The organism is Streptomyces aurantiacus (assembly GCF_001418335.1).
Lineage (GTDB): Bacteria > Actinomycetota > Actinomycetes > Streptomycetales > Streptomycetaceae > Streptomyces > Streptomyces aurantiacus.
The window spans coordinates 1-57,671 of sequence record NZ_LIPP01000010.1; the positions used below are offsets into that span (position 1 = coordinate 1).

The window sequence follows — 57,671 nt, forward strand, 5'->3', positions numbered from 1 at the left end:
CGGGTGCGGGTCCAGGGACGGCGGGGCCGGCTTTCTTGGAGCCGGGCGTCGGCGGGTGCGCCGGGTCGGGGGGTGGGGTGGTGCCGGGCGTCGGGGTGGGTGACGGCTGGTGGTGCATGGCGGGCATGACCGCTCCTGTCCGCGTCAACGTGGGCGGGCGGATGAGAGTGTGGGGAGGCGGGTCCTGCGGTGTGTCACCGAGGGAGCCTTCCCACCCCTTTCGGGTACGCAATCCGGCACTTTGTTAACTACTCGCGCGTATGTCTACACACAAGCCCCGCCCTCGGCCGGTGAGAATCTGCCAACGATCCGTCAAGGATGTGGGACGGGGCCGGTCGGTGAATATGCAATTACCTACGGGTTGTTGATCGGTTGTTGACCTGGAGAATCCTGTTCGGCAGCCTCTCGTGCGGTGCGAGGCACCACAAGGCCGCGCGGCGGGGCGGAATCGGCCATATCACCCATGTGGCGCACGCGAAGGCCGCGGCGATATCGGGCCGGCCGGCGGGGGCGCCGGGCCCCGGAATCCGCCGCCGTACCGCGGGGCGCGACGGGTGGCGGGCGGCCCGGGGTCGTGGCCCCGCGCATTGGGCGAAGCGCTTCGCGCCGTAGTTGCGAGGGCGCCCTCGCCGCTACCGTCGTGGGTGACGAAGGGACGCACAGCGACGTGTGTCCCTCAGGCCCTGTCGGCAGGTTCCCGCTGTCCGCCCGGAGCGCGGCGCGGGCGGGGAGAGCCCGACGGCGGGGCCCACGCCCTGGTTCGCCGCCCCGGTGCGCCGCCCTGGTACGTCCTTGCTACGTCCTTTGTGAAGGTGGAAGCTCGTGAAGGCCATCCGCAGGTTCACCGTGCGTCCCGTACTCCCCGAAGCCCTCCACCCCCTCAGCGACCTGGCGCGCAACCTGCGCTGGTCCTGGCACGCCGAGACCCGTGACCTCTTCCAGTCCGTGGACCCCGAGCGCTGGACCGCCTCCGGATGCGATCCCGTACGCCTCCTCGGGAGCGTGCCGGCCGCACGGCTGGCGCAGCTCTCGACGGACCGGCGTTTCCTGCGGCGGCTGTCCGCGGTCGCCGACGACCTGAACGACTACGTGACGGGCGAGCGCTGGTACCAGTCCCGGGCCCGGTCCGGGGCCGAGTCCCAGTCCCAGGCGTCCGAACTCCCGGACGCCATCGCCTACTTCTCACCCGAGTTCGGCATCACGGCCGCGCTGCCCCAGTACTCCGGAGGCCTCGGCATCCTCGCCGGTGACCATCTCAAGGCGGCCAGCGACCTCGGCGTACCGCTGATCGGCGTCGGACTCCTCTACCGGCACGGCTACTTCCGCCAGTCCCTGTCCCGGGATGGCTGGCAGCAGGAGCACTATCCGGTCCTGGACCCCAACGAACTGCCCCTCTCCCTGCTGCGCGAACCCGACGGCACGCCCTCCCGGGTCTCCCTGGCCCTGCCCGGCGGTACGTCCCTGCACGCGCGTATCTGGCTGGCCCAGGTCGGCCGGGTCCCGCTGCTGATGCTCGACTCCGACGTCGAGGAGAACGACCCCGGCGAGCGCGGTGTCACCGACCGGCTGTACGGCGGCGGCAGCGAACACCGACTGCTCCAGGAGATGCTGCTCGGCATCGGCGGGGTGCGCGCCGTCCGTACGTACTGCCGGCTGACGGGCCACGCGCGGCCCGAGGTGTTCCACACGAACGAGGGCCACGCGGGATTCCTCGGCCTGGAACGCATCCACGAACTGTCCGCCGAGGGACTCGACTTCGACGCCGCCCTGGAGGCGGTCAGGGCCGGGACCGTCTTCACGACCCACACCCCCGTGCCCGCCGGCATCGACCGCTTCGACCGGGAACTGGTGGCCCGCCACTTCGGCCCCGCCGCGGAACTCCCGCGCATCGACGTCGAACGCGTCCTGCGGCTTGGCATGGAGACGTATCCGGGCGGCGAGCCGAACCTCTTCAACATGGCGGTGATGGGGCTGCGGCTCGGCCAGCGGGCGAACGGCGTCTCCCTCCTGCACGGCCAGGTGAGCCGGGAGATGTTCTCGGGGCTGTGGCCGGGCTTCGACGCGGCGGAGGTCCCGATCACCTCCGTCACCAACGGAGTCCACGCCCCGACCTGGGTGGCGCCCGAGGTGCTGCGGCTCGGCGCCCGGCAGATCGGCGCGCAGCGGACCGAGGACGCCCTCACCGTCGGCGGCTCCGACCGCTGGGACGCCGTCGCCGACATCCCCGACCAGGACATCTGGGAGCTGCGCCGCTCCCTGCGCGAGCAGCTCGTGACGGAGGTGCGTCAGCGGCTGTACGCGTCCTGGCGGCAGCGGGGCGCGGGCACGGCGGAACTGGGCTGGATCGACGGCGTACTGGACCCGGACGTACTGACGATCGGCTTCGCGCGCCGCGTCCCGTCGTACAAACGGCTGACGCTGATGCTGCGGGACAGGGACAGGCTCATGGACCTGTTGCTGCACGCGGAGCGGCCGGTGCAGATCGTGGTGGCGGGCAAGGCCCACCCGGCCGACGACGGCGGCAAGCGCCTCGTGCAGGAACTGGTGCGCTTCGCGGACGACCCGCGCGTACGCCACCGCATCGTCTTCCTCCCCGACTACGGCATGGCGATGGCGCAGAAGCTGTACCCCGGCTGCGACATCTGGCTCAACAACCCGTTGCGCCCCCTGGAGGCGTGCGGCACCTCGGGCATGAAGGCCGCGCTGAACGGCTGCCTCAACCTGTCGGTCCTGGACGGCTGGTGGGACGAATGGTTCGGCCCCGACTTCGGCTGGGCGATTCCCACGGCGGACGGCACCGCGGTCGACGACGACCGCCGTGACGAGCTGGAGGCCTCGGCCCTCTACGACCTGCTGGAGCAGCGGGTGGCCCCGCGCTTCTACGAGCTCGGCCAGGCGGGCCTGCCCGACCGCTGGATCGAGATGGTCCGCCGGACGCTGACCCATCTGGGCCCGAAGGTCCTGGCGGGCCGCATGGTCCGCGAGTACGTGGAACGCCTCTACACACCGGCGGCGCTGGCCCACCGTTCCATGGACCACACCTCGGCCAGGGAGCTGGCGGGGTGGAAGTCCCGGGTGCGGGCGGCCTGGCCGCACGTCACGGTCGACCACGTCGAGACGACGGCCGTGACCCCGACGGCCGAACTGGGCTCGACGCTCTGTCTGCGGGTCCTGGTGGGCCTGGGCGACCTGACCCCGGACGACGTGGAGGTCCAGGCGGTCTCGGGCCGCGTCGACTCGCAGGACCGCATCACGGACGGCACGACGTTCCCGCTGAAACCGGTGAGCGGCCCGGACCCGGAGGGCCGCCGCCTGTACGAGGGCCCCCTGTCCCTGGACCGCACCGGCTCCTTCGGCTACACGGTCCGCATCCTGCCGGCCCACCGCCTCCTGGCCTCCGCCGCGGAGGTGGGCCTGGTGGCGGTGCCTTCCGAGGGGATGGTGGAGGGGGCGGGGGTCTTGCTGCGGTGAGGGGGGCGCGTGGACGTACGTCACCGGGCCGTGTCGGCCGGAACCCGGAGATTATCGGGCTCTACGCGGGGATGACCTCCGCGGTCGAGGAGATCTGCGCCGACTACGACGAGGCCGAGCTCGCGTTGCTGGCCGACTTCCTGCGTCGTACGTCGACGGCCGGCCGCGGCGCGACGGACGAGCTGGCCGAGCGCTGATCTCGCCGGTCCCGGAACTGTCCCGGAACTGTCCCGGAGCTCGTCCTGGAACTGTCCTGGAACTGTCCTAGAACTCGTTGTCCTCCGCGCACATCCGCCGCAGTACCGTCCCGCACCGGCGTGCGTACGCGTGCTGCAAGCCGCGCGTGGCCGGTCCGCCCGCCCGTGCGTACCACTTCGCCGGGCGGCTGAAGGCGGTCACGGTCAGCCAGACCGTGCCGTCGCCCGTGCGGTCGACCACGAAGGCCTCCTCGCCGGATTCCGGGTGGCCGGGGAGGGTGCCGTAGGCCCAGCCGGCCCGGCGGGGTTCGTCCAGGGTCCAGACGACGCGGCAGGGGGCCTTGAGCGGGCCCAGGCCGACCGTCACGTCCACGCCGGCGGCGGCGTGGGGCGCGTCCGTGGTGATCGTGACGCCCACGGCTCTGTGGAGTTCCCAGGTCAGGACCGCCTGCGCGGCGGATTTGAAGACCTCGTGGCCCTCACCGATGCGGCTGCGGACCTGGAGGGGGTGGAAGCCGGGCGGGCACCGGCCGTCGCGAGTCGCGCCGACGTCCTCGTACGTGAAGGGCATGGGAACCAAGAGTAGGGCGGTACCCGAAAGTGTCACGTCCCGGGTACCGCCCGTGCCCAACTACCGTCCAACTACGCGTCTATCAGGCCACGTTCACGCCCGACCAGGCCGCCGCCACCGCCTTGTACTCGGTGCTCGTCGAGCCGTACAGCGCCGACGCCGCGCTCAGCGTCGCCGTGCGGGCGCCCGCGTACTTCGTCGTGGACGTCATGTACTCGGTGAGCGCCTTGTACCAGATCTTGGTCGCCTTGTCGCGGCCGATGCCGGTGACCGTCGAGCCGTTCGACGTCGAGGAGTTGTAGCTGACTCCGTTGATCGTCTTCGCGCCGCTGCCCTCCGAGAGGAGGTAGAAGAAGTGGTTCGCGGGGCCCGACGAGTAGTGGACGTCCACCGAACCGAGGCTGGAGGACCAGCTGTCCTTGGAGGCGCCGTCCTTGCTCGGCTTGTCCATGTAGCGCAGCGGGGTGCCGTTGCCGTTGATGTCGATCTTCTCGCCGATGAGGTAGTCGCCGACGTCGGACGCGTTGGCCGCGTAGAACTCCACCGCGGTGCCGAAGATGTCGGAGGTGGCCTCGTTCAGGCCGCCCGACTCACCGCTGTAGTTGAGGCCGGCGGTGTTCGCGGTCACGCCGTGGCTCATCTCGTGGCCCGCGACGTCCAGCGAGGTGAGCGGCTTGCTGTTGCCCGAGCCGTCGCCGTACGTCATGCAGAAGCAGGAGTCCTGCCAGAAGGCGTTGACGTAGCCGCTGCTGTAGTGGACGCGGGAGTAGGCCGCGACGCCGTTGTTCTTGATGCCGGTGCGGCCCAGCACGTTCTTGTAGAAGTCCCAGGTGACCTGGGCGCCGTAGTGCGCGTCCACGGCGGCCGTCTGGGTGTTGGACGCCGCACCCGTGCCCCAGGTGTCGTCCGCGTCGGTGAAGAGGGTGCCGGTGCCGGACGTGCCCCGGTTGAGGTTGTACGTCTTGTGGGCGCCGCGGGACGTGTCGTTGAGCTGGTACGTCGAGCCCGAGAGCGAGGTGCCGATGGTGACCTTGCCGGAGTACTGGCTGTTGCCGGTGCCGGTCTTGACCGCCTCCCACTCGTACAGCTTCTTGCCCGTCTCGGCGTCGGTGACGACGTGCAGCTCCTGCGGGGTGCCGTCGTGCTGGAAGCCGCCGACGACCGTTTCGTAGGCCAGGGCCGGCTTGCCGTCGGCCGCCCAGACGACCTTGCGGGGCGCCTTGTCGGCGGCCGACTCCTTGCTGCCCTCGGCCTTCGCGGCCGACACGGCCTGCTTCTCCGCGGTGGACCTGGCGATGTCCGGGGTGACGTCGGAGACCTTGATGGTGGCCTTGGTCGCCTTCGTGACGCCCTGGGTCTTGCCGGCCTTCGTCTCGTGGACGACCAGGTCGCCGCCGAGCACCGGGAGTCCCGCGTACGTGCGTTCGTAGCGGGTGTGGGTGGTGCCGTCGGCGTTCTTGATGACGTCTCTGACGACCAGCTTCTCCTCGGCGCCGAGACCTATCTCGTCGGCGGTCACCGGCGCGGCGGCGTCGGCCTTCTTGATGAGGCTCGTACGGGCTGCCGGGGACAGCTGGACCGGCGCCGCGGCGAGCGCCGTCCCGTCGGAGGTGTCCGCCGGGGTCTGGGCGGAGGCACCGGTGGTCACACCGGTGGCGAGGAGAGCGCCGGCCGCGACAGCGGTGGCGATGGCCAGAGTGGTGCGGTTGCGACGCGCGTAGAGGGGGGTCACGCAAGCTCCTTCGTGGGGGCGTCCGACCGGAATGGGGGAACGGTCGGGCGGAGGTGAAGTTGCGGTGCGGGTGCGCCTGCCGTGCGAGGTGGTGCGGGGTGACGCGAGGTCGTGCGCGGCGGTGCGAGGTGAAGAGTGCCAGTTAGGTCGCGTACATGTCAGTGGGGCGAAGGGAGGTTGGCCGGAAATCGTCCGGTGCCCGAAGATCCGCGTACGCATTGCGGACTTGATCGCCCGCGACGGCCCGGCCATGGAACCGGCTCGCGGCGGCAAGGTGAGGACCGAAGGGGGTAAGGCGGGGGCACGGCGGAGGGAATCGGCCCGCCGGTCGGGTGCGCGTCGGGAAGTTGGCCGGAAAGGGGCTGTTGCCCGGGCGGTCGCGTTCGATAAGCGGACTTGTTGGCGTGAGGGGGCGCCGTGAGGGGTTGCTGTGAAGGGCCGGCGGGGGCGTGTCGGGCTCGGGTGACGGGCGTCGGGCGTCGGGCGTCGGGCGTCAGGTGAACGGGTGCGGGGATCAGGTGGCGGGTCAGGAAGAGTGTCAGGAAAGGCACCAGGAAAGGCTTCAGCAAGGTCCTGAGGGCTCGCCGTGCCACGAGTGCCACAGCGCCGCGTACGCGCCCTCGGCCGCCACGAGGCTCTCGTGCGTGCCGAGTTCGGTCAGGCGGCCGTCCTCCATCACGGCCACCCGGTCCGCGTCGTGCGCGGTGTGCAGGCGGTGCGCGATGGCGATGACGGTGCGCCCTTCGAGCACGGCGGCCAGCGCGCGCTCCGTGTGGCGTGCGGTCGTCGGGTCCAGGAGCGCCGTCGCCTCGTCGAGGATCAGGGTGTGCGGGTCGGCCAGTACGACCCTGGCCAGCGCCAGTTGCTGCGCCCGTGAGCCGTCCGCGACCGGAGCCCCGGCCTGCCGCGGCGCCTGCCCGGCGACCGGGGCCGCCTGGGCCGCCGGGCCGCCGGACCCCAGCTCCGTGTCGAGCCCCTCCGGCAGCTCCCTGACCCAGTCGTCGGCGCCGACCGCCGTGAGCGCCGCCCACAACTCGGTGTCCCCGGCGGCCGGCTCGGCGATCAGCAGGTTGTCGCGGACCGTGCCGAGGAACACGTGGTGCTCCTGCGTGACGAGCACGACCTGCCGCCGCAACTGCTCCGGGTCCAGGTCCGCGACCGGCACCCCGCCCACCGTCACCGAACCGGCGCCCGGCACGTCGATGCCCGCGAGCAGCCGGCTCAGGGTCGTCTTCCCGGCACCGGAGGGCCCGACGACGGCCAGCCGCTCCCCGGGCCGCACGGTCAGGTCGACCCCGCGCAGCACCTCGCCGCCCCGGTCGTACGCGTACCGCACCCCCCGCACGTCGATTTGGTCGTCCACCGGGGCGGGAGAGCCGGACGGCACGGTCCGCGGGGCCCGGCCGAGGCCCTCCACCCGTGCGAACGAGGCCCCGCTGCTCTGCAGTTGCTCCATCCGCATCAGGACCGTGTCGAGCGGCGACTCCAGCTGGCGCAGATACAGGGCCGCCGCGACCACGGCACCCAGACTCATCGCGCCCCGCTCGTGCAGGGCTCCGCCCACCATCAGCACGACCGCCACGGGAAGGACGTACGAGACCTCCACCGCCAGGAAGAACACGCACCGCAGGTACAGCGTGCGCATGCGGGTGCGGCGGGATGCCTCCAGGGCGTCCCGGCTCGCGGCGACGCGCCGTTGCCGCAGACCGAACGCCTCGACCGTGCGCGCCCCTGCCGCGGTGGCCGAGACGATCTCGGCGACCTCCGAGGTGGCGGCGCCCTCGGCGAGGTAACCGGTGCGGGCCCGGCGCAGATACCACCGCAGGACGAACCAGATACCGGACTGCGCGAGCACCGCGCAGCAGCCCAGGAACGGGTCGAGCACGAAGACCGCGCCGATGAGGAACAGCGCCTGCACCGAGGAGATCAGCAGCTCCGGGCCGACATCGCGCAAGGTCGTGCCCACCGCGGCGACGTCGGCCGTGCCGCGGGCCGTCAGATCGCCGGTGCCCGCCCGCTCCACGACGGAGGCGGGCAGCGCCAGCGCCCGGTCGACGTACTCCTCGCGCACCCGCGCCAGCGTCCGCTCGCCGAACCGGTGCCCCACGAACCGGGCGCCCCGCGCCAGCAGCAACTGGGCCAGCGCGCACAGCAGGATGACGAGCGCAAGCCGGTCCACGACGGCAACGCCGCCACCGGCCCTGACCTCGTTGATGATGCGGCCGAGCAGCCACGGGCCGACCAGACCGGCAGCGGCGGCCAGCGCGTTCAGGGCGAGTACGGCGGTGAAGGCGCGGCCGTCCGCGCGGATGAGGCGGGCCGCCGCCGCGCGCACCTCGGCGGGCTCGGCGACCGGCAGTTGCGTACTCGTACTCGTACTCGTACTGATCCTTGTACTCGTACTCGTACTCGTACTCGTACTCGTACTCATCGCACTGCCTCCTCCACGCCGAACTCCCTCGTTTCCCCGCTGCCCCGGCTGCCCCCGGCGCCGCCACCGTCCCCGTCGTCCGGGTCCGTGTCGCGGGCCACCAGCGCGCGGTATCCCGGTACCTCCTCCAGGAGTTCGCGATGGCCACCGCTGGCCGCGACCTTGCCGTCGACCAGGTAGTACACGAGGTCCGCCTGGTCGAGGACGAGCGGCGAGGTGCTGGTGACGAGGGTCGTGCGGCCGGCGCGCGCGGCGCGCAGCCGGGCGGCGACCGCGGCCTCGGTGTGCGCGTCGAGCGCCGAGGTGGGCTCGACCGCGAGCAGCACCTCCGGCTCGGCGAACAGCGCCCGTGCCAGGCGTACGCGCTGCCGCTGGCCGCCGGAGAGGCTGCGGCCCTGCGCGTCGACGGCCGAGTCGAGCCCGTCGGGCAGCCCGAGCACGATGTCGTCCGCGACAGCCGCGTGCACGGCCCGGCCGAGGGCCGCGTCGTCCGTACCGGCCGGGTCCCGGCGGCCGGCGAGCAGGTCGCGCAGGGTGCCCGCGAACAGGTCGGCCTCGTTGTCCGCGACCAGGACGCGCTCCCGGATCCGCGGCAGGGCGATCGCGTCGAGGCGTACGCCGCCCCAGGTCGCCGCCGACTCGGTGTACCGGCCAAGGCGGTCGACCACGGCGGCGGACTCCGCCGGACGGGCGCCGGCCAGCGCGGTCAGCGCGCCCGGCGCCACCCCGACACCGGACTGCGGGTCGTGCAGCGGCGCGGGCTCCGCCGGGGCGTCCGGAGGGGAGCCCGCGGCCGAGTGCGGGGCGTCCGGCAGCAGGGGCTCCAGGGCCAGGAAGCGTACGACGCGACGGGCGGCCACCACGCCCCGGCTGAGCTGGTAGCCGCACTCGACGAAGAACGCCACCGGCGCCACGAGGACCGCCACATAGCCGTACACGGACACCAGCTCGCCGATGGTGAGCTCGCCCTGCGCGGCGAGCCGGGCCGCCAGCCAGGTCACGACGGCCAGGAAGACGGTCGGCAGCCCGACACCGAGCGCCTGGATCCAGCTGGCCACGGACCCGACCCGGTACCCCTGCTCCCGCAGCAGCTGGGAGTCCCGGCGGAAGGCGTCGGCGAACAGGCCCTTGCCGCCGAGGCCGTTGAGGACGCGCAGACCGCCCGCCAGGTCCCCGATCCGCGCCGTCAGCACGCCCTGCCGCTCGCGGTACTCCGTCTCCGCGCCCCGCAGCCGCCCCATCGGCGGACCGACGAGTACGACGATCACCGGCACCCCGAGCAGCACCACCGCGGCCAGCGTCGGCGAGACCGAAAGCAGCAGCCCGGCCACGACGGCATAGGCGGCGACCGCGCCGACGCCGGGCCCGACGACGGTCAGCGACTGGCTGATCGTCAGCACGTCACCGACGCCGATCGTGACGATCTCGCCGGTCCCGGTCTGCCGGGCCAGCCCGGCGCCCAGCCGGGTCGACTGCCCCACCACGAGCTTCACCGAACGGAAGTTGGCGTCCATCCGGACCTTGGTCATCGTGCGGTGCCGCAGGACGCTCACCCCGGCGTTGAACACCCCGAGACCCAGCAGCGCGGCGGACCAGCCGGCCAGCGCGGCCCGGTCACCCGGCTCAAGCCCGTCGTCGACGGCCCGGGACAGCAGATACGGCGCCAGCGCCATGAGCACCAGCCACGTGGTGCCCAGCAACGCGCCCGCCGCCGACCGCCCGGCCTGCCGGGTGACCAGCCACCACAGATACCGGCCGCCACCGCGGCAGTCGGGCACGCCAGGATCGCCGTGGACCAGGTCCCGCGCTCGGCCCGCGCGCTTCAGAGGCACTCGCTTCGGTGGCACGCGCTTCGGTGGCACTCGCTGCAGGGACCGCCTCTTCAGGGTCACTCCGCCTGTCCTTGTACGAGGCTGTCCCGCCATGCCTGGTGCAGGTCCGCGAAACGGCCCGTGTCCGTGATGAGCCGGTCGGGGCTGCCGTCCTCGACGACGCGGCCGTGCTCCATGACGAGGACCCGGTCGGCGATCTCGACCGTCGACAGCCGGTGGGCGACGACCACCGCCGTACGGCCGCGCAGGACCGTGTGCATGGCCCGCTGGACCGCCCGCTCGCCCGGCACGTCCAGCGAACTGGTCGCCTCGTCGAGGATGAGCACCGCCGGGTCGGCTAGCAACGCCCGTGCGAACGCCACGAGTTGGCGCTGACCGGCCGAGATGCGCCCGCCCCTCTTGCGTACGTCCGTGTCGTAGCCGTCCGGCAGTGCGCTGATGAAGTCATGGGCGCCGATGGCCTTCGCGGCCCGCTCGATGTCCTCGCGGGAGGCGTCGGGGCGGCCGATGGCGATGTTCTCGGCGACCGTGCCGGAGAACAGGAAGGCCTCCTGCGTCACCATCACGACTCCGCGCCGCAGTTCGGGGACCGAGAGCTCGCGCAGATCCACGCCGTCGAGGAGGACCCGGCCGGTCGTCGGGTCGTAGAAGCGGGCCAGGAGTTTGACGAGGGTCGACTTGCCCGCGCCCGTCGAGCCGACGACGGCGACGGTCTGGCCCGCCGGGAGCGTCAGCGAGAAGGGCGCGAGCACCTCGCCGCCCGTGCGGTACGCGAAGCGGACGTCGTCGAAGACGACCTCGCGGCCGGGGATGTCCGAGGCGAGCGCGGGCAGGGCGCGCGGCCGCTCGGGCTCCGGCACCGAGGGGACCTGGGCCAGCAGGCCCGCGATCTTCTCCAGCGAGGCGGCCGCCGACTGGTACGAGTTGAGGAACATGCCGAGCCGGTCGATCGGGTCGTACAGGCGCCGCAGGTACAGCATCGCCGCGGCCAGCACGCCCAGCGCCAGTGAGCCGGAGGCCACCCGGTGGGCGCCCCACAGCACGATCCCCGCGACCGCCGTGTTGGCGACCAGACGGGAGCCGACGACATAGCGGGCCATCTCCAGGATGGCGTCTCCGTTGACGCGCTCGTGGTGGCTGTTGAGCGCGTGGAAGGCGGTGTCGTTGTCGGCCTCGCGGCGGAAGGCGCGGACCGGTCTGATGCCGTTCATCGTCTCCGCGAACTTCACGATGACGGCGGCGATGGCGGTCGAGCGCAGGCCGAAGATCCGCCCGGCGCGGTGCCGGTAGAGCCGGATGAGGAGGTACAGCGGCACGAACGACGCGACCGCCACCGCGCCCAGACCCAGGTCGAGCCAGAGCAGCATCGCCGAGATGTAGACGAACGACAGGATGACGGTGATGAGCTCCTGAAGGCCCTCGCTGAGCAGTTCGCGCAGCGACTCGACGTCCGTCGTGGAACGCGAGATGAGCCGGCCCGAGGTGTAGCGCTCGTGGAAGTCGACGCTGAGCGCCTGCGCGTGCCGGAAGATCCTGCCGCGCAGGTCCAGCAGGACGTCCTGGTTGACGCGGGCTGACGTGCGGACGAAGCCGTACTGGAGGGCGCCGGCCGACAGCGAGCACAGCGCGTAGCCGGCCGCCACCGCGATCAGCGGGCCGTGGTCGTGCGCGCGAAAGGCCGGTACGGCGCGGTCGATGGCGTACGCCACGAGCAGCGGGCCCGCCTGCACCGCCGCCTGCTGGAGCAGGAGGAGGACCGCCGTGAGGACGACGCGGGCCTTCATGGGTGTGAGCAGGGAGCGCAGGAGGACGGCCGTCGCGCGCGGGGGAGCGGGGAGGGCGTCGCGGTCGAACGGGTCGCCGTCCGTGGGCGGCGAGGCGGCCGGCCGAGCCGCTCGGTCGTCTGTCGGCGCGGTGGTCGTGGGCGCCGTCATCGGTTCTCCCTCTCGGTCGTCTCTGTCCTTCCCGACATCAGCCAGGCGTACTCGGCGTTCGTGCGCAGCAGTTCGTGGTGCGTGCCGACGGCGGCGACCCGGCCCCCGGAGAGCAGAGCCACCCGGTCGGCGAGCAGGACCGTGGACGGGCGGTGGGCCACGACCAGGGCGGTCGTCCCGGCGAGGACGCGGCGCAGGGCCGCCTCGACCAGGGCCTCCGTGTGGACGTCCAGGGCGGAGAGCGGATCGTCCAGGACGAGGAAGCGGGGGTTGCCGACGACCGCTCTCGCCAGGGCGAGGCGCTGGCGCTGGCCGCCGGAGAGGCTCAGGCCCTGCTCGCCGACCTGGGTCTCCGTCCCGTGGGGGAGCGCGTGGACGAAGTCCGCCTGCGCGACGGCCAGCGCACGGCTCAGGTCGGCCTCGTCGGCGGTGTCCGCGGCGCCCATGAGGACGTTCTCGCCCACCGCGGCGGAGAAGAGAGTGGGCTCCTCGAAGGCGACCGCCACGAGGGAACGCAGCTTCTCTCTCGGCATCCCGGTGATGTCCGCGCCGTCCAGGGTGATCCGGCCGGCCGTGACCTCGTGCAGCCGGGGGACGAGCGCGGTGAGGGTCGTCTTCCCGGAGCCCGTACCGCCCACCAGGGCCATGGTCTCGCCGGAGCGGATGTGCAGATCGATGCCGTCGAGGACGGGCACGCTGCCGCTCTCGGCGTCGGGATACCGGAACCGCACGCCTTCGAACCGGAGGCCGTCGTGTCCGTTGCGCCTGCTGCGCCCGTCCGCCCCGGCCCCGGGCTCGGCGCGGCCCAGCGGCCCTTCGGCCGACGTCGTGTCCGACGCCGCGTCCGATGCCGTGTCCGACTCCGGGGGCGCGTCCATGACCTCGAAGTACCGTTCCGTGGCCGTCGCCGCTTCCTGGCTCATCGCCAGCAGGAAACCGATCGACTCGACGGGCCACCGCAGGGCGAGGGCCGTGGACAGGAACGCGACCAGCGTGCCGGCCGACAGCGAACCGTCGGCCACCTGCACCGTCCCGAGCACGAGAGCCGCGCCGATGGCCAGTTCGGGAAGGGTCGTGATGGCGGCGAAGATGCCCGCGAGCAGGCGCGCCTTGGCGAGTTCCGTGCCGCGCAGTGTCCCGGAGAGCTCCCGGAAGGCGAGGGCCTGGCTGCGATGGCGCCCGAACCCCTTGATGATCCGGATGCCGAGCACGCTCTCCTCGACGAGCGTCGTCAGGTCGCCGACCTGGTCCTGGGCCTGCCGCGCCACCCGCGAGTACCGCTTCTCGAAGAGCCAGCAGACGACCATCACGGGCACCGCGGGCGCGAGCAGCACCAGCCCGAGTGTCCAGTCCTGGGCCAGCATGATGAGCACACCCACGAGGATCGTCACCGAGTTGACCAGCAGGAACGTCAGCGGGAACGCGAGGAACATCCGCAGCAGCATCAGATCGGTCGTGCCCCGCGACAGCAACTGCCCCGACGGCCAGCGGTCGTGGAACGCGATGGGCAGCCGCTGCAGATGCCGGTACAGGTCCGCCCGCATCGCCGCCTCGACCCCGGCCAGCGGCCGGGCCACCAGCCACCGCCGCAGCCCGAAGAGCACCGCCTCCGCGATCCCGAGCAGCAGCAGGTACAGCGCCCCGAGCCACACACCGCTCGTGTTCCGGTCGGCGACCGGCCCGTCCACGATCCACTTCAGGACGAGCGGAATCACCAGCCCCGTACAGGAGGCGAGGATCGCGATGACCGCCGCGGTGGCCAGCCGTCCGCGCACGGGCCGTACGTACGGCCACAGGCGCAGCAGGGCGCGTACGGTGGAACGGCTCTCGGCGGGGGCAGGTGTAGTGGGCATCAGTAGCGAGCCTACGATTTGGCACTGACAGTGCGCAGAGGGTTTTTCGCCGGGTGACCTGCGGTCTGCGGTCTGCGGTGTGTCGTCTGCGTTTGTCGTCTGCGGGTTGGTGGGGGCTTGGCGCGCAGTTCCCCGCGCCCCTGACGGGGCACTCTCTCAGGAGACGACCTTCAGGAGCAGGATCGAGCGGGGCGGGATCGTGATGGGGGTGCCTGCCCGGTGCGCCACTCCCGGCGTCTCCCCCTGTTCCTCTCTCGACGTGTCGACGACGACCTCGTACGACTGCGCCCACGGCGGGCCCGGAAGGGCGAAGTCCGTGGGTCCGTCCCCTGCGTGCAGCACCGCGAGGAAGCTGTCGTCCGTCACGGGTACGCCCCGTGCGTCCCGCCCGGGTATGTCCCGGCCGGACAGGAACATCCCCAGCGTCCCGGCGGGCGCGTACCAGTCCTGCTCCGTCATCTCGGTGCCGGCGGCGGTGAACCACGCCAGGTCCCGCAGCCCGTCGGCCGAATGGGACCGCCCGGAGAAGAAGGCCCGCCGCCGGAGCACGGGATGGGCGTGGCGCAGGGCGATCAGCCGGGACGTCAGGTCGAACAGGGGCCGCCAGTCGGGGTCGTCCAGCAGGCTCCAGTCGAGCCAGCTGATCTCGTTGTCCTGGCAGTACGCGTTGTTGTTGCCCCGCTGGGTCCGCCCGAGTTCGTCGCCCGCGACCAGCATCGGCACCCCGGTGGAGAGCAGCAGGGTGGTGAGGAGGTTACGCAGCTGGCGGCGCCGCAGGCCGCGTACCCGGGCGTCGTCGGTCTCGCCCTCGGCCCCGCAGTTCCACGCCCGGTTGTCGTCGGTGCCGTCGCGGTTCCCCTCGCCGTTGGCCTCGTTGTGCTTGCGCTCGTACGACACCAGGTCCCGCAGGGTGAAGCCGTCGTGGGCCGTCACGAAGTTCACCGAGGCGTACGGCCGCCGCCCGCCCCACGCGTACAGGTCGCTCGACCCCGAGAGCCGGTACCCGAGATCCCGTACGTCCGGCAGCGCGCCCCGCCAGAAGTCCCGTACGGCATTGCGGTAGCGGTCGTTCCACTCCGTCCAGAGCGGCGGGAAGGCTCCCACCTGGTAGCCGCCGGAGCCGACGTCCCACGGCTCGGCGATCAGCTTCACGCGGCGCAGCACCGGGTCCTGCGCGATGACCGCGAGGAACGGGGACAGCATGTCGACGTCGTGCATGGACCTGGCCAGCGCGGCGGCCAGGTCGAAGCGGAAGCCGTCGACGCCCATCTCCGTCACCCAGTAGCGCAGCGAGTCCGTGATCAGCCGCAGCACGTGCGGCTGTACGACGTGCAGGGTGTTGCCGCAGCCCGTGTAGTCCGCGTACCGCCGGGCGTCGCCCTGCAGCCGGTAGTAGCCGCGGTTGTCGATGCCGCGCAGCGACAGGGTCGGGCCCAGTTCGTCCGCCTCGGCCGTGTGGTTGTAGACCACGTCGAGGATGACCTCGATGCCGGCGGCGTGCAGGGCGCGCACCATGCGCTTGAACTCGCCGACCTGCCGGCCGTTGGTCCCGGAGGCCGCGTACGCCGCGTGCGGGGCGAAGTAGCCGATCGAGTTGTAGCCCCAGTAGTTCTTCATGCCGCGGCGCAGCAGGTGGTCCTCGTGCGCGAACTGCTGCACCGGCAGCAGTTCGACGGCCGTCACCCCGAGCGCCACCAGGTGCTCGATCGCCGCCGGGTGGGCAAGACCGGCGTACGTGCCCCGCAGTTCCTCCGGGATTCCCGGGTGCAGCTTGGTGAAGCCCTTCACATGCAGCTCGTAGATGACGGAGTCCGCCCACGGCGTCTTGGGGCGGCGGTCGTCCGCCCACTCGTCGCCGGGTGTGTCGTCGTGGACGACGACGCCCTTGGGGACGTACGGCGCGGAGTCCCGGTCGTCGCGCACGGTGTCCGCGACGTGCTGCTGGGGCCAGTCGCGCACATGCCCGTACACCTGGGGCGGCAGGCTGCCGAACTCGTCCTGCCCGGCGCCGTCCACGGCACGCGCGTACGGGTCGAGGAGGAGCTTCGCGGGGTTCCAGCGGGCCCCGGTCCACGGGTCCCAGCGGCCGTGCACCCGGAAGCCGTACCGCTGTCCGGGCCGCACGCCGGGCACGAAGCCGTGCCAGATCTCATGGGTCAGCTCGGTCAGCGGGACCCGCACCTCGGCACCGGCACCGCTCCCGTCCCCGTTTCCGCCCCCGCCCCCGTTTCCGTCGTCCGCCGTGCCGAAGAGGCAGAGTTCGACCGACTCGGCGCCGCCCGCCCACAGCGCGAAGTTGGTGCCCGACACGCCGTCGGGTCCCGTCCGGAAGCGCGCCCCGAGCGGGGTCGGCGCACCCGGCCACACGGAGACGCCCGGCGCCGTACGCGCCGTGCCGTTCAGCACGGGGGCGGCCCGTGCGGGCAGCAGCCCCCCGCCGGGCGCGCGCCCCTCCTGCACTGCCTCCTGCTCGGCTGCGCTCGACACCCTGGGCCCTCCCGCGGCTCGGTCGGAGCGGCACGAGGAGGACCGCGGCGTCCCGGCCGCGGCCTCATGTCGTGTCGTCCTCCCCACTGTTCTGCCCAGACCCGGGCTCGCACTCACGTTTCCCGAGGCGGGGGCCGAACGGCACGCAGGTCCTGGTACCCGCCGAACGGACGCGCTTCCCCCGGGCCCGCTCGGTCGTTGGGTCCCACGTGATGCACGTACAGAGGCAGAGGCAGCAGAGGCAGAGGCAGAGGCGCGCGTGGCGCGCAGGGGCCGCGCTGGCCGCCGCACTGACATGGGCGGGCCTGCTGGCCTCGGCCGCGGGCTGCACCTCGCACGGGGTGGACGAGATGCTCGGCAAGCCCCGTTCGCCGCAGGACGCGATCCGCGTCTCGCCGGACGACGGCAGCAAGGGCGTACGTCCCGACGAGGGGCTGAAGGTGCGGGTGCCGGCCGGGCGTCTGGAGTCCGTGAAGGCAGTGAAGTCCCAGGACGCCCAGGAGTCCCCGGTCCCCGGCCGGATCGGCGAGGACGGCGCGACCTGGCGGCCCGACGAACCGAAACTCGCGCTCGCCGCCAAGTACACGGTGGACGTGGTCGCGCTCGACGGACACGGCCGGCGGGTGGCACGGCACGTGACGTTCACGACGTCCGTCCCCGACGAGCGGTTCGTCGGATACGTCATGCCGGAGAACCGTTCGACGGTCGGCACCGGCATGATCGTGTCGCTGGAGTTCAACCGCGAGATCGAGAACCGGGCGGCCGTCGAGCGCGCCGTCCGCGTGACGTCCGTACCGAAGGTGCCGATCGCCCCGCACTGGTTCGGCGGGGACCGCCTGGACTTCCGCCCCGCGGCCTACTGGAAGCCCGGCACGAGGGTCACCGTCGACCTGCGGCTGCGGGACGTCGAGGCGGCGCCGGGCGTGTACGGGCTGCAGCACAAGACCTTCTCCTTCACGGTCGGCCGCAGCCAGGTCAGCGTCGTCGACGCGGCGGCCCACACCATGCGGGTACGCCGCGACGGAGAGCTCCTGTCCACCGTGCCGATCACCGCGGGAGCCCCCGGGAACACGACGTACAACGGCAAGATGGTCGTCACCGAGATGCTTGAGGTGACCCGGATGAACGGGGCCGCCGTCGGCTTCAAACGGGCCGACGGCAAGGGCGAGTACGACATCCCGGACGTCCCGCACGCGATGCGCCTGACCTCCTCCGGGACCTTCCTGCACGGCAACTACTGGGCCGAGGGCGTGTTCGGCACGGCCAATGTCAGCCACGGCTGTGTGGGACTGCGCGATGTGAAGGGCGGCAGTTCCGCGACCCCGGCGGGCTGGTTCTTCGACCGCAGCCTCATCGGCGACGTCGTCGAAGTCGTCCACAGCAACGACAGGAAGGTCGCTCCGGACAACGGCCTCGGCGGGTGGAACATGGGCTGGAAGGCCTGGAAAGCGGGCTCCGCGGTGAAGTAGCCCGACATAGGGGTACGCACATGGAAGGGGCTCGCGGGCCCATGACCTCGGTGAGTTGGGACGGAACGGTGACATTCCCGGGAGACCATCCCTGGTGGCAGTGTGATTAATTAGCGCGATGCGTGCGTGGGACGCGCCGTAGTACGGGCCTGAACAGGCCGTGCGAGGGGAGAACGACTTGAACGGGCGACCGATATCGGGGGCGTCGGTTGGCGCGCGGACACGAAGTGGCAAGGGGGCCCTGGCACTTGTGCTGGGGGTGCTGCTGCTTCTCGTGACCGCGTGCGGCGGGGGCGGGGACTCGGACTCCGGGTCCGGCGGAGACAAGGGCAAGGATTCGGGCAGCGCGGACACCAAGGTTTCGCAGGCGGTCGTGACCATAGCGCCGAAGGACGGCACCGACGCCGTCAAGACCAGCGGCGCGCTGAAGGTGACGGCCGCGAAGGGCAAGCTGACCGAGGTCACGGTCGAGGACACCAAGGGCAACCCGGTCGACGGGAAGATCACCGACGGGGGCGCGAGCTGGACGCCCGCCGGTCATCTCGCCGCGGCCACCAAGTACAAGGTCCACGCGGTGGCCAAGGACTCCGAGGGCCGTCAGGCCGCCGAGGAGTCCGCCTTCACCACGCTGACCCCGAAGAACACCTTCGTCGGCATCTTCACGCCCGAGGACGGTTCCAAGGTCGGCGTCGGCATGCCCTTCTCGGTGCGCTTCACCCGGGGTATCACCCACCCCGAGGACGTCGAGAAGGCGATAGACATCAAGACGGAGCCGGCGGTCGAGGTCAAGGGCCACTGGTTCGGCAACGACCGCCTCGACTTCCGTCCGGAGGAGTACTGGAAGTCCGGTACGAAGGTCACCGTCACCCTGAACCTCGACGGTGTCGAGGGCCGGTCGGGTGTCTACGGCGAGCAGGCCAAGACCGTGAAGTTCACGATAGGCCGCAGCCAGGTCTCCACGGTCGACGTCAAGACGAAGAAGATGACAGTCAAGCGGGACGGCAAGGTCATCAAGACCATCCCGGTCACGACGGGCAAGGCCGGCTACGAGACCTGGAACGGCCAGATGGTCATCAGCGAGCGCCTCAGGGTGACCCGCATGAACGGCGAGACGGTCGGCTACGGCGGCGAGTACGACATCAAGGACGTGCCGGACGCGATGCGCCTGACCACGTCGGGCACCTTCCTGCACGGCAACTACTGGGGCGGCGACGCCTTCGGCAACTACAACGCCAGCCACGGCTGCATCGGCCTGCGCGACCAGCGCGGCGGCGGTGACCGGGGGGCACCGGCCGCGTGGTTCTTCGACCGCTCGATCGTCGGCGACGTGGTGATAGTGAAGAACTCCAACGACCGGACCGTGGACCCGGACAACGGGCTCAACGGCTGGAACATGTCGTGGGAGAAGTGGACGGCGTGACCTTCCGCGGAGCCTTCGCGGACCTTCGCGGACCAGGACGCCGCTGACCGCGGCGCCCGTTCCTCGGAGACCGATGGAGACCGATCGAAGACCGACCGTACGGCCCCGGTACCCGCTCTGTGACGGAGCGCACCGGGGCCGATCGCGTTAGCCCCCGTTAACCTGCCTTCATGACCGTCAATCTCGAAGTCGCCGAAGGTGTCGGCACGATCCGTCTCGACCGTCCGCCCATGAACGCGCTGGACGTCGCCACGCAGGACCGGCTCAAGGAGCTCGCCGAGGAGGCCACGCGCCGCGAGGACGTCCGCGCGGTGATCCTCTACGGCGGGGAGAAGGTGTTCGCGGCGGGCGCGGACATCAAGGAGATGCAGGGCATGGACCATGCGGCGATGGTCGTACGCTCCCGGGCCCTTCAGGACTCCTTCAGCGCCGTGACCCGCATCCCCAAGCCGGTCGTCGCCGCGGTCACCGGTTACGCGCTGGGCGGCGGCTGTGAGCTGGCGCTGTGTGCCGACTTCAGGATCGCCGCGGACAACGCCAAGCTGGGCCAGCCGGAGATCCTCCTCGGTCTGATCCCGGGCGCGGGCGGCACCCAGCGCCTGTCCCGTCTCATCGGCCCTTCCCGGGCGAAGGACCTCATCTTCACCGGCCGCATGGTCAAGGCCGACGAGGCCCTGTCGCTCGGCCTGGTGGACCGGGTGGTACCGGCCGCCGACGTGTACGCGGAGGCGCACGCGTGGGCCGCGAAACTCGCGAAGGGGCCCGCGCTGGCGCTGCGCGCGGCCAAGGAGTCGATCGACGCGGGCCTGGAGACGGACATCGAGACCGGGCTCGCGATCGAACGGAACTGGTTCGCCGGTCTGTTCGCGACGGAGGACCGGGAGCGGGGGATGCGGAGCTTCGTCGAGGAGGGGCCCGGCAAGGCGAAGTTCCTCTGACGGGGCTCGGCACATGGCTCGGCACGGGGCTCGGGAGAAGGTTCCGGACGGGGCTTTGGACGGGGCTCCGGACGGGGCCGGAAAAAGACCGGCGAACCGGTGAATGGTCTTTCCCGGCGGAGGGCAGGTGTGCGGCGCATTTCGTCCGCCAAGTCCCGCTGATCAACTCGCAGTTGACGTGGTGTCTTACCCGTCGTCCCCCGAAGGGGCGGTTTATGCGCGGCTTAACGCAGCCTTAAGGATTCCTGGTCGGGAACGCGGGCGGTTGCCCCTGACAGGTATGTCACCGCAGGCCAGGCGGGGTTTATGGATCGCCGTAATGCCTATGGCATATGTCGATCGAATGGCGCGGAATGCGGAGTTCCGGAGGTCGTATTCCTCCGGAACGCCTCCGAAGCGGCCCTGCGGCGGCCATGATGGAGGCATGGCGGGGCTGGAAGGTATCGAACAGCCGCGGCGGCACGGGAGTGCGACCGCGGCACGCTGGTCGCCTGCTGTCGAGGACGAACACGCGCTGAACGCGCTGGAGTTGTTCGGCAACCCCACCGAGGCGGAGGTGCCGCTGCCGTCCCGGCCGGAGTCGGCCGCCACCGCGCGCCGGCTCACCCAGGTCGTGGTGCTCCGCCAGTGGGGCCTCTCGCCGAAGATGACCGAGGACGCCGTGCTCCTGGTCTCGGAGCTCGTAGGCAACGCAGTCCGGCACACCGGGGCCCGGGTCTTCGGGCTCCGTATGCGGCGCCGGCGCGGGTGGATCCGGGTCGAGGTCCGTGATCCCTCGCGGGGGCTGCCCTGTCTGATGCCGGTGCAGGAGATGGACGTCAGCGGCCGTGGCCTCTTCCTCGTCGACAAGCTCGCCGACCGCTGGGGCGTCGACCTCCTCCCGCGGGGCAAGACGGCATGGTTCGAAATGCGCGTCGTCGACCGCTGACCCCGGGAGCAACTGGGGTGGTCGGGGCGGCCGAGGCAACCCGGTCGGCGGACACGCCGCCGTACGAGTGACGATCCACGCTCCGCCCCCGCGGAACCGAGATCGTGCTCCCCATGATCTCAACTCACCTGCGGCGACGGGCCGCTGCCGTCGTCCTGTCCCTCTCGGCCGTCTTCGCGACCTCCGCCGCGACGCTCCCCGCCGAGACCACGGCAAAGGCCCCCGCCGCCTTCGCCGCGAAGGCCGCCGCGCCCACCTGTCCCCAGTTCGACGACCCCGTCCACGCCGCCGCGGACCACGAAGTGGACGTCGACCGCATCACGCCCGAGCCCGTCTGGCGCAAGACCTGCGGCACGCTCTACCGCAGCGACGGCCGGGGCCCCTCGGTCGTCTTCGAGCAGGGCTTCCACCCCAAGGACGTCGTCAACGGCCAGTACGACATCGAGAAGTACGTCCTGGTCAACCAGCCCTCGCCGTACGTCTCCACGAGCTACGACCACGACCTCTACAAGACGTGGTGGAAGAGCGGCTACAACTACTACATCGACGCCCCGGGCGGCGTGGACGTCAACAAGACCATCGGCGACACCCACAAGTGGGCCGAGCAGGTCGAGGTGGCCTTCCCCGGCGGTATCGCACGGCAGTACATCATCGGCGTCTGCCCGGTCGACAAGAAGACCAAGACCGAGATCATGAACGACTGCGAGAGCAACCCGCACTACGAGCCCTGGCACTGAGCGGACTGACTCCGGTGCCAGGCCGCCTGGAACGCCCGCAGAACCGCGGGCGTTCCCCGGCGCGGCACGGGAACAGGGCGCCGACCCGGAGTCCCCCCCCGCCGAGGAGTTCGCCTGGGTGGTCGCCGCGCTGCCGGCCAGGTCGGAACGTTAATCTGACCTCGTCAGAGAAGCAGGAAGCACCACGAAGGGGCGGGTCCGGTGGCGGACATAGAGGAAGCACGCAAGGCGTTCGAGCGCATCGACGCGGACGGGGACGGCTACATCACCGCCGCCGAGTTCAAGAAGGCTCTGGCTCAGGGCGGGGACTGGAACGTCACCGAGTCGGTGGCCGAGGCCGTCATCGCCGCCCAGGACCTCAACGGCGACAAGCTGCTCTCGTTCGACGAGTTCTGGAGTCACATCAACAAGTGACGTGAGCTGCGGGGGCGTCCACCGGTTTCGCGGTTTCGCGAGGGGGCGCCCCCTTTTCTCACCCGGTGGTGCACCGCACTCGTCGTCGCGCACGGCCTCACGGCCTCACCACCTCAGGCGTCCGCCGCCCATTCGCGCAGGGCGGCCTTGGTGGAGAAGTCCGCGACGTTCTTGTCCAGTGGGTCGTTCGTGTACTGGTGGAAGCGCCACTTGGCCTGGATACGGGGCTTGCCCGCGGTGACATAGTCGGCGATCCACAGAGCGTCACCGGCGTACGAGGTCGTGTCCACGTTCAGCCAGTAATTCCGGTTGCAATAGAGGACCACCCGGTTGTTCGGCCGGAGTTCCTTCACCTTGCGGATGAAGCGGTCCTTCTCCGCGTTGCTCGCGTGGGTGCCGTCGCCCGTCGTCTCCCAGTCCACGGCGAGGATGTCGCCCGCCTTCTCCGGGGCCTTGCCGACGAAGTACTCGGCCTGGGCCGTGAGGTTGCCGGGCCACAGGAAGTGGTAGAAGCCCACCACGCAGCCGGCGTCCCTGGCCCGCTTCGTCTGCGCGCTCAGCTTTGGGTTGACGTACGTGCGGCCTTCCGTGGCCTTGACGAAGACGAAGGACAGGCCTTCGGTGCTGTACGAGGACGACTGGTAGGCGCTTACGTCGATGCCGCGCAGCATGGCGACTCCTTGTGCGTGGGGGTCCGGAAGTACGGATCGTGCTTCCTGGGGGCCGTGGGGGCAACCACCTTCGGGATTCCCGTACTTGGGCCGCCCTACCCACGCGCGGGGCATCGCGGGGTATCGCGGGTATTGCGGCGGAGCCCACGGCACGGCGCACGCGCCCGGCGCAGCACCGGAGTCTTGTCGTGGTCAGGTGCCGAATCCGCCGTGTCGTGTGAGTTCCCGGTCGAGGGACCGCTCGAACTCGGTCAACGGACGCTCGGGGACCAGGCGTTCGGGGCCGTTCGCGGGTGGCGGGCTGAAGAGCAGGGGGCTCGCGCAGAGGGGCGGGGTCGCCTGCGTGGCCCCGTAGGCCACCAGGCTCTGCCAGGCAACTCTGGCGCAGCGTCGTACGAAGTACTTCATGCGGTATGTCCTTAAGAATGGTTGGCGGTCCGGGAGGGCGGATGCGGATGCGGATGCGGGTGCGGGTGCGGAGCAGGCGGTCGCGCGGCTCGCCCCCGCCCGAGCCGCGCGACCGGTCCGTGCCGGGGTCAGAGTTCCGCGGCGATGACGTCCTCCGGGAGGCGGAAGCAGAGCGAGCCGAAGAGGAAACCGGCTCCGATCGCGGCGATGACGAGCAGGTCGGCGCGCCGTGCGCGGCCCTCGTGGGCCAGCCGCCAGAGCGACGTCAGGGGCGAGACCGAGGCCGTGTTGCCCAGCGTGTCCGCGGTGACGGGGACGCGCTCCGGGTCGGCGCCGGCCATGCGCCCGATCTGCCGCACCAGCTTGGCGCTGGCCTGGTGCAGGGCGAAGCCACTCACCTCGTCGACGGTGACACCGGCCGAGGCCAGTGACTCGTTGAGGGACTTCGGCAGCCGGGTCATGGCCTCCCGCAGCACCACGCTGCCGTCCATGTGCAGATACGGGGTCCGCGGCGTCTCGGTCGGGGAGCCCGGCACCTCCTGGTTCAGGCGCCAGGGCGTGGCCATCCGGACGGCGTCCGAGTAGGTGTTGCCCAGGTCGTAGCCGAGCAGGCCGTCGGGTCCTTCCGACTTGCGCAGTACGGCGGCCCCGGCGGCGTCGCCGAAGAAGATGCGCGTGACGCGGTCCTGCGGGTCGGTACCGCCGGAGCCGCGCTCGGCGCAGACGAGCAACGCCGTCTCCAGGCCCGGCTCCTGCAACAGGGACGCGGCCGTGTACATCCCGTACACGGTGGACGCGCACGCGTGCTGGGTGAAGTCGACGATGCGCGGCGTCGCGATGCCGAGGCGTGCGGCGATGGTCACGCCGAGCGAGGGCATGACCCAGTCGGGCGACGTGCACGCCACGACGAGTACGTCGATCGCCGCGGCCTGGACGTCGGCCGCCGCCAGGGCCTTCTCCGCGGCCTCGACCGCGAGGTCGGCCACTGTCTCGTGCGGTTCGAGGAAGCGGCGTTCCCTGATGCCCGTCCGCTCCTCGATCCACTCGGGCGTGGTGTCGAGCGTCGCGCACAACTCCTCGTTGGTGACCACCCGTTCCGGCAGTGCCAGGGCGACACTGCGCGGGCTGACCGGGGTGAGTGCCCATTTGGGCATGCGTCCTCCTCTTTTCCGGCTTCTTCCGACTTCTTTTGGCGCCGTGGTGCTGCGGTGCCGCTGTGGCGCGGTACTTACTTCTCCTCGAACGCCATGCGTACGGAGGAACTCCGGTGCGGGCTCGGAGTGGGCCGCTTCTCGAATGTGATGCCGAACCAGCTCTCATAGGCGGCCAGGACGGCGGCGTCATCGGCGAGTTTCTCGGTCCTCGTCTCCTTTCCCCTGGTGATCGTCAGCAGGTCGTCCTTCAGCAGGACCCAGCCGTCGTCGAGGGGAAGCCGGCAGAACATGTTCTGCCGGAGCAGGGATTCGGGACTTGTCTGGTACCACCACACCACCTGGTCGAAATCCGAGATCGACACCGGGTCGTCGTAGAAGCGGTACAGCGGCTTTCCGTCGCACAGCACGTCGGTGGAACGGTCGTCCACGGCGCGGACGGTGAACTCGCCGTGCGGATCGGGCTGTGGGTCCGCGGTGTCCAGCGCCAGCGGATACCTGCTGCCCTTGCCGAATCCCGCGTCGACGAGCCACCGCCGGCCGTCGACCTCGGCGGTGACCACCAGGTGGTTGTACGGGGCGTTGAGCCGGCCGCCGATCCAGACCTGCCCGTGGTGCAGCCGTGCCGCGTAGCCCAGGGTGCGGAGCAGCAGGGAGAACGACATGTTGATCTCGCCGCAGCCACCGCCGCGGCGCTGGTGCACGATCTTGTCGATGACCTGGTCGTCCTTGTACTGGACCTCCTTGCCCAGGTGGTAGTCGAGGCTCTCGAAGGGCACCGACAGCACATGGCGTTCGTGGAGGTGGCGCAGGGCGGCCAGGTCGGGCCGGTCCGGTGGCCTCGCCGAGATGCGTTCCAGATATGCGGCCGTCGTCGGTTCGTCCAGCATGGGAATTCCCTTGGGCGGAGTGAATGCGTCAGTCTTGCTCGAACGAGAAACGGATCGCGTTCGTGGTGTGCGGACTGGGCACGGGCCGCTTGTCCAGCTTCATTCCGAACCATTTCCGGTAGGCGGCCACGACGGCGTCGTCGTCGGCGAGCTTTTCCGTCGTCTTCTGTTTTCCCGAGGTGAGGGTCAACTCGTCGTCGCGCAGGCTGACCCAGCCGTTCTCCAGGGGCAGCGAACAGAAGATGTTCTGCAGGAACGGGGAACCGGGGAAGGTCCGGTACCACCACATCGTCTGGGCGAAGTCGCTCAGTTCCGCGGGCTCCTCGGAGAACACGTACTGGGGGACGCCGCCCCGCGACACCTCGACGCTGCGGTGGTCCACCCGCCGGGTGGAGAACACGCCGTGCGCGTCCTCGTGGAGGTCGTCGGAGTCGACGAGGAGAGGATGCCGGCTCCCCTTGCCGAACCCGATGTCCGCGATCCACCGGACACCGTCGACAGCGACGGTCAGCATCATGTGGTGGTACGGGGGAGTGGCCCGGCTGCCGAAGCGGATACGCCCCTGATGCACCGTCACCTCGAAGCCGAGGCTCTGGAGGAGCAGGTAGAACGCGGCGTTGAGCTCGTAGCACCCGCCGCCGCGGCGCTGGTGCACGATCTTGTCGATGACGCGCTCGTCCAGATAGATCTCGTCACCCGAGTGGTAGTCGAGACTGTCGAACGGCACCGACAGCACATGGCGTTCGTGCAGGTGGCGCAGTGCGGCGAGGTCGAGGCGCTTCGGTGTGTCGGCGGAGATGCGGTCCAGGTAGGCGGACACGGTCTGCTCGGTGAGCACGATGTCTCACACGTCCTTTCCGCTGAGCCGCGGGAAGAGTCCCTCGGCGTTTCGGTGGTCGAGAAGGAGCCGTTCCTCGGCGTCGAACTTCCCGTGGGCCAGCACGCGGTGACCGGTGCCGAGCGTGGCCGCCTCCGGCATGAGGGGAAAGTCCGAGCCGACCAGGAGCCGGCTCGCCGGGCTGAAGGAACGCAGTGCCGCCAGGGCGTGCGGGTCACCGGTCATCGCGATGTCGAGGTACAGCCGGCGCAGCGAGCCCATCGGGTCCTCGGGCAGCCGGGCGGCGAGTGCCGGGCTGATGAGCGCCCCGGCGGCGAGCCGTCCGGCGAGGGACGGCAGCCCGCCTCCGCCGTGCGGCAGGATCACCGACAGCTCCGGGAACGTTTCGAGCGTCCGGTTGCAGAGGAGCTGCGCGGCCACCCGGACCGTTTCGAAGGGGAATTCGTACCACGGGGCGGGCACGTCCGGCAGCGGCAGGCCGCCGGCCGGCGGGACCGTGGGGTGGACGAACAGCGGCCGGTGCCGGCGTTCCGCTTCCGCGAAGAGCGGGTCCATCGAGGGGTCCCCGACGTACAGTCCGCCGTAATTGCTGACCAGGCCGACACCGTCGAGGCCGAGTACGTCGACGGCGTACGCGAACTCGTCCAGTACCGCGTCCATGTGCGGAAAGGGAAGCACCGCGAACGCGCCGAACCGGCCGGGGTGGTCGGATATCAGGCCGGCGAGGTATTCGTTGACGCGGCGCGCGAATTCCGCGGCCGGTTTGACCTCCAGTGAGGTCGGAACACCCGGCCAGACGCTCGTCACGGCGGCCCGGATTCCATGGCGGTCCATCATGGAGAGGCTGGCCCCGGCGTTCCACGTCGGTTTGTCGATGCCGGGCAGTACGGTCGGAATTCCCAGGGCCTGGAGTTCGTCGCGGTAGAAGTCCGGGAGGATGTGGTGGTGCACGTCGATCGCACGCAGCCAGGGTTGTGCGGCGGGTGCCCGGGTGTCGTCCTGCATGCCCGGTCCTCAGGCCCGGCTCGTGCCGGACGGGTTGCTGATCAGGCAGCGCCAGACTCCGTCGGCGCCGCGCCGGGCGATGTCGGCGGCCGTTCCCTCGACGCGGACGTGTTTGCCGTCGGGACCGGTCCCCTCGTGCACGTAGTCGATGATCATGAGGGCCGTGTCGCCGACGGTGTAGGCGTGCCGCACCTTCAGGCTGATGGGCAGGCGGTGGGCGGTCACTTCCTCGCCGGAATCCCAGAGTTTCTCGCCGGCCTGGAATTTCCCGGGGGAGAGGACGCGCATGGCGTGCGGGTCGAAAAGCATCTTCAGGACTTCGAGATTGCCGGCGTTGAATGCCTCCGAGAATGCCGCGGGGAGCTGCACGAGGTCGGTCGGAAGGGCAATCGCCTGGTCGCTTGAATTCGCCATGGCGACAGCACACCGGGATCACGGGAGCACGCTCAACCAGGCACCTTCCAGTGTGTCAGGTCGCCGCCGGTATTGCGCCGGATCTCTTGCGTACCTGACGAACTGTGTGGCATTCGGCTATGCGTACCGGTTACGCGGAACTCATGATGCCGCTCGTACCGAACGTGACGTGGTGATCGAGAACGCGAGTGGCGAGGAGTGCACGTGATCAAGGTAGCCATCATCTTCCATTCCCGGAGCGGGAACGTGTTCAAGCTGGCCGCGGCGGCCGCCGCGGCGGCCGAGAAGGCGGGCGCCGAACCGAAGCTGCTCAAGGTCGGCGAGCTGCCGGACCCGATGGTGCTGGACAAGGAGGCGTATGACAGCGTGGAAAGTGCCACCGCCGATGTGCCCGTGGCCACGCTGGACGATCTGCTGTGGGCGGACGCGATCATGATCGGCAGTCCGGTCCACTTCGGACTGCCGGCCCCGCAGATCCTGAACTTCATCGACCACTCCGGCCCGGTCGCCATCCCGGGCAAGCTGGTGGACAAGGCCGTCACCGTGTTCGCCTCGGGGTCCGCCGCCCACGCGGGCCAGCAGACGACGATCCTGGCGCTGCACAACGCGGTGTGCCACTGGGGTTCGCTCATCGTGCCGAACGGATCGAGCGTCGAGATCCTGGCCTCGGAGCACAACGGTTCGCCGTACGGCACGTGCAGCATCTCCCGGCACCTGGCGAGCGAGGTGCACGAGGACAACCTCAGGGCGATCGAGCACCAGACCCAGCGCCTCGTGGAGGTCGCCACCGCCTACGGGATCGGCCTCCGGCAGACGGAGTCGGCCATCAAGTACGTCGGCCTGGAGGACCTCGCCAGGAAGTTCCCCCACCTGTCGATGGACTGAGACCGACTGAGCACCTGTCGACCGACCGACCGCGCGACTCGCGACCAGCGACCGGCCCCGCATCGGGGCCGGTCGCTTGCGTATGCCTCTCCCTGTCCCTGTCCCTCTCCCTGTCCCTTTTCTCCGTGCCTTTCGCTTTCGCCCCGTGGTACATTGGTCTGGCACTAGAACAACGTACTAGTGGCCGATCGTCGTCCCGGCGGAGGTCGACGAGCGAGTGACACGAGCCCCCACGCCCACACCTCTCGCAGGAGGAATCCGTGAAACTGGTCATCTTCGGCGCCAACGGACCGACCGGCCGACTGGCCACCGAACAGGCACTCGCCGAAGGGCACACGGTCACGGCCGTCACTCGCCGGCCCGACACGTACCCGCTCGGCGGCGCCCGGCTGCGGGTCGTGGGCGCGGACGTCCACGACGCCGGAGCGGTGGACCGCGCGGTGGCCGGACAGGACGCGGTCCTCTCCACGCTCGGCCTGCCGTACACCAAGGAGCCCGTGACGGTCTACTCCGACGGCGTCGCGAACATGATCAAGGCGATGGACGTCCACGGCGTCCGCCGGCTGGTCTGCGTGAGCTCGATGGGTGTCGACCCCGAGCACGCGCCGGGTGAGTCCTTCACCTTCCGGAAGCTGATCGCACCGATGCTGCTGAAGATGGGACGCACGCTCTACGAGGACATGGGCCGCATGGAGCAGATCGTGCGCGCCAGTGGTCTCGACTGGACGATCATCCGCCCGGCCGGCCTCTTCGACGGCACGGCCCCGACCGACTACGTCGTCGGCAAGCCGCGCACGCCCGGCCGGTTCACCTCGCGCAACGACCTCGCGGACGCGCTGGTGCGTTCGGCGGTCGACAGCCGGAACGTGGACGAGGTCATCGAGGTCGTCACGACGCGGGGCGTGCCCAGTTACGCCGGTGTCTTCGTGAAGGAGGCGCTGCACATCGGCAACAAGCGGTGACGCGCGGCCGGGTGGCACGCCCGGCGTTCAGCAGGAGGGTTCAGCAGGAGATCAGCGTCAGCCCCATGGACATGCCCCCGCCGAACGCGGCGAGGAGCAGCAGGTCGCCCTCGGCCACGGCGCCCGAACGGCTCAGGTGGTCCAGGGTGATGGGCACCGACGCGGCACCCGTGTTGCCGTACCGGGTGACCGTGGTGGCCAGCCGGTCCGAAGCGATCCCCAGGCTCTTGGAGATCTCGTCCAGGATCCGGCCGTTGGCCTGGTGCGGCACGAAGTGTGCGAGTTCGTCGGGCCGCACCCCGTTGTCCGCGAGGAATTCCCGGATGCCGGGAACCACCACGCTGTCGATGAAGTCGCTCACGCCCCGCCCGTCCATCCTGAAGTGGTGCAGGCCCGCGCTCAGCGTCTCCTCCGTCGCCGGCAGCCGGCTGCCGCCTGCGGGGACCCGGATGAGGTCACGTGCCGCGCCGAAGCCGGCCAGCCGGGCGGACAGCAGCCGGCGCCGGCCGCCCGGGCCCAGTACGACGGCACCGGCACCGTCTCCGAACAGCAGGGCGGTGCGGCGGTCGTCGAGGGCCAGGATGCGTGAGTAGACGTCGGCGCCGATGACCAGCGCGTAGCTGTGCTCGTCGCCCGCCAGGAGCCGTTCGGCCACCGGCAGGGCGAACGTGAAGCCGCTGCACACGGCGTTGACGTCGAAGGCCGCGGTTCCGTGGCCGGCGCCGAGCTCGTCCGCGACGACACTCGCCGTCGCGGGCTGCGGGGAGTCGGGCGTGGAGGTGGCCACGATGACGACGCCCAGCTGGGAGGCGCTGACGCCGGCCTGTTCGAGAGCGGCCCTGGCGGCGGCGACGGCAAGGTCCGACGTCGCCTCCTCGGGCTTGGCCCAGCGGCGCTCGCGGATCGCCGTCTTGCGCCAGATCGCCTCCTCCGAGACCCCGATCAGTTCGCTGATGTCCTTGTTGTCGATGACCCGGCTGGGCAGGTAGGAGCCCGTGCCGAGGATTCCGGGTCCTGCGGTGACCGCACCACATGTGATCATGGTCTGCTCCGTTGTCGTCCTGATGGGGTACGGCCACACGCTCCGGGTCGGGCGCGACGGGAACGGGTCCGGTCGCGGCCCCCGGTGTCGGTGTGCCGTCTGGTGCCTTCTCCGTTGCGCACCGGTCCGACGCCGTACGGGGACGGCTCGCCGGATGCGACGGATCGCACACATCAGGACAGTGGGCGCGCGCTCCGCGGTCCACCGGAACTCCACGGGTCTGTCAGGTGTCGATCTGGGCCTGGAGCCCGTCGAGCGCGTACCGCAGTCCCAGGTGGAAGTTCTGCTCCCAGTCGTCGTCGAGCAGGTACTCGTGGCTCGCCAGTGTCGGGTACGTGTCCCGGTGGCGACGCAACTGCTCCTGGGCCGCGGCCCGTTCGCTGTCGGACCAGCGCAGGCTCGACTGGCTGGCGGTGGATCCCTGGAGGTGGCTGTACAGCAGCCAGCACGCTGCCGTGACCGCCTTGCCCCGGAAGCCGACGCGTACCAGGGAGGCTTGCAGGAACTCCATCCAGGCGAGGAAGTTCGGCCCGATCGACGGCCGTTGACGCAGCGGCAGGGCGGCCGACCACGGGTGCCGCAGAAGCGTGGCCCGGCAGTCCGCCAGGAGGGCGACGATGTTCTCCCGCCAGTCACCGGAGTCCCTGTCGGGCAGCGAGGTCTCGCCGAAGATGGCGTCGATCGCCAGGTCGATCACGTCGGCCTTGGTCTTGACGTGCCAGTACAGCGTCGTGGTGCCGACGCCGAGCCGCTCCGCGAGGTGCCGCATGGTCAGCCGGTCCAAGCCTTCCTCGTCCAGCAGCGCGACCGCCCCTTCGGTGATGCGCTCCCGGGTCAACGGCGGTACCGCGCGCGGCACCGGCGGGCGCAGCCAGACGCTGTGCGCGGCCTCCGCGACGGTCGGATCGTTCCCCCGTGGCTTGTTCACGACGGTGCCACCAGCCTCTCCGGCTCTCGTGCTCTCTGCCTGCCATGGTAGTACGTTGATCTATGGGATCGAACGTTGTACTGGCGACGGAACGCTGTTCGGGCAGGAGGCAGCCATGAAACTCGTGGTGTTCGGCGCCAACGGTGCCACGGGGCGCCTGGTCGTCGCCATGGCCGTCACGGCGGGCCACTCGGTGACAGCCATCGCCCGGCGGCCCCGGGAGTTCCCGTTCCACGACCGGGACGTGCAGGTGGCCGAGGCCGACGTGCGGGACGCCGAAGCGGTGGACTGGGTCGTGGCGGGCCACGACGCGGTCGTCTCGGTCGTCGGCGTACCCCCGACCAGGAGACCCGTCACCGTCTACTCGGAGGGCGCCGCCAATATCGTCACGTCGATGACCGGCCACGGAACGCGGCGTCTGGTGTGCGTCAGTTCCGCGGGCCTCGACCCGGCCGTGCGGTCCGGCCGGGCGCTGTCGCGAAGGGAGGCGCGCCGCCGCGTCTTCCAGGCGCGGATGCGCGGCGTGCACAGGGACATGGGGCGCATGGAGGACATCGTCCGGGGCAGCGCGCTGGACTGGACCCTCGTGCGGCCCGGCCGCCTTTGCGGCGCGGGCCTCACCGACTACCGGACCTCCTCGCACGCCCTGCCCGGCGCTCGTACGTCCCGCGGTGACCTCGCCCATCTCCTCCTCCGTCAGACGGTGCGCGACGGACAGACGCGCAAGACCGTGTACGTGTTCTCCGGCGACCGCCTCTGAATCGCGACTCTTCATTTCATCTGCAAATATCAGAACGCGCCGCGAGCCCGGACGCCTCCCCGTGTTTTGTCCTGGGAGGCCGAACCGATCCGGCCATTCAGGCACGACGGCCGGTGGCCGGTGGCCGGTTCGGGGGCGCGGCGGATACGGAGCGAGTTCCGCGAGGGGATCGGAACGCGCAGAGGTGTCAGTCCGGGTCGCCGTCCGCATCCCAGAGCAATGGACCCGCCAGGGTGTAGGTGTCGAAGGCCTGGGCCGTCGCCCGGTCGGCCGGAAAGCCGTATTCCGCAACGCCGAACCGATCACCGGCCGACTCGGCCGGCTGCGGCAGGCCGGCGTTTTCGTTAACCGGTTCCGTCGGTTCCGGCGGTATTGGTGATTCCGCGGGGCCTTTCTCGGTGGTGTCCATGCCCATGAGGGTGAGGTTACCCGTGAGGTGGCCGTCAATCCGGCCGGTAACAGTCCGTCATGTCTCATGGGAGAGGTCGCTGTCCGGCGGTGCGTCGTCGTGCCTCTTCGGTGAGCGAGGTGACAGATGTCAACGTTCACCGTGGAGAAAAGCCGCACGGCCCCATAAAATCGTGTCGCTTTGGCGAGTTTTGTGGCCACCGAAGGAAGGGGGCGGGCTCGGACAAGCGGAGTCGCGATCCGGGCTCGTCCGCACGGCGTGATCGGCTTCCACCGGAAGACCGCATCGTCTTGCGCCCGGGACGGGTCACGGGAGCCGCTCGCGTTATACACGCGTCGCCAAGGCGGACAGGGAAACTGCACGATCAATTCGAGGGCATTCGCCTGCCCGAGGAGAGTCGTATGTACGGGGGTACTGCAGTGCCATTGCCGTTGATCGCCGCCCGCGCGGGAATAACGGAAGTAAATCGTTTACCTGACGACAGCGTAAGCGACGATTTACTCCAGGAAATGTCGACGTCGCTTTTTGCGTCACTGCCGCGCGCGGACCAGCGCAAGAAGGGCGTCACGTACGTAAAAGGCCTGCTGAGGGTCACCGGGCGCAAATCCATCAGGAACATCGCGAATCTCATCGGTGGCCGAGCGGTCGATCAGAGCCTGCACCATTTCATCAGCGAATCCACCTGGGACTGGATGCCGGTGCGTGAGGCACTGACCCGGTATCTGGTGCCGCGCCTTCCGGTGGAGGCCTGGGTGGTGCAGAACACGGTGATCCGCAAGGCCGGCCAGCATTCCGTCGGTGTCGACCGCCGCTTCGTCCCGGCCGAGGGCCGGGTGCTCAACGCCCAGCAGGCGGTCAGTGTCTGGGCCGCTTCGGGCGGCCGGAGCAGCCCCGTCGACTGGAGCCTCCATCTGCCCCAGGTCTGGATCGACGACGGCTGCCGCCGGAGCCGGGCGTCCATCCCGGACAGCGCCGAAGTGGAGCCCGTGACCGACAGGGCCGCCAAACTCTGCGTCGAGATGATGACGGAGTGGGCCATGCCGGTACGCCCGGTGGTGCTGGACGCACGGGCCATGGACGTCCTCACGCTCGTGAACCGGCTGGGCCGGCGGGGCATCCCGCTGATGGCGCGCATTGACGAATCGCTTCCTCTGGTCGTCACCGACCCGGCGCTGACCGGCTATCAGGGCACCGCGAGGATGCAGGCGTCGGAGGTGGCGCGGGCGTGCAGCGGCTCACGGCACCCCGTCCGGTGGCTGCAGCCCGGCCTGGGCGGCGGCGTACGGACGGGGCAGCTGGCGACCGTGACCGTGAAACTGGCGTCGGGGAGACCAGGCATGCGCAGGTCGGCAACGGCCCGGCCGCTGACCCTGTTCGCCCTGTCCGAGCGCGGCAGGCAGCAGGACGCCCCGCAGCTGTGGCTCACCGACCTGCCGTGCGGTCAGCCGGCCGTGCCGCTCGCCCTGTGCACGCTGCTGGACCGCGTCGAGGACGACTACGCGCAGGTGTCCAAGACCGTCGGCATCGAGGACTACGTGGGCCGGTCGTTCGAGGGATGGCACCGGCACATGACCCTGGCCTCGGCCGCGCACGCGGTCTCCGTGCTGGCCTCGGCGAACGCCACCCACTGGCGGGGCGCGGCCGGGACACGGCACGCCACCTGACGAAGTGCCGATCGGCGTGTTGTGGGGGTCCCTTGCCCCGTAACAGGATCGGCGCCATCGCAGGACCGGTGCCATCGCAGGTCCGGTGCCCAGCCGGACAGCGGTCGAGGCGGCTACCTCCGTCTCGACCGCTGTCCGGGCGCCGGACGACGCGGCGGCGACCGATCAGCCGATCACCCGGTTGCGCCGATTCCGCGCCAGGGGGCGCCGAAGCCCCGCTCCGCGACCGCCCACGGCGGCCGGAGCGGGGGCTGCGCCCCAGGGGGCTTCTGATGGATCTCCGCGCTGCTGCCTCCGCTCACCCGCCCGCGTGACACATCTGCGTGACACATCTGCGCACCGGTCATCCCCACAGGAGAGATCAGTGGACAACCCCGTGCTCGAATTCGGATCGAAGCCGGCCGGCCAACAGCCGCGGTGGGAAGACGAGGAGGAGCTGCGACGGGTACGGCGGCGGCTCCTGCACGCTCCGGGACTCGTCGGATCCGAGGACGTACGCGCCCTGCGCTCGGACCTGGCCGCCGTCGCCGCCGGCGCCGCCCATGTGGTGCAGGCGGGGGACTGCGCGGAGGACCCGGCCCAGTGCACCGCGGCTCAGGTCGCCCGCAAGGCGGACCTGCTCGACGTACTCGCGGCCCGGCTGACGGCGGTCACGCACCGGCCCGTGGTCCGCGTGGGGCGGATGGCGGGGCAGTTCGGCAAGCCGCGTTCGAAGCCGACGGAATGGGTCGGCGACGTGGAACTCCCCGTCTACCGCGGGCACCTGGTCAACGGACCCGAGCCGAACCTACGGGCCAGGCGGCCCGATCCGCTGCGCATGGAGAGGTGCTACCGCGCGTCCGACGACGTCCTGCGCCACCTCGGCTGGCGCCGCGGTCCGGCGGAGCCGCAGGCCGGGCCGTCGGCCGGGTCGGCGAGCGGGTCACCGACCGGACCGCCGGTGTGGACCAGCCACGAGGCACTCGTCCTGGACTACGAACTCCCGCTGGTGCGCAGGGATTCCACGGGCACGCCGTACCTGGCCTCCACGCACTGGCCGTGGATCGGCGACCGGACCCGCCAGGTCGACGGGGCCCACGTGGCCCTGCTCTCCGCGGTGGCCAACCCGGTCGCCTGCAAGGCCGGCCCCGGCATGACCGTCGGTGAACTGCTCGCGCTGTGCGAGCGGTTGGACCCGGCCCGCGAGCCGGGCAGGCTCACGCTGATCGCCCGGATGGGCGCCCAGCTCGCCGCCCGCCGGCTGCCGCCGCTGGTGTCGGCGGTGCGCGCCGCCGGACACCCCGTCATCTGGCTGTGCGACCCCATGCACGCCAACACCGTCACCACCCCGGGCGGACGCAAGACCCGTTACGTGGAGTGGATCACGCAGGAGGTCCGGGAGTTCCGGGCCGCGGTCCGGGAGGCCGGCGGGGTCGCCGGCGGTCTGCACCTGGAGACCACCCCGGACCACGTCACCGAATGCGCCCCGAATCCGTCCGCCGCCGATCAGGTGCACGAGACGTACACCAGCCTCTGCGACCCGCGGCTCCGCCCGGACCAGGCGCTGTCCGTCGTCGAGGCCTGGGACGCGTAACCGAAGAAGTCCGCAGGACCGGAGAAAGAGCCGACGAAGGGGGAGACACATGGAGGGCAGGATCGCGCTGGTCACCGGCGCAGCGGGAGGGATAGGCGGCGCGGTGGTCCGGGCGCTCGCCGAGGACGGCATGGCGGTGGCCGCGGTGGACCGCGACGCCGAGGGACTGTTCACCACGGTGCGGAAACTGACCGCCGACGGACTCGTCGTCGAGGCCTTCCCCGCCGACATCACCGACCGGGCCGAGGTCGACCGCGTGGTCGGTGAGGTCGAGGAGCGCCTCGGGCCGCTGGACCACCTCGTCAACACCGCCGGTGTGCTCCGCCTGGGCGAAGCCCGCCGGTTGTCCGCCGACGACTGGGACGCCACCTTCGCGGTCAACGCCACCGGCGTGTTCGCCATGTCGCAGGCGGTCGTCAACCGGATGGTGCCGCGCCGCCGGGGCACCGTCGTCACGGTGGCGTCCAACGCGGCAGGCACCGCGCGCCGGCACATGGCCGCCTACGCGGCGTCGAAGGCCGCCGCCACGATGTTCACCAAGTGCCTCGGCCTTGAGGTCGCCGAGTACGGCATCCGCTGCAACCTGGTGGCTCCGGGCTCCACCGACACCCCGATGCTCACCTCGATGTGGCACGACGAGAGCGGACCGCGCGGCACCCTCGACGGCAAGCCCGAGGAATACCGCGTGGGCATTCCGCTGCGAAAACTGGCCCGGCCCGACGACATCGCCGACGCCGTCGTCTTCCTGCTCTCCGACCGGGCCGCGCACATCACCCTGCACAGCCTCACGGTCGACGGCGGCGCCACGCTCGGCGTGTAGGGCCCTTCTGATGGATCTCCGCGGCGTCGCGACGCCCGGCACGCCCTCTCGCCGCACCGGGCACAGACCCAAGTACGTCCAGTACGCGGGCCTGTGCCCGGCACGCCGAGAGCACGCACCGGACGCCGCTCCTTCCCCACGGAGATCCATCAGAAGGGCCCTAGGCCGACAGACCACACAGGGCCCACGCCCCCGAAAGGCAGGACTTCCATGACCACCGGCCTACCCCTCGTCGAACCCTACGTACTGCCCGGCGCCGGCGAGCTGCCCGCAGCCGTCGCACCGTGGCACGCCGAGCCGGACCGCGCGGTGCTGCTCGTGCACGACATGCAGAACTACTTCCTCCGCGCGCTGCCCCAGCCCCTCAGGCAGCCGCTGGTGCACAACATCGCCCGGCTGCGCGAGAACTGCGCCGCGCTCGGCGTGCCCGTCGCGTACACCGCGCAGCCGGGCGACATGAGCGACGCCGACCGCGGGCTCCTGAAGGACTTCTGGGGCCCCGGCATGACGGGCGACACCGGCCACCGCGCCGTCACGACGGAACTGGCTCCAGGACCCGACGACTGGGTGTTCACCAAGTGGCGCTACAGCGCCTTCTTCCGCTCGGGGCTGCTGGCACGGATGCGCGGCCGGGGACGCGACCAGCTGATCCTCTGCGGGGTCTACGCCCACCTGGGCGTCCTGATGACCGCCGTCGACGCGTTCAGCAACGACATCGAGACGTTCCTGGTGGCCGACGCCGTCGCCGACTTCTCGGCCGCGCGCCACCGGATGGCCCTCGACCACGCGGCGCGCTCCTGCGCCGTCGTCACCACGGTCGAGGAGGTCCTCGCGTGACCCCCGATCCCCTGGACAGGGTGCTCGCCGGGCAGGCACCGCCCTTCGCGTTGATCCACCGTTCGACGGCGGACGGCGGGGACCGGCTCGACGTCCTGCTCGGCGAGGTCGAGACCTGCCCCGAGCTCGCCGCGATCCCGCTCCCGGAGCGATCCGCCGGCGTCGGCACCGGCGTCGGCACCGGCGCCCGGCACGACGTCCTGGCCCTGGTGCCGTACCGGCAGATCCGTGAACGCGGCTACGCCGGCGTCGACGACGGCACCCCGCTGCTCGCGCTGCGCGTGAGCGAACAGGACACCGTCCCCCTCACCGAGGCGTTGGCCCGCCTGCCCCGGGTCCCCACGGAACTCGTGGACGGCCGCTTCGTACCGGACGACGAGACGTACGCCGCCACGGTGCGCGACGTGCTCGCGCACGAGATCGGTACCGGGCAGGGCGCGAACTTCGTCATCCGACGTACGTACCGGGCCCTGATCCGCGACTACACGCTGCGCAGCGCGCTGTCCTTCTTCCGCAACCTGCTGGAGACCGAGTCCGGCGCCTACTGGAGCTACCTGGTGCACACCGGCACCCGTACCCTCGTCGGCGCCTCCCCGGAACGGCACGTCAGCCTCCAGGGCGGCACGGCCGTGATGAACCCGATCAGCGGAACGTACCGCTATCCGCCCACCGGACCCGCGCTCCCCGGGGTCCTCGAATTCCTCGCGGACCGGAAGGAGACCGACGAGCTGTACATGGTCCTCGACGAGGAACTGAAGATGATGGCCCGCGTCTGCGAGGCAGGCGGCCGGGTCGTGGGCCCTTTCCTGAAGGAGATGACCCGCCTGGCGCACACCGAGTACCTCATCGAGGGACGCAGCGACCGCGACCCGCGGGAGATCCTGCGCGAGACACTCCTCGCCCCCACGGTCACCGGGAGCCCTCTGGAGAGCGCCTGCCGGGTGATCGAGCGGTACGAGCCTGAGGGCCGCGGCTACTACAGCGGCGTCCTCGCACTCATCGGCCGGGACGAGCAGGACGCCCCCACGCTGGACTCCGCCATCGTCATCCGCACCGCCGAGATAGACGGCGGCGGGCGGCTCGGCATCGGGGTCGGAGCGACACTGGTGCGCCACTCCGACCCGGCCGCCGAGGCGGCCGAGACACGGGTGAAGGCGGCCGGGCTGCTCGCCGCCCTGGAGGGCGGGCGGTCCTCCCGATACGCCGACCACCCCCACGTCCGTACGGCCCTCGCCGAACGCAACACCTCGATCGCCCGCTTCTGGCTCGACGGGGCCTGCCCGCAGATGCCCCGGGTGCCGGCCCTGGACGGCGCGAAGGTCCTGGTCGTCGACGCCGAGGACTCCTTCACCGCGATGCTCGGCCACCAACTGGCCTCCCTGGGCCTGTCCGTGACGGTGCGCGGGTTCGACGAACCGCACCCCTTCGACGGCTACGACTTCGTGGTGCTCGGCCCCGGCCCCGGCGATCCGCGGGCCGTTGGAGAGCCCAAGGCCGCCCGCCTCCGCGCGGACATCGACACACTGCTGACCGAGCGCCGGCCCTTCCTCGCCGTGTGCTTCAGCCATCAAGTGCTGTGCGGCCGGCTCGGGTTCGACCTGTTCCGCAGGGACGTCCCCAACCAGGGCACGCAGCGGGAGATCGATCTCTTCGGGACGCGGGAGTCGGTCGGCTTCTACAACACGTTCGAAACCCGGTGGAGCGAGGACAAGACCGAGTGCGCGGGCGTGGGCCTGGTGGAGCTGAGCCGGGACCGGGAGACCGGCGAGGTGTACGCGCTGCGCGGACCGCACTTCGCCTCCGTGCAGTTCCACGCCGAGTCGGTGCTCACCCGGGACGGCGTACGCATCCTCGCCGAACTGCTGACCCACGTCGCCGAGGCGTGAAGCGAGGGAAGCCGCGCGCGGACGAAACCCAACCAAACCAAACCAAACGGAACGGCCGGCCGGGTGGATGACCCGACCGGCCGTTTCCGGCGTGCGTCGTGCGGCGTGCGGCGTGCGTCGTGCGGCGTCAGGGTGCGGGTTCGGCCCGCGGAACCAGCGTGCCGGCCGCGCGCAGCGCCCGGTCGACGAGCGCGCCCGCGGCACCGGTGTACCCGGTGGGATCGCACAGTGTCGCAAGCTCCGCGGCGTCGAGCCCCAGACCGGGCACCTCACCGAGGACCTCCGCCAGCGGCCGGCCGGTCTTCCCGGCCTCCTGGGACGCGTCGTCGAGCAGGCGCCTGGCCTCCGCGACGCCCCGCACCGGGGCCAGGACAGCGGCGACGCGCTCGGCGACGATCCGGGAACCGGTCAACTCCAGGTTCTCCCGCATCCGTCGGGGGCTCACCACCAGACCCCGGGCCAGCTCCACCGCCGTATGGGCGGAACCGCCGGTCAGCCGGAGGCATTCGCGCAGCGGCTGCCACTCCGCGTGCCAGCCGCCCGCGGAACGTTCGTCCTCCGAGACCAGGCACTGCGTCAGCCCGGCGGCGATGGGCGGCACCTGGAGCGCCGCGCTGCGCAGCAGGGTCGCCAGGACCGGATTGCGTTTGTGGGGCATGGCCGAGGACCTGCCCCGGCCGGGCCCGCCCGGCTCGGCGACCTCGGCGACCTCGGTACGGGCCAGCGACTGCACGTCGACCGCGATCTTCCCCAGCGCGCCGGCGGTGAACGCCAGGGCCGCGCCGAGGTCGGCCACCGGCGCACGCAGGGCGTGCCACGGCAGTACCGGTTGGGCCAGGCCGGTCTCGGCGGCGAAGGCCTCGACCAGCCGGCCGGGATAGGCGTCGGCCGCCGGGCCGGTGATCCCGGCCGAGGCCAGATAGCCGGCCAGCGTCCCCGCCGCACCGCCGAGCGCCACGGGCAGCGAGGCGTCCACGACGGCGAGCCGGTGGGCGGCGTCGAGGACCAGCTGCCGCCAGCCCGCCGCCTTCAGGCCGAACGTCGTCGGCACCGCGTGCAGGGCCAGGGTGCGCCCCGCCATGGGAGTGTCCCGGTGTTCGGCGGCCAGCCGTGCCAACGCACCGGCCGTCTCCGCCAGGTCGGGCAGGATCAGCCGCAGGGTGCGCCGTGCCACCAGCATCGTCCCCGTGTCGAAGACGTCCTGGCTGGTGGAGCCCCGGTGTACGTACTCGGCCGCCGACGGGTCCGCCGCCCTGACCGCGTCGGTGAGCGCCCGCACCACACCGACCACGGGGTTGGCGGTCTCCCGCGCGCCGACCGCGATCGCCCGCAGCTCGAACCGTTCGGCGCGGGCGGCCCGGGTGATCGCCTCGGCCGCGGCGTGCGGGACCGTGCCCAGCCGGGCCTGGGCCCTGGCCAGCGCGGCCTCGGCGTCCAGCATGGCCTGCAGCCAGGCGGTGTCGGACACCGCGGCCTCCGCGGGCGTGCCCGCCCGGACCGGGGACAGCAGCCCGGAGTCCATGAACGCGTCGGTGACAGTGTCTTCGGTGTAGGTGCCTTCGGTGTAGGTGTAGGCGTCGGCGGATGCGGCGGTCATACGATCACTCCCGTGAGAGGGGCGTCCTCGGCCACGGGCCGCCGCTCCGCGGCCTGCCCGGCCGGGGCCAGCGACAGTACGGCGCGCGCGATCGCGTCGCCGTCCCCCAGCGTCACCGAGTCGACGCCGGGCCGGACCCCGGCGGCCGTCACCCAGTGCACCGACTCGGTGGGGACGCCGTAGGCGAACCGGCGCGGATGGGGGCGGCCCTGGCCGTCGACGACCCGGCACGGCCGCTCGGTGACGGCCAGGCCACCGGTCTCGTGACTGACCCCGCAGTCGCCGTCGATGCGATAGGGGCGGCACTGCTCGGTGAGCAGCAGATGACGCAGCAGGGGGTCGGCGGTGCGGCGCACGTCGGGCAGCGGCAGCCGGGCCTCGATCAGGTGCCGGGACAGTACCGGCGGTCCGGGGACGAGGGCCGAGTGGGCGACGAAGGCCGGCTGCTCGGTGTCGATCCACATCTGGGTGCCGGGCCCGGTGAGCTCCAGGACGCCCGCTTCGATCAGCGCGGCCAGTTCCTCGATCCGGGAGACCGGCGGGCCGATGGAGAGGAAGGCGTTGAGCGGCGTGTACCAGCCCTCCAGCTCGGTCAGGTGGGACCCGCCCTCCAGACCGCCGTGGTCGACGGCCGACCGGACCTCGTTGCGCAGGTCCCGCAGCACGTCCAGCGCGGCCTTCAGCGGGCTGCTCACGTTCCCGGCCCGCGCCTCCCGCGCGTCCCGCCGCAGGTACGCCAGCAGCCAGGCGCGGAACTCCGCGCGATCGGCGAAGTCGCGCCCGAGCCAGGGCCGGGCCAGCCGGTCCCAGTCCCAGCGGACGTCGGGGCCGACGCCGTGCTCGTTCAGGAGCGCCGCCCGCCGCGGTGGCGACGCCGACAGGTAACGCGACACGAACGGCTCGGGATCGGCTCCCCGCGAGGACAGCAGCGTCCCGTAGTAGACGCCCTCGACCTCCGCGGCGATCAGCGGCCACATGTCCGTCTCGAAGCGCACGCGCTCGCCGTCCTCGGCCGCCGCCCGCGCCCGCAGCCGGGCGATCACCGGTGGTGTCAGCAGCCGCGGAGTGTGCCGGCCGAACGCACCCTTCTCGTTCTGCCCGCGTGCGTGGTACGGAACGCCTCGACGCGAGCTGGCGTACAGCTTCGGCTCCCGGCCCGAAGGACGGTAGACCAGACGGCGCGGGCCTTCTTGGCCTTCTCGGCTTTCTTGGTCTTCTCGGCTTTCTTGGCTGTCCGGGTCGTCACCGGCCCGGTCGAAGACGCCGCCGCGTCCGACGGTGAACAGGGCCATGTAGTCGAAGAAGTTCAGGCCCAGACCACGCAGCAGCACGGCCTCGCCGGGCGCGGCGAACTCCGTGTCCACGTCGGCCGGGTTGGCCGGGGTGACATAGGTGAGGTGGTGGATGCGCGCCAGGCTGGCCGTACGTTCCTGCCGGGCCGTCAGCTGCGCCGGGAGGTGCCCCAGGGCCAGCACCACGGCGTCCAGGCCGTGGATCCGGGTGCCGTCCGCCAGCCGGATGCCCTGCGGCCCACCGGGCGTACCGCTGGTGTCCGCCATCGCCACGGCCCGTGAGCGGTGCACCCGGACGGTGACGTGCTCCGGAGCCCGGGCGACCACCCGCCGGAAGCAGTCCCGCAGATACCGTCCGTACAGGGCACGGGAGGGATACGAGTCGGGGCCGAGGGCGCGCGCCTCGGCGAGAATCTCGTCGTCGGATGCGGTGGTTTCCCCTGGTACGCCCCTACGGGCCAGGTCCTCCGCCCACTCGTACAGGCTCGGACCCGGTTCCACCGGCCCCTCGATCCGTGTGCCGGCGTCGGTGAACACGGTGATCTGCGAGGCCACGGTGTTGGTGAGCAGGTGGTGCGACTGGTCCGTCCGCCAGACGGCGCCGGCGCCCGGGGCGGCCGGATCGACGACGTGCACGGTGACCGACGCGCAGGACGGTGCCGCGCGCTCGTTGGCGCACAGCCGCTCCAGTACGCACAGCCCCCGGGGGCCGGCCCCGACGACGCACACTTCGAGACGCCCGCCGCTCATGCCCGTACTCATGCCCGTACTCATGTCCGTACCTCCTGGTGGCCGGACTCGCGGGTCCCGTGCATCCACGCGACCCGATCGTGGAGCTCGGTCGCGGACAGGGCGGACAGCATCGCGTTCCTCGCTTTCGCCGCCGGCCCGGCGGGGTGCCACAGGCGGGTGCTCGCCCGGGCGGCGAGCGTCATCCGGGCGGTACGTTCCTGGCGCTGGGCGGCGTACTTCCCGAACCGCTCGCCGATCGCGTCCGGCGGGACGTCGAGCAGGTCACCGAGGAGGTCGCCGAGGAGCACGGCGTCCTCCAGGGCCTGGCAGGCGCCCTGGGCGGCGTAGTGCAGCATCGGGTGGGCGGCGTCGCCGAGCAGCGTCACCCGGCCGTCGGTCCAACGGTCCACCGGGTCACGGTCGACCAGCGACCACGACTTCCACTCCTCGCCCAGGGCCAGCAGCCGGCGGGCCGTGGCACCGAGACCGGCGAACGCGCGGCGCACCTCCGGCGCCGGCACGGGTTTCCCGGCGAAGGCCTCGGTGACCCCGTTCTCGATGCTCGGGGCGAGGTTGAGGTACCGGCCGCCGGCGATCGCGTAGTGCACGAAATGCCGGCCGGGGCCTGCCCACCAGGTCACGGCGTTCCGCCGCAGCTCCTCGGGGACCCGTTCCATCGGGACCACCGTCCGGTACACGGTGATGCCGACGACGCGCGGTTCGCCGTCGCCGACGAGCTGCCCGCGGATCGCCGACCGGATGCCGTCGGCCCCGATCACCGCGTCGCCGGTGACGTGCGTGCCGTCGGCCAGGAGCACGGTCGCGCTCGTGGCGTCCTGGCGGTAGCCGGTGGCCCCGCTCCGGGCGCGCAGTTCGACCGCGCCCGAGCGGCGGCAGGCGTCCAGCAGCAGCCGGTACAGCTCGCCGCGGTGGACGACGACGTACGGACTGCCGAAGCGGCGGCGGTACGCGCCGGTGAGCGGCATGCTCACCACGTGCTCGCCGGTCACCCCGTCCATGAACCGCAGTTCGTCGATGTGCACCGCGCAGCCGCGCACGGCCTCGCCGAGACCGAGCCGGTCGAGGGCGTGCAGGCCGTTGGGCGCCAGCTGGATTCCGGCGCCGATCTCGGCGAAGTCCGCGGAGCGTTCCAGTACGACCGCGCGGTGCCCGCGCCGGGTGACGGCGACGGCCGCGGCGAGCCCGCCGATACCGCCCCCGACGATGATCATCCTCGCCATGTCTGCCCCTGTTCGGCCATTGGGTCATCCGACTGTTCGGCTGCTCGGTTGCTCGGCTGTTCGCTCAGTCGGTCTGGGTGGCCGCTGCCGTCAGCAGCTTCGCCAGTTCAAGACGCTTGATCTTCGTGGTCGCGGTCTGCGGCAGGTCCGCCAGCCGCCAGTGCACCGGGTCGGCCATCGGGGGCAGTCCGGCCACAGCCTCACGCCACTCCTGCGGGCTCACGGGCGCGTCGTCCTTGGTGCACACCACCGGTACGGCGGCGCCGTCCCCGTCCGGCACGATGATCACCTCGGAGAGCCGGTCGAGCCGCGCCAGCAGAGCGTCCTCGGCCGCGAGCGTGCTGCCGAACCCCGGGATCAGGTCGACCTCGCGGTCGAGCAGATGCAGGCAGCCCCACCTGGTCCGGTAGCCCACGTCACCCATGCGCCACCAGCCGCCGTTCAACTGCCGTTCGTAGCGCCGGTGTTCACCCAGGTACGTGTCGATCCGCCCGTCGCTGCGCACCTCGATGTGCCCGGGGTTCTGCTCCGAGGGCGGCTGCCCGTCGCGGCTGACCACGCGGACGCCGGTCATCCCGGGGAAGGGCATGCCGACGCACCGCCCGTCCGCGTCCGGCCGGTGCCGCCTGGTGAAGGCACGCACCACCGTGGGACCCACCTCGCTCTGCCCGTACAACTGGCCGAACAGCGGTGCCCGGCGCCGGGAGGCGCGCAGCAGCCGGTGGACCGTGCGCGGGTGGATGGCGTCGAAGGTGCTGCTGAACAGCTTCACGTTGCCGAGCGGGCCGCGCGGATCGTCCGCCAGTTCCTCCCAGCGCATGAACGCGTTGGGGTGGGCCTCCAGGATGCCGGGGCGGACCCGCGCGAAGAGGTCGGCGGCCCGCGTCGGGTCCGAGTCGTTGAGCACGACGATCGGGAAGCCGTTGAGCAGGGAGATGGCCAGTGCGGTGAACAGCCGCGAGTGCACGAAGGAGACGTGGATCGCGATGGTCTCCCGCCTGCGGACGACGGGCGCGATGGCCAGCCGCTGCGGGCGGTAACGCGCCTGCAGCGTACGGCCGGTGTGCACCGCCAGCTTGGGCACTCCGGTCGTCCCGGAGGTGTGCGTGATCAACGTGGGGTGGTCGGGCGGCATGGTGACCGGATCGACGCGCCGGACGTTCGCGAAGCTGGCGAGTCCGGTGGCGCGTTCGTGCCGGCCGGAGGTGAGCAGCACGCTCCGGGCCAGGTCGAAGACCGAGTCGGGAAGCTCCTTCTCCAGCTTCGCCCCGTCGGTCAGGAGATGGGGCCGGTCGGCCCGGCGCAGCAACTCGGCCACCGTGCCGCCGTCGAGCTGGGGAGAGAGCAGCACCGGTACCGCGCCGATCCGGGCGGTGGCGCAGGCGAGCAGGGTGATGTCGAAGCTGTCGGACTTGTGGATCACGACCCGTTCACCGGGGCGCACCTTGGCCGCCCACAGTCGGGAGGCCTGTTCCGCGACCAGGTCCGCCATTTCCGCGACGGTCGCCCGGCGGCCGAGTTCCGGTGCCACGTCGAGGTCGTGGTCGAAGATCATGACGTTCGCGGGATGCCGGGACGCGGCGCGGTCGAAGAGCGTCCCCAGCCTGATTCCACGGTTTCCTATGCGCTGCAGCAGCATGGTGTGTGCACCCTCTCGCCGGTTTGCTGCGGAGAACTCGGGGGATTTCGGGGCCCAGAACTGTCGTAGTGCGTCGCACTGCTGTCGTGCGTTGCGGTGCTGTCAGCCGGTCAGCCGGTCAGCCGGTCAGTCGTCAGTCGTCAGTCGGCCTCGATCACTGCCTTGAGGCGGCGGAGGGTGGCGGTCATGTCGGCGTTCACCTTGGCCCCCCAGTCGCTGAAGAACCGCCGGCGTTCCGGGGCGTCCATGTCGGCGGTGATGCCGCGGATGCCTTCGGTGGGCGCTCCCATCCGGAAGTGGTGGGTCACGACGCAGCCGTGGCCGGTGGCCTCGATGCCGAAACCCCAGACGCTCTCCTGGCGCCGGCCGGAGCTGTCACGCATCGCCCAGCGGAAGGCGCGGCCCGGCTCGGCCGCGACGACCTCCGACTCGGTGGTCCACTCGCCGCGCACGACGGGCGCCCAGGCGACCACGTCCTCGGCGCGGTGGTTCGTCCCCCGGAAGACCGCGCCCACGGTCGCGGGCGTCCCGGCGACCCAGCGTCCGCCCGTGCACTCGGTGCTCCACTCGCCGCAGCGCGGCAGATCGCTGACGACGGCGTACGCGTCGGCCGCCGACGCGGCGACCTCGATCCGGGCACTGATCCGGAAGAGCGTGTCGTGCTCGGCCTCGACTCCGGCTGCTACGTCGACCTCGGCCTCGACTTCGGAATTCGTCATGGCCGAAAGCGTGGCGAGCGGAGCCGAGACGGGTCAACGACGGTCGTCCGGGTCCGTCAAGTCGGTCCCGCGGTCCGGCACGAACGCACTCCGCGAGGCGGGCGCGCACCACGCGGACAGACACACGGCCTTCAGAGCACCCGGTCCGGCAGCAGCACGACCCGCCTGCCGTGCAACTCGCCCCGCTCCAGCCGGGCGTGGGCCTCGGCCGCGCCGCTCAGCGGCTGCTCCTCCACCGTCCGGGCACGCAACCGCCCGGTCGCCAGCAGCCGGTTGAGGGTGCGCGCGGCGTCGGCGAGTTCGGAGGTGGTGGCGCGTGAGATGACGAAGCCGGTGACGGAGCCGTCCTTGAGGTAGAGAGGGCCCACCGGAAGCACCGGGCGGGACCGCAGGCCGGCGAGGAGCACGACGCGGCCGCGGAAGGCGAGCAGATCGACCGCGACGGGCAGGTCGTTGTGGCCGGAGGTGTCGACGAACAGGTCGACGCCGTGCGGCGACAGGTCCCGGACGCGCTCCGGGAGCCCGGGATCGCGGTAGTCGACCACCGCGGTCGCACCGAGCCCGAGACAGTACTCCGCGTCCTCGGGCCGAGCGGTGGCGAGCACCCGCGCACCGGCTTCGGCGGCGAGTACGACCATGGCGCTGCCCACGTTGCCCGCGGCCCCCGCGACGAGCACGGTCTCCCCGGCCCGGAGCCGGCCATGGGTGAACAGCGCGAGATACCCGGTGGCCGCCGGATGGAGCACGGCCACCGCGTCCACCGGCCGCACGGTGTCCGCCAGGTGGTACAGCCGGTCCACGGGCACCACGGCCTGCTCGGCCGCCGCCCCCTGCCGGCCGTCGTGCCCGAGGCTGTTGCACCAGACGAGATCACCGACGGAGAACCCCGCCGCACCGGAACCCACGGCGGCGACCGTCCCCACGAGATCGCGGCCGATCACGAACGGAAAACTCAGCCGCGTACGCCAGGTACCGGCCCTGACGAAGGTGTCCACCGGGTTGACCGAGACGGCAAGGGTGTCGACCAGGACATCCGCCGGCCCCGGCAGGGGGGCCGGAAGCGCACCGTGCCGAATGGCGCCCGGAGGCCCGAATTCCTCGATATACGCTGCCTGCATGGCCCGTATGGTGACACCGCGAACGGCCCGAACGCCGGGCGCACGGGCCACTTTGTCACGAACGGGCCGACAGCATCCCTGGCCCAGGCTCCTCGCGGGCGGTGCCCTCAGCACTCGATGATGTTCACCGCGAGCCCGCCCCGCGCCGTCTCCTTGTACTTCACGCTCATGTCGGCAACTTTTGATCATGGGTCTGAGCTGCGGATTTGTTCTGGGCAGGCTCGCCTTGAGTCACGTCGGGGACTTTTCGGGGACTTCCTTTACCCAGGGCTACCTACGAGGTATCCGACGGCGTGTGACATGGCGGTGGGAGTGGGGTCTTTGGTTCAGCGCGGGCGTCCGTTCGCTTCGTCGGGCCCTGTACCCGTAATGCGTAGGTCTCGGGTTCGAATCCTGAAGGCGGCCCCACTGGGACTTCAGGTTGAGCCCTTGACCTTGGGTTTCTTGTCGTTCGTGATGCCTGGTCCGTTGGGAATGCGGCTGCCGACCTACGAATTGGAATGCGTAGGTCGGTGGGTTCACTCTCCGGAACGGCTGGCGGCATTTGAGCCTACGAGCGGTCTTTGAGCTGGGGTTTCCTTGAAGCGGGCGAGCGCCCGGCTTTGCTTCGAGCGGGTCGGGGTGCGCAAGGGGAGCGCATCGGTGCAGAGCTGGTCTGGGGGAAGCGGAGCTCGTGCGCGATCGGTGGCTCCGTGCTTGTGGCTACTGGAACAGGTCGCACGAAGGGTCGTACGACTTGGCGGGCGATGCCGACCTCCGTGTGTTCTACGTGACCGTCATCCGCGAGACGATGCACATTGAGGACGTGCGGACGCTCCTGAACGGGCGGTTCCTTGCAGATCTTTGGCCGCGGTTGTGGTTCTCGCCTCAGGTGCGGGGCGCCTGGAAGAGCCGGTTGCCTGACCTGGTGAGTGCCGCCGCGTAGCATGCGCGGGCTGGAATCGGATACGTAAGGACCCTGGCCTTCACTGCTGGCGCTCCTGGACGAGCGTGGCAAGCTCATTGCCTAGGACGCGGAGTTGCTGTGCGTGGTGGTTGAGGGCAGCGGCGAGTCGGTGCAGTTCGTCAGGATCGTGCGGGTAGTGGTCGCCATCGATCTCGACGTTGATGAATACGCCTCGTCCCGGGTGCCGTTCGGTGAAGGGGCGCTGTTCGAGGGCCGTGGTCATGGCTGTGACGCGTCCGCGGCTCGTCTCGATGGTCAGCGGCACATCGTGCCCGTAGTGGCTGATGTCGATCCGGTAGCCGTCGCTGGGGTGCTCTCCTGTGCACCATGGCGGTTCGGGGATGGTGACCTCGCCGTAGTCGACGGTGGAGATCGTGACCGTCCGGCTCATCGCTCGCACCCTTCTATACCCTGGGCGATACTGTCGACGTCCATGTAATCCTGCTGCGTGTGTTTCCCGGCCAACTGGGCGGACGTGCCTAGTAGTCCCGGCAAAGGGGCTGCTCCACGGAAAGGCATCGTCCGCCTGGATAAGGTCAAGGAACTGTCTGTTGGCGTTACACGCTCGGTGGTCCGTCGTGCAGCCTGTGCGATTGAGCGATGTATTCCTGCACCGACGACATGGTCTCGAAGTGGTCGTCCCCAAGCGTCTTGCGCCGGAGCGTCATCGCCGTCTCGAAGTACTCCAACGCTCGCTGCGCTGCAACACCGCTCTCAGCTAGCGCCAACGCCAGGTGATGCAACGTCACGAGCGTCTCCCGGTGTTCCTCCCCCAGCACCTCGATCTGAATCTGCCAGATCTTCTCCCCAAGCTCAGCGCTCTTGACGCAATAGCCGAGTGAGAGCAGTATCCGTGCAATGAACGAGGCGGTACGCAGGGTGTCGGGGTCTGCCTCACCGAGCCGTCTCTCTTGATGTTCCCCGACATTCATTGCCACGAGATACGCGGCCTTTGCATCACACTTTTTGAGATACTGAGTCACCGCGAAGCAGTCGGCCAGCACCTGTCGCTCGCGAAGACCTCGCTGGCTCGGTGTCCCCAACGCCCTGATACTGCTTAGCAACGCCGCCCAGTGGTTGCCGTTTCCGTGGTGAGCGCGTGCCAGTAACCGGTCTGCCTGGACCAGACTCGGGTCTGTGTCATCCAACTGCCGTTCCCATGCGTCCCTGAGTCTGGTGAGATTACGGTGGGCATCACCGAACCGTCGATGAAGCAGCAGGACGTCCACGAGGCCAAGCATTGCGCAGCGCCCCTGTGGCGTACGGATCAGCGCGGGATCAAGGTTCCGGAAGCACTCAGCTGCTTCTTCAGATGGCGCACTCAGTGTCCGTCCATTGGTGTCCCGAAGTCCTGCTTCGAAGGCGACCAGCAGCGCCTCAACGAGGCGATCGATCCGCGGTCGGTCCTGGTCGTCCAGTGAATGCATGGCGACGAGGCGTACGAGGCTCTTCACCTCGACACCGCCATTGACATCGAGAGTGACCAAACCGCGTAAGACCAGTTCCTCCAATGCCTCGTACACGGCCCGGTGAGGCACCTCGTCACCGCGGCGGGGGACATCGTCGACGGAGTACCAGAGGGAGCGGCCCAGGCACCGAGTTGGGAAGACACTTGCCCCGATGACCGCGAAGGCACTCAACAGATCCTGAGCGAACCGGAACGTTGGCGCCAGGCTCTGGAATGCCGCGCCGATCCGTCCCGTCGGAGAACTGCCGCCTTTCTCGGCAAGCAGGTGGAGCAGAGTGCTGTGAGGCATCGCCAGGACGCTTTCAGCTGACATTCCCTCGGTCAGCTGCGACCCCATGTATGCCAACGCCGGGGGCCAGTAGTCCAACCGGTCGGCCAGGCGCCCGGCAGAATCCCGCGACAGCCCCGGCTGGTACCGGCGCAGAAGTCGAACCGCATCGTCCTGGCTCAGTGCGGCAACTTCCAGTACCTCGGCCACACCGAGCCAGAGATGCGGGGCGGCAGCTGACGTTAGTAGGGTATCCGGGCCGTCGACGGGCAGGAGTCCGGCGACATCGGGCGGATGGCCCACTCCGTCAATTGCCAGAAGGGCGCGGCCTCCGACGCTCCTGAACCGGTGCAGGGCGCGGGTGATCAGACGAGCGGCGGTGTCGGGGTCGGTGAATTCGATCCATTCGATGTCCGCGTAGCACCGTTGCACCCGGTGCAGGTACTCGACGGCAGTTGCTGTCGCTCCGGAGCCGAGGATGCTGCGCAGTACAACCGGCCGGCCGCCGAGTGCGCTCAACGCACGAGGGATGTCCTCCTCTAGCAGGCAGTCCCGGCCGACGAAGTCCTGAGGACGTCTCGGTAGTGCCGCGCCATGCATCTGAACAGCCCCCTCATGACCCTGTCCGTAGACATGTGTCGCGATTTGGCGCGCCGTACAGGCGCCTTGAAACTGAGCAACGAACAAGCCGACCCGGGGTTCTCACCGCACGTCCGCGTGCCAGGCGTTGGCCATGCAGAGGTGACGTAGGCCGACCCATTCCTGAGCCAAGCGCTCGCCCTTGATGAGCAGTTCGACAGCTCGGTCGCGGTGCCGTTCGCAAAGCCAGCCGGCCAGTTCCTCTGCCCGGTCCCGGGTTACGGGTTTCTCCTTGCCAGGAAGAGGGGTGCCGAGTTCGAACAGGGCGTCGTACAACTTCACTGCGGGGAGGACCGGTGGCAGGCCTGCCGCTCGTGCCTGAGCGTTGGCGCGTATGGGAATTGCGAGTCCGCTGGCGTCGAGGTCGCCGAAATAGCGAATGGCCGCCACCCCGTGATCGGGACGGATGCTGCGGACCGAGGAGACGAACGACTTGCCAATCCCCCAGGCCAAGTGGCCCAGGCCGTGATCCATTGTCCTCAGGGCCTCGGCCATGGACCAGCATGTGGTGTAGTTCTCTACTACGAACAGGATGTCACCGCGATCCATCGAGGCGTATCCACGTTTGCCCGCTTTGGCGAGATATACCTCGGTGAGCAATGGTGGCTCGGATTTCAAGATGTCCAGGAAATCGCGCATATATTGCTGATCGGAGAAAAGCCACCCGAAGGATATTTCTCGAAACGCCTTCTCTGGTTCTGAGAAGTAGGTAGTAAATTTTCCCTTTCCGAAGATCTCCAGTGCGCGCTCACACAGGGGTATGAGAGTCGGGTCCGGGTCGCTCATCAACCATTCATTAACTGCGACATAGGCGGTTAGTTGTTTGGCTTTTCGGTTCCACTCATGCGCCACTCGACCCATCTTCTCGTGGAGTGGCGGCATGGTCACCTCAGGTTCTGCCGGAGGTGGAGGTGAGTACACCCAGAGATTCATGGGGAGTTCGAGTCGCTCTTTGTCAGTTTTCTCCATCTGTCGGATTCCCCCTTGATTTTCGAGTCGTTCAAGGCACTTGAGGATTTCCCGGGATTCGAATGCGTCGACTGGAGATGTTCGATACACGTCCCGATGGATCTCCTTGAAGTCGGACATGGTCAACTTGTGTCTCCGGGCGGAACTCCTCTTGCCTGCTGAAGCTCTGAAGCGCAGGGCTTCAAGCATTTCCTGGTCTAGTCGGTCGAGTATCGTCACTTCAGTCTTCGTCATCGTTTTCCGTGTGGCGCCTGTAGTAGCGAGCGGTGGAGATTTCCGAGTTCCGGCCGCCGGGCAGTGAGCCGTCCAGCAGGGTCTCCATTTCCCCTTGTACCCTCAGATATTTTCGGTGAGTCCGCAGGTCGGCGTCATTGCGCATACGGATGACCAAGGGGAAGTTGTCCAGGACGGTGAGGTCGAAGATGCCGGTGGTGTAGATGAGCTGCACCCCCAGGGCAGCCGCCACTGCTTGCTGGAGACGCAGCAGGTAGGTAGCCGATGCCCGGCCAATCGGGTTGTCCAGAAAGAGGACACCGGAGTGACGGCGCCCCGTTCGGCCCCGCTCGTTCGAACGCAGTGCGGCCATGGTGCAGTAGAGAATGATCGCCGCGGTCAGAACCTGTCCGCCGGAGAACACGTCCTTGAGTTCGGACACCGGCACCCGGTGTTTGCGCAGAACGGCATCCGGCTTCAGGATCCGGACTCTGAAGCCCTTGCTCCCCACTGCTGACGCCACACCCCGCAGCAGCAGCGACATCCCGTCCCGCTTGATCGCCCGGCCGGCCACCACATCGGCGGATGCCTCATCGACCACGGCGGCGAGCCGGTCGGTCAAGGCGTCATCCTTCGCCGCGGTGAATCCGATACGAAGGAAGGGCTCTCCCGACCAGTCCGCCAGCCCCTCGGGCAACCGGGAGAAACGCTCAGCTCGTTGAAGGGTGCGCAGCGCTTCCTCCACTTGCTGCTTCATCTGCCGGACAATCTGCCTGCGGTGCCGGTCGATCGAGTCCAAGTCGACGTCGAGCGAGCGCAGTCTCTGGCGTAGCGCCTTCTCCCACTGCTCGGCCATGATGGGCAGTTCCGCGCGTTCCGTGCTCAGGATGATGCTGCGGCTGGGAAGGTTCAGAGCTGCGAAGCGGCTGTCGGCCGCGTGGCCCGCCAGCCGGTCGGCATGCTTGCGCTCGTCTCGCTGGGCGGTATCCGCGGCCTTACTGGTTTCGGCGTATACGGACTTGAGGCTGTCGTGCCGGTGGCGTGCCGCGGTGATGTCACCCTCGAACCCCTTGTCGTCAGGGTGGGGCTCGGGGCCCGATCCTGGTCCGAGAACGTCTGTCAGATCCCGAAAGATGTCCGCCTGGCGTTTGGCCTCGGTGGCCTCCCGGTCGGCGCGTTCGCTGTGGAAGCGCAACTCCTGCCGAATGCGGTCGGTCATCTCCCGGCTCTGCTCGGCCTCTGCGATGGACTTCAACCCCTCGCCGAGATGCCCGGGACGGGCGTACGGCGCCAGGTCGATGTCCTCCTCCGGCTCGACGAACGCATGGGCATCCGCCTTCCGGGCAGTGGTCACAGCGGTCAGTTCGGCGAGCCTGTCCTCCATGGCGACGACGGCACGTTCGGCCATCTCACGCGCCAGCGCCCGGGAAGCGTGGTCAGCAGCGTCCGGCCCGTCCAACAGTTCCACGGCGCGTTGCCGCACCAGCTCGTCGATATCTTTGATCTCGTTCTCGGCCGCGTCGACCCGGTCACGAGCCAGCGTGGCCTTCGCCTGGAGGTCGTCGCCGACCTTGACCCGCTGGTACTCGTCGGAGGCGGAGACGTAGGCGCGGCGGAGGATCTCCAGCGGCTGTCCGGGCACGGCGTCGTGATCCGGTACGGCGTCGGTTGCGGGTAGCTGCGCCAGCTCGTCGATCAGGCGCTGCGCGGTCCCTTTCAGCGCGTCTGCGGCTCGTCGATGCTCAGCTGCCTGGGAACGGCACTGTTCGCTGCGTACCGCCGCGTTCTGGGCCGTCTCCCGTTGCTTGGCGGCGGCGTCCTGAGCGGTGCGCTCCGCCTCCAGCCAGCTGGGTATGCGGGCTTCCCGAGTAGCCAGCTCGGCGAGCGCGTCCGCGGCTCGTTCGAGCTTGCGGTGGGTGTCTCGCTCGGGGGGAATGGCGTCCTTGACGGTCAGCCGTTCAGAGGCAAGCCGTTCGCGCACGGCGTCCTGCGCTACGACCAGTTCCCTCGCGGCTGCCAGTTCCGTGCTCTTCTGATTCACTTCGCCGAGTAGGGCGTCGAGTCGTCCCGGAGGGAACTCCCGGCGCCAGTCCGACAGGCGGGCGGACAACGTGATGTAGAGATTCAACCGCTGCTGCAGAGAAGCGAGTTCGCGCGCATGGAGGCTGTGGCGATGGTTGAGCCGGGCCAGTTCGTCGACCGCCGCCCGCTCGTCGTACAGCGCGGGATGTACGGGCACCACGTATTCGGCGTTCTCCCGTTCAGGCGGCGCTGAGAGCAGGTGTTTCTTGGTGCCGAGGGCAAGGTGTTCGGTGGGCCACAGCTGGCTCGCGGTCAGCACTTCGCACGCCGCGTCAAAGCGTTCGGCCTCGTTCACCACGATGCCGGTGACCAGACTCGGTACCTGATGCACGATCTGTCGGCGGCGGTCCACGCTGCTGATGGCGGCCACGTACTCCCAACCGGTCCAAGCCTTGATTCCGGCCTTCTCCAGCGCCTGGCACACCTGGACGGCTTCTACCGAGGGCGGCAGAAGTTCGGTGGTTTCCAGCGCTGTCCTGGCACGCTCATCGTCGGCGATCTTCACCTGCAACGTCGCGACGGCGCTTTCCGCGTCCTGACGGGCGTCGGCCAGCCGGCTCAGCAGGGCGGTGAAGTCCGCCTCCAGGTCCACCGGATCGGTACCGATCAGCCCGGCGAACCCGGGATCGGCAGTCAGCGCGTCGGTACGAGCGCGCGCCTCGCGGTAGTCGCGTTCGGCCAGGCTGTGAGATTCGCTGGAGGTAGCCAGCGCCTGTTGGGCCCGGCGGCAAGCGCCTTGGGCCAGATCGTGTTCCGTGTCCAGCCGGGTCAACGCGGCATCCAGCTCGTCGATCCTGGCTGCTGCCTCTTCGGCCCTCTTCCTGGTGGTGTCGGCGGCTTCGCGAACCCGCATGCCGTCGGGGGCGAGGCCTTCCCTGACTGCGGTCTCTATTGCCTGCCTGACGCCCTCGATGTTGCTCTTGTGGACTCCGGCATCGGCCGAGTGGACGGCGGCCTGGGCGATGGCGGCATTGTGTTCGGCCTGGGCGAGCCCCGCTTCGATGTCCTGTGCCGAGCCCGCCGTTTCGGCGTCGGTCGCCTCCTGCCTGGCTCGGTCACGCAGCTGGATCAGGGACCGCCGCAACGCCCCAGCCGCCGAGTCACGGGCTTCGAGTGCCGGACGAGCCGCCTCATGCGTGGCCGCGATCACCTTGCTGAGCCGCAGCTCCTCTGTGACAGCGTCCTGGTGCCGCAACACTGTGGGGACGACTCCCCATGCCTTCTCGACAAGTTGCGCCCGCCGGAACTGACGCCGGTGATGCTCCTCCTCCGCCAATGCCTCGTCGAACCGCATACGAGCGACCAACCGACGCAGTTCGGTGATGATCTCGATGATGTGCTGATACCGGTCCTCTTCCCGGCGCAGGTCGTCCCTCAGCTGCTGGCTCTCTGTCTGATGCCGATCGGCGCGTTCGTTTTCGCGTATGGACCGGATGCGGATCAGCCGCAGGATCTCGTCGAGCCGTTCGTGCGCCTCGTCCCTGCGCGCGATCGCTGCCAGTCCGATCTGACGAGCCTGCGCAAGGGGATCCAGAGCTTTCAGGGCGCCTTGGACAAAATCCTTCTCCAGTTCGAGATCGCCACGCACCGAGAGTTTGTCGGCGTATGCGTTGAGGACGTCCGCAAGATCCGTCGGCGGCTCGGTCGGCAGCACCACGCCAAGCAGGAAGTTGACGAACGCGCTGTCGCTGGCGAAGGAGAACACATCGGCGGCTTCTCCCTCGTCGGCGTTCATGGCCCGCTGGTACCGGAAGAGTTCGGGATCGAGGCCGAGGTCGGTCAGCCGGTCGGTCCACTGCCTGTGGACCCGCAGACAGGCGTACTCCATTGCTGGATCGGCTTCCGCGGTGGCGAGCATCGCATCGCAGAACTCCGGCAGTGGGCGGTACCGGCCCTCGCTGACGAACGGCAGGTTCCGCAATCCGGCGGTCTCCGTCGGCCGGAAGTGATACCAGCGCTCCACCAGTTGCTGCCGGTCGCGGGACGGCCGGCCGTTGCGCCAGGCGGACACCTTGCCGGTCACCAGGTGCCGGCCACTTTTCGCGTGGACCCACTCCAACACGACGTGCGAGACGTCGTTTTCGAGAACGAAGCTGTCCAGCGCGTGCGTGCTGGTCGTGCCGACGACCTCCCGCCGTCCCGGCAGTATGACGGAGAAGATCAGCTTGATCAGAACGGATTTTCCACCGCCGTTCTCCAGATGCAGCACGCTGGCCGGAGACGGCCGCTGCACTCGCTCCTCTTCGCCGAACAACAGAGTGGGCTGCGCGGATACTGTGGCCCCCGCACCGCTGAAGTCCAGCAGTACGTCTTCATAGCGGGCGGCCTCCGGTCCCACCGCACGCAACAGCACGCGGGCGAGCTCATACACTCTGTTCCTCCTGCGTGTCCCGCAGGGTCGGGACCACGACCCGCAGGGTGCCGGATGAATCCGTCAAGGGCACCACATTGAGCTTGAGCAGTTCGTTGAAGGCGTTGGTCGCTGCCAGTTCCCGTACCTGGAGTTGGTAGCGGGGGGTCGTACGGTAGTTACCTTCTCGCGGATCGCCGACAACGGTGAGGAACCCACTGTCGGTAAGGAAGTTGAGGGCCCGGCCAACCATCGCCTTGGTGGAATTCGGAGCCGCGCGCTCGTCCTTCGTTCGAGACGCCTCAGGACGGCGGGAGTACGCGTGCCATACCTTCTCCAGCTCGGGCGTCTCGGTGGGGGTGTCCGTCTCCTCTCCACCCTCGGCAGCCTTTTTCTGTAACTTGTGGCAGGTGTCCCGGACTGTGGCGTCGACGAGGCTGACGCTGATTCGGCCGATGTATCCGTCCTGTGCAAGGTCGTCGGGGCGCGGGAACGCCAGGGCGGCGATGGCGAGGTGGATGATCCCGTGCAGTACCTTCTCGGTGTCGCCTCGCTCTCCCCGGTACTTCGCGCGCTTCGCGTAGTCATCCATCTTGGTCTCGAAGACTGAACCGTCGAGTGCGGCGAGCACCACGGCCGCGGTGTCCCTGTCGCTGCCCAGAGCCTTCAGCCCCAGCCCCCGGCCGATGCGGTCGGTCAGCGTCCGGAAAGCGTCGTCCCGACGGTATCGCTGGGCCAGGTCGAGGTAGTCGCCGTCGCGTGAGGGGAGCACTCGTGGACGTAGGGCGAAGGCAACGAGCCGTGCGGCGGCCTCGGCGTCGTCAGTGGTGTATCCGTGGGT

45 protein-coding genes (2 of these 45 only partly in view) are annotated in these 57,671 nt (G+C 70.1%); 16 read left to right on the forward strand and 29 right to left on the reverse strand.

The genetic code is table 11. The features are described 5' to 3' along the window. Positions 1-822: 822 nt before the first annotated feature. Complete coding sequence (locus tag AOK01_RS01435) at positions 823-3,471, forward strand: glycosyltransferase family 1 protein (RefSeq protein ID WP_055507505.1); 2,649 nt, start codon at positions 823-825, stop codon at positions 3,469-3,471. 71 nt (positions 3,472-3,542) lie between these two features. Beyond that, on the forward strand, positions 3,543-3,668 hold the full coding sequence (locus AOK01_RS46045; protein WP_281181284.1) for a hypothetical protein: 126 nt from the start codon (positions 3,543-3,545) through the stop codon (positions 3,666-3,668). A 67-nt stretch (positions 3,669-3,735) separates the two neighbouring features. On the opposite strand, the gene AOK01_RS01440 is transcribed toward AOK01_RS46045, so the two are convergent. From AOK01_RS01440 to glgX, 7 genes are all read right to left on the reverse strand, one after another. Continuing rightward, positions 3,736-4,239, reverse strand: a complete 504-nt coding sequence (locus AOK01_RS01440; protein ID WP_055507507.1) for a DUF1990 domain-containing protein — start codon at positions 4,237-4,239, stop codon at positions 3,736-3,738. An 82-nt stretch (positions 4,240-4,321) separates the two neighbouring features. After that, positions 4,322-5,971, reverse strand: coding sequence for a M4 family metallopeptidase (locus tag AOK01_RS01445; RefSeq protein ID WP_055507509.1), 1,650 nt, complete (start codon positions 5,969-5,971; stop codon positions 4,322-4,324). A gap of 562 nt (positions 5,972-6,533) precedes the next feature. Continuing rightward, on the reverse strand, positions 6,534-8,402 hold the full coding sequence (locus AOK01_RS01450) for an ABC transporter ATP-binding protein (protein WP_079103086.1): 1,869 nt from the start codon (positions 8,400-8,402) through the stop codon (positions 6,534-6,536). Continuing rightward, on the reverse strand, positions 8,399-10,180 hold the full coding sequence (locus AOK01_RS01455; protein WP_425424711.1) for an ABC transporter transmembrane domain-containing protein: 1,782 nt from the start codon (positions 10,178-10,180) through the stop codon (positions 8,399-8,401). Before AOK01_RS01455 ends, AOK01_RS01450 begins: the two co-directional genes overlap by 4 nt. Positions 10,181-10,290: 110 nt before the next feature. After that, on the reverse strand, positions 10,291-12,168 hold the full coding sequence (locus AOK01_RS01460) for an ABC transporter ATP-binding protein (protein ID WP_055507511.1): 1,878 nt from the start codon (positions 12,166-12,168) through the stop codon (positions 10,291-10,293). Then, positions 12,165-14,021 (reverse strand): ABC transporter ATP-binding protein, encoded by a 1,857-nt coding sequence (locus tag AOK01_RS01465; protein WP_055507513.1) that lies wholly within the window; start codon positions 14,019-14,021, stop codon positions 12,165-12,167. Before AOK01_RS01465 ends, AOK01_RS01460 begins: the two co-directional genes overlap by 4 nt. 156 nt (positions 14,022-14,177) lie before the next feature. Next, on the reverse strand, positions 14,178-16,508 hold the full coding sequence (glgX, locus tag AOK01_RS01470; protein WP_055507515.1) for a glycogen debranching protein GlgX: 2,331 nt from the start codon (positions 16,506-16,508) through the stop codon (positions 14,178-14,180). Between the two features lie 212 nt (positions 16,509-16,720). On the opposite strand from glgX, the gene AOK01_RS01475 reads away from it, so the two are divergent. The 6 genes from AOK01_RS01475 to AOK01_RS01500 all read left to right on the forward strand — a co-directional run bounded on the left by AOK01_RS01475 (position 16,721) and on the right by AOK01_RS01500 (position 22,414). Then, positions 16,721-17,977: a L,D-transpeptidase gene (locus tag AOK01_RS01475; protein ID WP_055507517.1), complete on the forward strand. Its 1,257-nt coding sequence runs from the start codon at positions 16,721-16,723 to the stop codon at positions 17,975-17,977. A 178-nt stretch (positions 17,978-18,155) separates the two neighbouring features. Further along, positions 18,156-19,397, forward strand: coding sequence for a L,D-transpeptidase (locus tag AOK01_RS01480; protein ID WP_190850162.1), 1,242 nt, complete (start codon positions 18,156-18,158; stop codon positions 19,395-19,397). A 170-nt stretch (positions 19,398-19,567) separates the two neighbouring features. Beyond that, positions 19,568-20,335 carry an enoyl-CoA hydratase/isomerase family protein gene (locus AOK01_RS01485; protein ID WP_055507522.1) on the forward strand — a complete coding sequence of 256 codons (768 nt, stop codon included), beginning with the start codon at positions 19,568-19,570 and terminating at the stop codon, positions 20,333-20,335. 319 nt (positions 20,336-20,654) lie between these two features. Continuing rightward, on the forward strand, positions 20,655-21,263 hold the full coding sequence (locus tag AOK01_RS01490; RefSeq protein ID WP_079103087.1) for an ATP-binding protein: 609 nt from the start codon (positions 20,655-20,657) through the stop codon (positions 21,261-21,263). A 113-nt stretch (positions 21,264-21,376) separates the two neighbouring features. Beyond that, positions 21,377-22,000, forward strand: a complete 624-nt coding sequence (locus AOK01_RS01495) for an ADP-ribosyltransferase (protein ID WP_055507526.1) — start codon at positions 21,377-21,379, stop codon at positions 21,998-22,000. Between the two features lie 201 nt (positions 22,001-22,201). After that, positions 22,202-22,414 (forward strand): EF-hand domain-containing protein, encoded by a 213-nt coding sequence (locus AOK01_RS01500; protein ID WP_055507528.1) that lies wholly within the window; start codon positions 22,202-22,204, stop codon positions 22,412-22,414. A 113-nt stretch (positions 22,415-22,527) separates the two neighbouring features. Here the strand turns inward: AOK01_RS01500 and AOK01_RS01505 are convergent, their stop codons facing one another. The 7 genes from AOK01_RS01505 to AOK01_RS01535 form a co-directional block, all read right to left on the reverse strand. Continuing rightward, a complete protein-coding gene (locus tag AOK01_RS01505; RefSeq protein ID WP_055507530.1) occupies positions 22,528-23,085 on the reverse strand; it encodes a glycoside hydrolase family 25 protein in 558 nt (185 codons plus the stop codon). 192 nt (positions 23,086-23,277) lie between these two features. Then, positions 23,278-23,493, reverse strand: coding sequence for a DUF6059 family protein (locus AOK01_RS01510; protein ID WP_055507532.1), 216 nt, complete (start codon positions 23,491-23,493; stop codon positions 23,278-23,280). Positions 23,494-23,621: 128 nt separating this feature from the next. Further along, positions 23,622-24,647: a 3-oxoacyl-ACP synthase III family protein gene (locus AOK01_RS01515; protein ID WP_055507534.1), complete on the reverse strand. Its 1,026-nt coding sequence runs from the start codon at positions 24,645-24,647 to the stop codon at positions 23,622-23,624. A 74-nt stretch (positions 24,648-24,721) separates the two neighbouring features. After that, on the reverse strand, positions 24,722-25,534 hold the full coding sequence (locus AOK01_RS01520; RefSeq protein ID WP_055507536.1) for an arylamine N-acetyltransferase family protein: 813 nt from the start codon (positions 25,532-25,534) through the stop codon (positions 24,722-24,724). A 28-nt stretch (positions 25,535-25,562) separates the two neighbouring features. Continuing rightward, positions 25,563-26,372, reverse strand: coding sequence for an arylamine N-acetyltransferase family protein (locus AOK01_RS01525; RefSeq protein WP_055507538.1), 810 nt, complete (start codon positions 26,370-26,372; stop codon positions 25,563-25,565). 6 nt (positions 26,373-26,378) lie between these two features. Beyond that, on the reverse strand, positions 26,379-27,377 hold the full coding sequence (locus AOK01_RS01530) for an amidohydrolase family protein (protein WP_055507540.1): 999 nt from the start codon (positions 27,375-27,377) through the stop codon (positions 26,379-26,381). A gap of 9 nt (positions 27,378-27,386) precedes the next feature. Then, a complete protein-coding gene (locus AOK01_RS01535; protein WP_055507542.1) occupies positions 27,387-27,791 on the reverse strand; it encodes a YybH family protein in 405 nt (134 codons plus the stop codon). A gap of 204 nt (positions 27,792-27,995) precedes the next feature. Here AOK01_RS01535 and AOK01_RS01540 point away from each other — a divergent pair, with 204 nt between their 5' ends. Both AOK01_RS01540 and AOK01_RS01545 read left to right on the forward strand, forming a co-directional pair. Continuing rightward, positions 27,996-28,676 carry a flavodoxin family protein gene (locus tag AOK01_RS01540; protein ID WP_063792687.1) on the forward strand — a complete coding sequence of 227 codons (681 nt, stop codon included), beginning with the start codon at positions 27,996-27,998 and terminating at the stop codon, positions 28,674-28,676. A gap of 260 nt (positions 28,677-28,936) precedes the next feature. Continuing rightward, positions 28,937-29,638: an NAD(P)-dependent oxidoreductase gene (locus AOK01_RS01545; protein WP_055507544.1), complete on the forward strand. Its 702-nt coding sequence runs from the start codon at positions 28,937-28,939 to the stop codon at positions 29,636-29,638. A 40-nt stretch (positions 29,639-29,678) separates the two neighbouring features. On the opposite strand, the gene AOK01_RS01550 is transcribed toward AOK01_RS01545, so the two are convergent. Beyond that, entirely contained in the window at positions 29,679-30,680 is a 1,002-nt protein-coding gene (locus AOK01_RS01550; RefSeq protein WP_055507546.1) for a 3-oxoacyl-ACP synthase III family protein, read from the reverse strand. A gap of 223 nt (positions 30,681-30,903) precedes the next feature. Further along, positions 30,904-31,608, reverse strand: a complete 705-nt coding sequence (locus AOK01_RS01555) for a TetR/AcrR family transcriptional regulator (protein ID WP_055507548.1) — start codon at positions 31,606-31,608, stop codon at positions 30,904-30,906. A gap of 115 nt (positions 31,609-31,723) precedes the next feature. Between AOK01_RS01555 and AOK01_RS01560 the strand changes: the two genes are divergently transcribed. Beyond that, the gene (locus tag AOK01_RS01560; protein ID WP_055507550.1) at positions 31,724-32,368 is read left to right on the forward strand and encodes an NAD(P)-dependent oxidoreductase; all 645 of its coding nucleotides are present in this window, start codon (positions 31,724-31,726) and stop codon (positions 32,366-32,368) included. Positions 32,369-32,555: 187 nt separating this feature from the next. Here the strand turns inward: AOK01_RS01560 and AOK01_RS01565 are convergent, their stop codons facing one another. Continuing rightward, positions 32,556-32,777, reverse strand: coding sequence for a hypothetical protein (locus tag AOK01_RS01565; RefSeq protein WP_157871156.1), 222 nt, complete (start codon positions 32,775-32,777; stop codon positions 32,556-32,558). 509 nt (positions 32,778-33,286) lie between these two features. On the opposite strand from AOK01_RS01565, the gene AOK01_RS01570 reads away from it, so the two are divergent. The 5 genes from AOK01_RS01570 (at position 33,287) to AOK01_RS01590 (ending at position 39,557) form a co-directional block, all read left to right on the forward strand. Beyond that, on the forward strand, positions 33,287-34,441 hold the full coding sequence (locus tag AOK01_RS01570; RefSeq protein ID WP_055507553.1) for an IS701 family transposase: 1,155 nt from the start codon (positions 33,287-33,289) through the stop codon (positions 34,439-34,441). A 364-nt stretch (positions 34,442-34,805) separates the two neighbouring features. Further along, entirely contained in the window at positions 34,806-36,014 is a 1,209-nt protein-coding gene (locus AOK01_RS01575; RefSeq protein WP_079103091.1) for a 3-deoxy-7-phosphoheptulonate synthase, read from the forward strand. Positions 36,015-36,063: 49 nt separating this feature from the next. Further along, on the forward strand, positions 36,064-36,834 hold the full coding sequence (locus AOK01_RS01580; RefSeq protein ID WP_055507557.1) for a 2,3-dihydro-2,3-dihydroxybenzoate dehydrogenase: 771 nt from the start codon (positions 36,064-36,066) through the stop codon (positions 36,832-36,834). A 210-nt stretch (positions 36,835-37,044) separates the two neighbouring features. Next, positions 37,045-37,671 carry an isochorismatase family protein gene (locus AOK01_RS01585; RefSeq protein WP_055507559.1) on the forward strand — a complete coding sequence of 209 codons (627 nt, stop codon included), beginning with the start codon at positions 37,045-37,047 and terminating at the stop codon, positions 37,669-37,671. Further along, positions 37,668-39,557: an anthranilate synthase family protein gene (locus tag AOK01_RS01590; protein WP_055507561.1), complete on the forward strand. Its 1,890-nt coding sequence runs from the start codon at positions 37,668-37,670 to the stop codon at positions 39,555-39,557. Before AOK01_RS01585 ends, AOK01_RS01590 begins: the two co-directional genes overlap by 4 nt. A 127-nt stretch (positions 39,558-39,684) precedes the next feature. On the opposite strand, the gene AOK01_RS01595 is transcribed toward AOK01_RS01590, so the two are convergent. Then, entirely contained in the window at positions 39,685-41,079 is a 1,395-nt protein-coding gene (locus AOK01_RS01595) for a nitrosuccinate lyase (protein ID WP_055507639.1), read from the reverse strand. A 71-nt stretch (positions 41,080-41,150) separates the two neighbouring features. Continuing rightward, the gene (locus AOK01_RS01600) at positions 41,151-43,196 is read right to left on the reverse strand and encodes an FAD/NAD(P)-binding protein (RefSeq protein WP_055507641.1); all 2,046 of its coding nucleotides are present in this window, start codon (positions 43,194-43,196) and stop codon (positions 41,151-41,153) included. Between the two features lie 20 nt (positions 43,197-43,216). Further along, positions 43,217-44,419, reverse strand: a complete 1,203-nt coding sequence (locus AOK01_RS01605) for an FAD-dependent monooxygenase (RefSeq protein ID WP_055507563.1) — start codon at positions 44,417-44,419, stop codon at positions 43,217-43,219. A gap of 64 nt (positions 44,420-44,483) precedes the next feature. Then, on the reverse strand, positions 44,484-46,058 hold the full coding sequence (locus tag AOK01_RS01610; RefSeq protein WP_055507565.1) for a class I adenylate-forming enzyme family protein: 1,575 nt from the start codon (positions 46,056-46,058) through the stop codon (positions 44,484-44,486). Positions 46,059-46,198: 140 nt separating this feature from the next. Beyond that, the gene (locus AOK01_RS01615; protein WP_079103093.1) at positions 46,199-46,777 is read right to left on the reverse strand and encodes an SRPBCC family protein; all 579 of its coding nucleotides are present in this window, start codon (positions 46,775-46,777) and stop codon (positions 46,199-46,201) included. A 131-nt stretch (positions 46,778-46,908) separates the two neighbouring features. Further along, on the reverse strand, positions 46,909-47,895 hold the full coding sequence (locus AOK01_RS01620; RefSeq protein ID WP_055507567.1) for an NADPH:quinone reductase: 987 nt from the start codon (positions 47,893-47,895) through the stop codon (positions 46,909-46,911). Positions 47,896-48,860: 965 nt separating this feature from the next. After that, on the reverse strand, positions 48,861-49,232 hold the full coding sequence (locus tag AOK01_RS01630) for a DUF6907 domain-containing protein (protein ID WP_055507571.1): 372 nt from the start codon (positions 49,230-49,232) through the stop codon (positions 48,861-48,863). Positions 49,233-49,398: 166 nt separating this feature from the next. Then, a complete protein-coding gene (locus tag AOK01_RS01635; RefSeq protein WP_157871157.1) occupies positions 49,399-51,096 on the reverse strand; it encodes a tetratricopeptide repeat protein in 1,698 nt (565 codons plus the stop codon). A 183-nt stretch (positions 51,097-51,279) separates the two neighbouring features. Beyond that, positions 51,280-52,419: a Wadjet anti-phage system protein JetD domain-containing protein gene (locus AOK01_RS42345; RefSeq protein WP_107099702.1), complete on the reverse strand. Its 1,140-nt coding sequence runs from the start codon at positions 52,417-52,419 to the stop codon at positions 51,280-51,282. Further along, a complete protein-coding gene (locus tag AOK01_RS01645; protein WP_055507577.1) occupies positions 52,406-56,851 on the reverse strand; it encodes a coiled-coil domain-containing protein in 4,446 nt (1,481 codons plus the stop codon). The genes AOK01_RS42345 and AOK01_RS01645 overlap by 14 nt, the downstream gene beginning before the upstream one ends. Then, positions 56,844-57,671, reverse strand: partial view of a hypothetical protein gene (locus tag AOK01_RS01650; RefSeq protein WP_055507579.1) — the 3' portion only. 3 nt of this gene lie beyond the right edge of the window; 828 of the gene's 831 nt are visible here — the last part of the coding sequence; its start codon lies beyond the right edge, outside the window; it ends in the stop codon at positions 56,844-56,846. Before AOK01_RS01650 ends, AOK01_RS01645 begins: the two co-directional genes overlap by 8 nt. Further along, a protein-coding gene (locus tag AOK01_RS01655; RefSeq protein WP_213862034.1) for a hypothetical protein crosses the window boundary here: on the reverse strand, position 57,671 shows a 1-nt sliver of it. 1,538 nt of this gene lie beyond the right edge of the window; a 1-nt sliver of its 1,539-nt coding sequence is all that appears in the window; its start codon lies beyond the right edge, outside the window; the stop codon is cut by the window's right edge — 1 of its three bases falls inside, at position 57,671. Before AOK01_RS01655 ends, AOK01_RS01650 begins: the two co-directional genes overlap by 4 nt.

Excerpts from the sequence above, each read along its gene's own strand:
- AOK01_RS46045 (WP_281181284.1), top strand. The coding sequence starts at position 3,543 with ATGACCTCCGCGGTCGAGGAGATCTGCGCCGACTACGACGAGGCCGAG.
- AOK01_RS01440 (WP_055507507.1), bottom strand. The coding sequence starts at position 4,239 with ATGCCCTTCACGTACGAGGACGTCGGCGCGACTCGCGACGGCCGGTGC.
- AOK01_RS01450 (WP_079103086.1), bottom strand. The coding sequence starts at position 8,402 with ATGAGTACGAGTACGAGTACGAGTACGAGTACGAGTACAAGGATCAGT.
- AOK01_RS01460 (WP_055507511.1), bottom strand. The coding sequence starts at position 12,168 with ATGACGGCGCCCACGACCACCGCGCCGACAGACGACCGAGCGGCTCGG.
- AOK01_RS01465 (WP_055507513.1), bottom strand. The coding sequence starts at position 14,021 with ATGCCCACTACACCTGCCCCCGCCGAGAGCCGTTCCACCGTACGCGCC.
- AOK01_RS01475 (WP_055507517.1), top strand. The coding sequence starts at position 16,721 with ATGCACGTACAGAGGCAGAGGCAGCAGAGGCAGAGGCAGAGGCGCGCG.
- AOK01_RS01485 (WP_055507522.1), top strand. The coding sequence starts at position 19,568 with ATGACCGTCAATCTCGAAGTCGCCGAAGGTGTCGGCACGATCCGTCTC.
- AOK01_RS01490 (WP_079103087.1), top strand. The coding sequence starts at position 20,655 with ATGCCTATGGCATATGTCGATCGAATGGCGCGGAATGCGGAGTTCCGG.
- AOK01_RS01495 (WP_055507526.1), top strand. The coding sequence starts at position 21,377 with ATGATCTCAACTCACCTGCGGCGACGGGCCGCTGCCGTCGTCCTGTCC.
- AOK01_RS01505 (WP_055507530.1), bottom strand. The coding sequence starts at position 23,085 with ATGCTGCGCGGCATCGACGTAAGCGCCTACCAGTCGTCCTCGTACAGC.
- AOK01_RS01510 (WP_055507532.1), bottom strand. The coding sequence starts at position 23,493 with ATGAAGTACTTCGTACGACGCTGCGCCAGAGTTGCCTGGCAGAGCCTG.
- AOK01_RS01515 (WP_055507534.1), bottom strand. The coding sequence starts at position 24,647 with ATGCCCAAATGGGCACTCACCCCGGTCAGCCCGCGCAGTGTCGCCCTG.
- AOK01_RS01520 (WP_055507536.1), bottom strand. The coding sequence starts at position 25,534 with ATGCTGGACGAACCGACGACGGCCGCATATCTGGAACGCATCTCGGCG.
- AOK01_RS01530 (WP_055507540.1), bottom strand. The coding sequence starts at position 27,377 with ATGCAGGACGACACCCGGGCACCCGCCGCACAACCCTGGCTGCGTGCG.
- AOK01_RS01535 (WP_055507542.1), bottom strand. The coding sequence starts at position 27,791 with ATGGCGAATTCAAGCGACCAGGCGATTGCCCTTCCGACCGACCTCGTG.
- AOK01_RS01550 (WP_055507546.1), bottom strand. The coding sequence starts at position 30,680 with ATGATCACATGTGGTGCGGTCACCGCAGGACCCGGAATCCTCGGCACG.
- AOK01_RS01560 (WP_055507550.1), top strand. The coding sequence starts at position 31,724 with ATGAAACTCGTGGTGTTCGGCGCCAACGGTGCCACGGGGCGCCTGGTC.
- AOK01_RS01565 (WP_157871156.1), bottom strand. The coding sequence starts at position 32,777 with ATGGACACCACCGAGAAAGGCCCCGCGGAATCACCAATACCGCCGGAA.
- AOK01_RS01570 (WP_055507553.1), top strand. The coding sequence starts at position 33,287 with ATGTCGACGTCGCTTTTTGCGTCACTGCCGCGCGCGGACCAGCGCAAG.
- AOK01_RS01580 (WP_055507557.1), top strand. The coding sequence starts at position 36,064 with ATGGAGGGCAGGATCGCGCTGGTCACCGGCGCAGCGGGAGGGATAGGC.
- AOK01_RS01585 (WP_055507559.1), top strand. The coding sequence starts at position 37,045 with ATGACCACCGGCCTACCCCTCGTCGAACCCTACGTACTGCCCGGCGCC.
- AOK01_RS01595 (WP_055507639.1), bottom strand. The coding sequence starts at position 41,079 with ATGGACTCCGGGCTGCTGTCCCCGGTCCGGGCGGGCACGCCCGCGGAG.
- AOK01_RS01600 (WP_055507641.1), bottom strand. The coding sequence starts at position 43,196 with ATGAGCGGCGGGCGTCTCGAAGTGTGCGTCGTCGGGGCCGGCCCCCGG.
- AOK01_RS01605 (WP_055507563.1), bottom strand. The coding sequence starts at position 44,419 with ATGGCGAGGATGATCATCGTCGGGGGCGGTATCGGCGGGCTCGCCGCG.
- AOK01_RS01610 (WP_055507565.1), bottom strand. The coding sequence starts at position 46,058 with ATGCTGCTGCAGCGCATAGGAAACCGTGGAATCAGGCTGGGGACGCTC.
- AOK01_RS01615 (WP_079103093.1), bottom strand. The coding sequence starts at position 46,777 with ATGACGAATTCCGAAGTCGAGGCCGAGGTCGACGTAGCAGCCGGAGTC.
- AOK01_RS01620 (WP_055507567.1), bottom strand. The coding sequence starts at position 47,895 with ATGCAGGCAGCGTATATCGAGGAATTCGGGCCTCCGGGCGCCATTCGG.
- AOK01_RS01630 (WP_055507571.1), bottom strand. The coding sequence starts at position 49,232 with ATGAGCCGGACGGTCACGATCTCCACCGTCGACTACGGCGAGGTCACC.
- AOK01_RS42345 (WP_107099702.1), bottom strand. The coding sequence starts at position 52,419 with ATGACGAAGACTGAAGTGACGATACTCGACCGACTAGACCAGGAAATG.